This window comes from Nostoc sp. DedSLP03, from assembly GCF_034530815.1.
GTDB lineage: Bacteria > Cyanobacteriota > Cyanobacteriia > Cyanobacteriales > Nostocaceae > Nostoc.
Genome location: NZ_JAVRCK010000039.1, coordinates 1 through 57,671 on the forward strand (window position 1 = coordinate 1; position 57,671 = coordinate 57,671).

Annotated in this window: 57 protein-coding genes and 1 pseudogene (1 of these 58 running past the window's edge); 26 read left to right on the forward strand and 32 right to left on the reverse strand. The window is 41.9% G+C overall.

Features of this window, described 5'->3' with window-relative positions; genetic code table 11:
• Nucleotides 1–49 precede the first annotated feature (49 nt).
• The 3 genes and pseudogenes from RM368_RS19240 to RM368_RS19250 all read left to right on the forward strand — a co-directional run.
• A pseudogene (locus RM368_RS19240) lies at nucleotides 50–301 on the forward strand (hypothetical protein); the annotation flags it as partial.
• Nucleotides 302–415: 114 nt separating this feature from the next.
• Nucleotides 416–2,218, forward strand: coding sequence for a P-loop NTPase fold protein (locus tag RM368_RS19245; RefSeq protein ID WP_322695545.1), 1,803 nt, complete (start codon nucleotides 416–418; stop codon nucleotides 2,216–2,218).
• Between the two features lie 123 nt (nucleotides 2,219–2,341).
• Nucleotides 2,342–3,814, forward strand: a complete 1,473-nt coding sequence (locus tag RM368_RS19250; protein ID WP_322695546.1) for a DUF1802 family protein — start codon at nucleotides 2,342–2,344, stop codon at nucleotides 3,812–3,814.
• Between the two features lie 107 nt (nucleotides 3,815–3,921).
• Here RM368_RS19250 and RM368_RS19255 read toward each other — a convergent pair whose 3' ends face one another.
• Nucleotides 3,922–4,284 carry an aspartyl protease gene (locus RM368_RS19255; protein ID WP_322695547.1) on the reverse strand — a complete coding sequence of 121 codons (363 nt, stop codon included), beginning with the start codon at nucleotides 4,282–4,284 and terminating at the stop codon, nucleotides 3,922–3,924.
• Entirely contained in the window at nucleotides 4,281–4,598 is a 318-nt protein-coding gene (locus tag RM368_RS19260; RefSeq protein ID WP_322674981.1) for a hypothetical protein, read from the reverse strand. Before RM368_RS19260 ends, RM368_RS19255 begins: the two co-directional genes overlap by 4 nt.
• Before the next feature lie 666 nt (nucleotides 4,599–5,264).
• Between RM368_RS19260 and RM368_RS19265 the strand changes: the two genes are divergently transcribed.
• Nucleotides 5,265–5,924 (forward strand): Nif11-like leader peptide family natural product precursor, encoded by a 660-nt coding sequence (locus tag RM368_RS19265; protein ID WP_322695548.1) that lies wholly within the window; start codon nucleotides 5,265–5,267, stop codon nucleotides 5,922–5,924.
• A 218-nt stretch (nucleotides 5,925–6,142) separates the two neighbouring features.
• On the opposite strand, the gene RM368_RS19270 is transcribed toward RM368_RS19265, so the two are convergent.
• From RM368_RS19270 to RM368_RS19280, 3 genes are all read right to left on the reverse strand, one after another.
• On the reverse strand, nucleotides 6,143–7,729 hold the full coding sequence (locus tag RM368_RS19270) for a glucose-6-phosphate isomerase (protein ID WP_322695549.1): 1,587 nt from the start codon (nucleotides 7,727–7,729) through the stop codon (nucleotides 6,143–6,145).
• A gap of 272 nt (nucleotides 7,730–8,001) precedes the next feature.
• Complete coding sequence (locus tag RM368_RS19275; protein WP_099102182.1) at nucleotides 8,002–8,259, reverse strand: cytotoxic translational repressor of toxin-antitoxin stability system; 258 nt, start codon at nucleotides 8,257–8,259, stop codon at nucleotides 8,002–8,004.
• 61 nt (nucleotides 8,260–8,320) lie between these two features.
• Nucleotides 8,321–8,518 (reverse strand): hypothetical protein, encoded by a 198-nt coding sequence (locus tag RM368_RS19280; RefSeq protein ID WP_322640603.1) that lies wholly within the window; start codon nucleotides 8,516–8,518, stop codon nucleotides 8,321–8,323.
• 193 nt (nucleotides 8,519–8,711) lie between these two features.
• On the opposite strand from RM368_RS19280, the gene RM368_RS19285 reads away from it, so the two are divergent.
• The 4 genes from RM368_RS19285 to RM368_RS19300 all read left to right on the forward strand — a co-directional run bounded on the left by RM368_RS19285 (nucleotide 8,712) and on the right by RM368_RS19300 (nucleotide 11,952).
• Nucleotides 8,712–9,845 carry a branched-chain amino acid ABC transporter permease gene (locus RM368_RS19285; RefSeq protein ID WP_322695550.1) on the forward strand — a complete coding sequence of 378 codons (1,134 nt, stop codon included), beginning with the start codon at nucleotides 8,712–8,714 and terminating at the stop codon, nucleotides 9,843–9,845.
• On the forward strand, nucleotides 9,835–10,617 hold the full coding sequence (locus RM368_RS19290) for an ABC transporter ATP-binding protein (RefSeq protein WP_322695551.1): 783 nt from the start codon (nucleotides 9,835–9,837) through the stop codon (nucleotides 10,615–10,617). Before RM368_RS19285 ends, RM368_RS19290 begins: the two co-directional genes overlap by 11 nt.
• A gap of 132 nt (nucleotides 10,618–10,749) precedes the next feature.
• On the forward strand, nucleotides 10,750–11,313 hold the full coding sequence (locus RM368_RS19295; protein WP_322695552.1) for a YfbM family protein: 564 nt from the start codon (nucleotides 10,750–10,752) through the stop codon (nucleotides 11,311–11,313).
• Between the two features lie 63 nt (nucleotides 11,314–11,376).
• Complete coding sequence (locus tag RM368_RS19300) at nucleotides 11,377–11,952, forward strand: Uma2 family endonuclease (protein WP_322695553.1); 576 nt, start codon at nucleotides 11,377–11,379, stop codon at nucleotides 11,950–11,952.
• A gap of 88 nt (nucleotides 11,953–12,040) precedes the next feature.
• On the opposite strand, the gene RM368_RS19305 is transcribed toward RM368_RS19300, so the two are convergent.
• From RM368_RS19305 to glpX, 4 genes are all read right to left on the reverse strand, one after another.
• Nucleotides 12,041–12,631: a Uma2 family endonuclease gene (locus tag RM368_RS19305; RefSeq protein WP_322695554.1), complete on the reverse strand. Its 591-nt coding sequence runs from the start codon at nucleotides 12,629–12,631 to the stop codon at nucleotides 12,041–12,043.
• A gap of 43 nt (nucleotides 12,632–12,674) precedes the next feature.
• Nucleotides 12,675–13,235, reverse strand: coding sequence for a metalloregulator ArsR/SmtB family transcription factor (locus RM368_RS19310; protein WP_322674986.1), 561 nt, complete (start codon nucleotides 13,233–13,235; stop codon nucleotides 12,675–12,677).
• A 99-nt stretch (nucleotides 13,236–13,334) separates the two neighbouring features.
• Nucleotides 13,335–14,621, reverse strand: a complete 1,287-nt coding sequence (locus tag RM368_RS19315; RefSeq protein ID WP_322695555.1) for a glutamyl-tRNA reductase — start codon at nucleotides 14,619–14,621, stop codon at nucleotides 13,335–13,337.
• Nucleotides 14,622–14,861: 240 nt separating this feature from the next.
• Entirely contained in the window at nucleotides 14,862–15,899 is a 1,038-nt protein-coding gene (gene glpX, locus RM368_RS19320; protein ID WP_322681124.1) for a class II fructose-bisphosphatase, read from the reverse strand.
• 355 nt (nucleotides 15,900–16,254) lie between these two features.
• On the opposite strand from glpX, the gene RM368_RS19325 reads away from it, so the two are divergent.
• The 7 genes from RM368_RS19325 (at nucleotide 16,255) to grxD (ending at nucleotide 21,063) form a co-directional block, all read left to right on the forward strand.
• Nucleotides 16,255–16,827, forward strand: coding sequence for a DUF981 domain-containing protein (locus tag RM368_RS19325; RefSeq protein WP_322695556.1), 573 nt, complete (start codon nucleotides 16,255–16,257; stop codon nucleotides 16,825–16,827).
• Nucleotides 16,828–16,988: 161 nt separating this feature from the next.
• Complete coding sequence (gene grxC, locus RM368_RS19330; RefSeq protein WP_069070140.1) at nucleotides 16,989–17,303, forward strand: glutaredoxin 3; 315 nt, start codon at nucleotides 16,989–16,991, stop codon at nucleotides 17,301–17,303.
• Nucleotides 17,304–17,476: 173 nt separating this feature from the next.
• Entirely contained in the window at nucleotides 17,477–17,962 is a 486-nt protein-coding gene (gene tadA / locus RM368_RS19335) for a tRNA adenosine(34) deaminase TadA (protein ID WP_322695557.1), read from the forward strand.
• 112 nt (nucleotides 17,963–18,074) lie between these two features.
• Nucleotides 18,075–18,830, forward strand: coding sequence for a 1-acyl-sn-glycerol-3-phosphate acyltransferase (locus tag RM368_RS19340; RefSeq protein WP_322695558.1), 756 nt, complete (start codon nucleotides 18,075–18,077; stop codon nucleotides 18,828–18,830).
• 702 nt (nucleotides 18,831–19,532) lie between these two features.
• Nucleotides 19,533–20,141: a hypothetical protein gene (locus tag RM368_RS19345; protein WP_322695559.1), complete on the forward strand. Its 609-nt coding sequence runs from the start codon at nucleotides 19,533–19,535 to the stop codon at nucleotides 20,139–20,141.
• Nucleotides 20,142–20,369: 228 nt separating this feature from the next.
• Nucleotides 20,370–20,627, forward strand: coding sequence for a BolA family transcriptional regulator (locus RM368_RS19350; RefSeq protein ID WP_322695560.1), 258 nt, complete (start codon nucleotides 20,370–20,372; stop codon nucleotides 20,625–20,627).
• Nucleotides 20,628–20,739: 112 nt separating this feature from the next.
• Nucleotides 20,740–21,063, forward strand: coding sequence for a Grx4 family monothiol glutaredoxin (grxD, locus tag RM368_RS19355; RefSeq protein ID WP_322681120.1), 324 nt, complete (start codon nucleotides 20,740–20,742; stop codon nucleotides 21,061–21,063).
• Between the two features lie 347 nt (nucleotides 21,064–21,410).
• Here grxD and RM368_RS19360 read toward each other — a convergent pair whose 3' ends face one another.
• A complete protein-coding gene (locus RM368_RS19360) occupies nucleotides 21,411–21,659 on the reverse strand; it encodes a DUF6761 family protein (RefSeq protein WP_099102685.1) in 249 nt (82 codons plus the stop codon).
• Nucleotides 21,660–22,242: 583 nt separating this feature from the next.
• On the opposite strand from RM368_RS19360, the gene RM368_RS19365 reads away from it, so the two are divergent.
• On the forward strand, nucleotides 22,243–23,016 hold the full coding sequence (locus RM368_RS19365; protein WP_322695561.1) for a response regulator transcription factor: 774 nt from the start codon (nucleotides 22,243–22,245) through the stop codon (nucleotides 23,014–23,016).
• 134 nt (nucleotides 23,017–23,150) lie between these two features.
• Here RM368_RS19365 and RM368_RS19370 read toward each other — a convergent pair whose 3' ends face one another.
• The 4 genes from RM368_RS19370 to RM368_RS19385 form a co-directional block, all read right to left on the reverse strand.
• Complete coding sequence (locus RM368_RS19370) at nucleotides 23,151–23,924, reverse strand: ABC transporter ATP-binding protein (RefSeq protein ID WP_322695562.1); 774 nt, start codon at nucleotides 23,922–23,924, stop codon at nucleotides 23,151–23,153.
• 27 nt (nucleotides 23,925–23,951) lie between these two features.
• Nucleotides 23,952–24,518 (reverse strand): hypothetical protein, encoded by a 567-nt coding sequence (locus tag RM368_RS19375; protein ID WP_322695563.1) that lies wholly within the window; start codon nucleotides 24,516–24,518, stop codon nucleotides 23,952–23,954.
• A gap of 68 nt (nucleotides 24,519–24,586) precedes the next feature.
• A complete protein-coding gene (locus RM368_RS19380; protein ID WP_322695564.1) occupies nucleotides 24,587–25,048 on the reverse strand; it encodes a DUF4079 domain-containing protein in 462 nt (153 codons plus the stop codon).
• 142 nt (nucleotides 25,049–25,190) lie between these two features.
• Nucleotides 25,191–25,586 carry a DUF1830 domain-containing protein gene (locus RM368_RS19385; protein WP_322695565.1) on the reverse strand — a complete coding sequence of 132 codons (396 nt, stop codon included), beginning with the start codon at nucleotides 25,584–25,586 and terminating at the stop codon, nucleotides 25,191–25,193.
• A gap of 589 nt (nucleotides 25,587–26,175) precedes the next feature.
• On the opposite strand from RM368_RS19385, the gene RM368_RS19390 reads away from it, so the two are divergent.
• The 3 genes from RM368_RS19390 (at nucleotide 26,176) to RM368_RS19400 (ending at nucleotide 29,876) form a co-directional block, all read left to right on the forward strand.
• Nucleotides 26,176–27,768, forward strand: a complete 1,593-nt coding sequence (locus RM368_RS19390; protein ID WP_322695566.1) for a photosystem II high light acclimation radical SAM protein — start codon at nucleotides 26,176–26,178, stop codon at nucleotides 27,766–27,768.
• Nucleotides 27,769–27,855: 87 nt separating this feature from the next.
• Nucleotides 27,856–29,241, forward strand: a complete 1,386-nt coding sequence (locus RM368_RS19395; RefSeq protein ID WP_322695567.1) for a DICT sensory domain-containing protein — start codon at nucleotides 27,856–27,858, stop codon at nucleotides 29,239–29,241.
• Nucleotides 29,238–29,876 (forward strand): pentapeptide repeat-containing protein, encoded by a 639-nt coding sequence (locus RM368_RS19400; RefSeq protein WP_322695568.1) that lies wholly within the window; start codon nucleotides 29,238–29,240, stop codon nucleotides 29,874–29,876. The genes RM368_RS19395 and RM368_RS19400 overlap by 4 nt, the downstream gene beginning before the upstream one ends.
• Before the next feature lie 19 nt (nucleotides 29,877–29,895).
• On the opposite strand, the gene RM368_RS19405 is transcribed toward RM368_RS19400, so the two are convergent.
• The 6 genes from RM368_RS19405 to clpS form a co-directional block, all read right to left on the reverse strand.
• Entirely contained in the window at nucleotides 29,896–30,123 is a 228-nt protein-coding gene (locus RM368_RS19405) for a DUF2281 domain-containing protein (protein ID WP_322695569.1), read from the reverse strand.
• Between the two features lie 197 nt (nucleotides 30,124–30,320).
• Nucleotides 30,321–30,533, reverse strand: a complete 213-nt coding sequence (locus RM368_RS19410; RefSeq protein ID WP_322695570.1) for a hypothetical protein — start codon at nucleotides 30,531–30,533, stop codon at nucleotides 30,321–30,323.
• A complete protein-coding gene (locus tag RM368_RS19415; RefSeq protein WP_322695571.1) occupies nucleotides 30,520–31,113 on the reverse strand; it encodes a hypothetical protein in 594 nt (197 codons plus the stop codon). Before RM368_RS19415 ends, RM368_RS19410 begins: the two co-directional genes overlap by 14 nt.
• Nucleotides 31,064–32,104 carry a pentapeptide repeat-containing protein gene (locus tag RM368_RS19420; protein WP_322695572.1) on the reverse strand — a complete coding sequence of 347 codons (1,041 nt, stop codon included), beginning with the start codon at nucleotides 32,102–32,104 and terminating at the stop codon, nucleotides 31,064–31,066. Before RM368_RS19420 ends, RM368_RS19415 begins: the two co-directional genes overlap by 50 nt.
• Entirely contained in the window at nucleotides 32,101–32,934 is an 834-nt protein-coding gene (locus tag RM368_RS19425) for a CPBP family intramembrane glutamic endopeptidase (RefSeq protein ID WP_322695573.1), read from the reverse strand. The genes RM368_RS19420 and RM368_RS19425 overlap by 4 nt, the downstream gene beginning before the upstream one ends.
• Before the next feature lie 71 nt (nucleotides 32,935–33,005).
• Complete coding sequence (gene clpS / locus RM368_RS19430) at nucleotides 33,006–33,287, reverse strand: ATP-dependent Clp protease adapter ClpS (protein ID WP_012410249.1); 282 nt, start codon at nucleotides 33,285–33,287, stop codon at nucleotides 33,006–33,008.
• A 294-nt stretch (nucleotides 33,288–33,581) separates the two neighbouring features.
• On the opposite strand from clpS, the gene RM368_RS19435 reads away from it, so the two are divergent.
• On the forward strand, nucleotides 33,582–33,947 hold the full coding sequence (locus RM368_RS19435; protein WP_322695598.1) for a hypothetical protein: 366 nt from the start codon (nucleotides 33,582–33,584) through the stop codon (nucleotides 33,945–33,947).
• Nucleotides 33,948–34,084: 137 nt separating this feature from the next.
• Here RM368_RS19435 and RM368_RS19440 read toward each other — a convergent pair whose 3' ends face one another.
• Together RM368_RS19440 and RM368_RS19445 are read right to left on the reverse strand one after the other, a co-directional pair.
• Complete coding sequence (locus RM368_RS19440; protein ID WP_322695574.1) at nucleotides 34,085–34,345, reverse strand: hypothetical protein; 261 nt, start codon at nucleotides 34,343–34,345, stop codon at nucleotides 34,085–34,087.
• 220 nt (nucleotides 34,346–34,565) lie between these two features.
• Complete coding sequence (locus RM368_RS19445) at nucleotides 34,566–34,766, reverse strand: hypothetical protein (protein WP_094349495.1); 201 nt, start codon at nucleotides 34,764–34,766, stop codon at nucleotides 34,566–34,568.
• A gap of 471 nt (nucleotides 34,767–35,237) precedes the next feature.
• Between RM368_RS19445 and RM368_RS19450 the strand changes: the two genes are divergently transcribed.
• The 4 genes from RM368_RS19450 (at nucleotide 35,238) to RM368_RS19465 (ending at nucleotide 42,146) form a co-directional block, all read left to right on the forward strand.
• Complete coding sequence (locus RM368_RS19450; RefSeq protein ID WP_322695575.1) at nucleotides 35,238–35,567, forward strand: STAS domain-containing protein; 330 nt, start codon at nucleotides 35,238–35,240, stop codon at nucleotides 35,565–35,567.
• Nucleotides 35,568–35,717: 150 nt separating this feature from the next.
• The gene (locus RM368_RS19455) at nucleotides 35,718–38,399 is read left to right on the forward strand and encodes a TIGR03960 family B12-binding radical SAM protein (protein ID WP_322695576.1); all 2,682 of its coding nucleotides are present in this window, start codon (nucleotides 35,718–35,720) and stop codon (nucleotides 38,397–38,399) included.
• Between the two features lie 937 nt (nucleotides 38,400–39,336).
• Nucleotides 39,337–41,481: an Rne/Rng family ribonuclease gene (locus tag RM368_RS19460; RefSeq protein WP_322695577.1), complete on the forward strand. Its 2,145-nt coding sequence runs from the start codon at nucleotides 39,337–39,339 to the stop codon at nucleotides 41,479–41,481.
• 8 nt (nucleotides 41,482–41,489) lie between these two features.
• The gene (locus RM368_RS19465; RefSeq protein WP_322695578.1) at nucleotides 41,490–42,146 is read left to right on the forward strand and encodes a ribonuclease HII; all 657 of its coding nucleotides are present in this window, start codon (nucleotides 41,490–41,492) and stop codon (nucleotides 42,144–42,146) included.
• A 167-nt stretch (nucleotides 42,147–42,313) separates the two neighbouring features.
• On the opposite strand, the gene RM368_RS19470 is transcribed toward RM368_RS19465, so the two are convergent.
• A complete protein-coding gene (locus RM368_RS19470; protein ID WP_322695579.1) occupies nucleotides 42,314–42,901 on the reverse strand; it encodes a DUF1997 domain-containing protein in 588 nt (195 codons plus the stop codon).
• Between the two features lie 463 nt (nucleotides 42,902–43,364).
• Here RM368_RS19470 and pheA point away from each other — a divergent pair, with 463 nt between their 5' ends.
• Nucleotides 43,365–44,240 (forward strand): prephenate dehydratase, encoded by an 876-nt coding sequence (gene pheA / locus RM368_RS19475; RefSeq protein ID WP_322695580.1) that lies wholly within the window; start codon nucleotides 43,365–43,367, stop codon nucleotides 44,238–44,240.
• A gap of 148 nt (nucleotides 44,241–44,388) precedes the next feature.
• Here the strand turns inward: pheA and RM368_RS19480 are convergent, their stop codons facing one another.
• From RM368_RS19480 to RM368_RS19520, 9 genes are all read right to left on the reverse strand, one after another.
• A complete protein-coding gene (locus RM368_RS19480; protein ID WP_322695581.1) occupies nucleotides 44,389–45,036 on the reverse strand; it encodes an LON peptidase substrate-binding domain-containing protein in 648 nt (215 codons plus the stop codon).
• A 258-nt stretch (nucleotides 45,037–45,294) separates the two neighbouring features.
• Nucleotides 45,295–45,612, reverse strand: coding sequence for a 30S ribosomal protein S10 (gene rpsJ / locus RM368_RS19485; RefSeq protein ID WP_008232935.1), 318 nt, complete (start codon nucleotides 45,610–45,612; stop codon nucleotides 45,295–45,297).
• A 187-nt stretch (nucleotides 45,613–45,799) separates the two neighbouring features.
• Nucleotides 45,800–47,029: an elongation factor Tu gene (gene tuf / locus RM368_RS19490; protein WP_069070114.1), complete on the reverse strand. Its 1,230-nt coding sequence runs from the start codon at nucleotides 47,027–47,029 to the stop codon at nucleotides 45,800–45,802.
• A gap of 23 nt (nucleotides 47,030–47,052) precedes the next feature.
• Nucleotides 47,053–49,131: an elongation factor G gene (fusA, locus tag RM368_RS19495; protein WP_322695582.1), complete on the reverse strand. Its 2,079-nt coding sequence runs from the start codon at nucleotides 49,129–49,131 to the stop codon at nucleotides 47,053–47,055.
• Nucleotides 49,132–49,268: 137 nt separating this feature from the next.
• Nucleotides 49,269–49,739, reverse strand: coding sequence for a 30S ribosomal protein S7 (rpsG, locus tag RM368_RS19500; RefSeq protein WP_322695583.1), 471 nt, complete (start codon nucleotides 49,737–49,739; stop codon nucleotides 49,269–49,271).
• Between the two features lie 605 nt (nucleotides 49,740–50,344).
• Complete coding sequence (gene rpsL / locus RM368_RS19505; RefSeq protein ID WP_012410236.1) at nucleotides 50,345–50,728, reverse strand: 30S ribosomal protein S12; 384 nt, start codon at nucleotides 50,726–50,728, stop codon at nucleotides 50,345–50,347.
• A 123-nt stretch (nucleotides 50,729–50,851) separates the two neighbouring features.
• Nucleotides 50,852–51,175 (reverse strand): iron-sulfur cluster assembly accessory protein, encoded by a 324-nt coding sequence (locus RM368_RS19510; RefSeq protein WP_322695599.1) that lies wholly within the window; start codon nucleotides 51,173–51,175, stop codon nucleotides 50,852–50,854.
• A gap of 254 nt (nucleotides 51,176–51,429) precedes the next feature.
• Nucleotides 51,430–51,849, reverse strand: coding sequence for a cupin domain-containing protein (locus RM368_RS19515; RefSeq protein ID WP_322695584.1), 420 nt, complete (start codon nucleotides 51,847–51,849; stop codon nucleotides 51,430–51,432).
• A 273-nt stretch (nucleotides 51,850–52,122) separates the two neighbouring features.
• Nucleotides 52,123–54,180, reverse strand: coding sequence for a phosphodiester glycosidase family protein (locus RM368_RS19520; RefSeq protein ID WP_322695585.1), 2,058 nt, complete (start codon nucleotides 54,178–54,180; stop codon nucleotides 52,123–52,125).
• Between the two features lie 997 nt (nucleotides 54,181–55,177).
• Between RM368_RS19520 and RM368_RS19525 the strand changes: the two genes are divergently transcribed.
• Nucleotides 55,178–57,671 carry the 5' portion of a glutamate synthase-related protein gene (locus RM368_RS19525; protein ID WP_322695586.1) on the forward strand. It continues 2,216 nt past the right edge of the window, so the window shows 2,494 of its 4,710 coding nt (coding positions 1–2,494); its start codon is at nucleotides 55,178–55,180; the stop codon falls past the right edge of the window.

A 57,671-nucleotide genomic window follows, 5' to 3' on the forward strand; every position in this document is an offset into this window, starting at 1 on the left:
ATTCTTTTTCAGCAGTTCTGATTCCAGTTTACCTAATTGATGACACGCCCTAGAAGTCTACGACAAGTTGAACCAAAACTACAACTTAGACGATCTTGTGCCAATTTATCGGCTCAGGAGAGAAATAGGGGATCGAGTAAGTCGTGAAAATTTCAACGGGTGGCTACTGGAAATGCAAGAGAAAGACATTTTGCAACTCCAAGGTGGTAGCTTATCAGACAGCGATCCAGACAAATTGGAAGACTCCATAACTACCCCAGTAAGCGGATTACGCTGCTATGCAAAGCGTTTAAACTCATAAACCTATTCTTAGGTTACTCCTTGCACATAGTTAAACCCCAATTAGATGTCGTGCAGCTTACAAATACTGAGCAATCTAACATCTACCATCCAAAATTAACCTCACCCTAGATCCATGTCTAACGACAACGGCCTAATTAATGCCATCAAAAGTCACAACCCATTCGACAGACCTTTAGTAGTTAGAAGTCAAGATATTTGGGTAACAGGTTTTCCTGACGTTCCCTCCTTAAATGCCCATGCCTCAGGTGCTGTTTTTGATGCCATTGAGAGAGTTCGCACCAAACAACAATCTGTCATAGGCATTACTATCAAGGCTGAAAAAGGACTAGGCAAAAGCCATCTTATCAGTCGAATTCGCCGCCGACTTCAGACTGATGGTAGTGCTTTATTTGTCTATACGAGCGAGATTAACGATTTAAATCGAATTAAAGCTGAATTTTTACGGAATTTAGCAAATAGCCTCAAACACATCGGTAGCCAGGGGATGAGCCAGTGGAGGGAATTAGCAACTGCTATTTTCAATGAAGCTTACAACAAAGCTTTTACACCTGATGAGATGGTTCGTCATTTTTCCGAAGTCTTAAAAGTAAATTCTAAGGTAGTTGAGCATTGGACAGATAGAGTACTGGGAATTAAGCATGACATTGAAAACCCTGATATTATCGCTGCAATTTTATGGACACTCTCTTCTAATCCATCTGAAGAGCGTTACGCTATAAACTGGCTTGCTGGTCAAGAATTACCACAGTCAAGAGCTGATGCATTAGGTCTAGCAAACACCAGCCCCCAGGATAGAGAAGCCCAAGCCTTCAGCACAGTTCGCCAAATTCTGGACTTAATTAGTGATTACAAACCAATAGTAATTTGTTTTGACGAATTAGAAAGTATCCTAATGTGTAATGATGCAGGATACACGGCATCACAAGTTACTGCTATTTTAGCCAAAGACTTATACGACAAGATTAAACGGGGTGTTTTTATAACGGCTATGTTTCCTCAGACTTGGACCGATCAAATAAGAGCCTTAAAAGAGGCTGAATCAGTTACAGATCGGATTGCTCAAAAGAGTATTGAGTTAACTTATCTCAAATCGGAAGATGTTATCACCTTAGTTTCCCAGTGGTTGAGAGACTTTTATAACCAACAGGGAGTAACATCTCCTAATTCAGTTTATCCTTTTGACGAAGATAAGCTGAAAGAACTGGGAAAAGAAAGACCAATGGTAAGAAAAGTGTTGCAATGGTGTAAGGAAAACTGGAGTGAACCTACTGAATTCACACCACCATCACACCCCGTAGAATCTGCTTACAAGAAAGAACTGGCAGCCATTGAAAGTAAGATACAAGATGGCATTGAGGATAAAACTAAAGTTGCTAATGCTCTGCGATTCAGCTTTTCTACCTTAGTTGGACAAGTTTTAGAAAAAGTCAAAATTACAGAAATCGCAGATATTAAAGCTCGTAGTGTAGATCAAGGATATATCAATTTTAAAATTGTTGGTCAGGAAAACGGAAATATTGTAAAAATTGGAGTAGCTATTCTTCAAGGGGTTAGTGGTAGGTTCCTACAGGCTGGATTGAAACGCTTAATCGAATATAAAGAGTTTGATTTAACTCGTGGCTGCTTAATTCGTTCTAAAAAGATTAGTAGTGGCACTAAAGCAAAACAGTATTTAGATATACTTTTATCATCTCATTTAGGTGGAGAATGGGTATTATTAAAAGCTGAAGAAATTAAGCCAATTTTAGCAATTAGTTCTGTGATAAAAGCACAAAATGATTATGAATTAACTGAAGCAGAAATCATTGATTTTATCATACAAAATAGGATAGTACTCGACAATAATCTCATCCATGAAATTCTTAGCGATCCATCTGGTGAAATTCCTAAAGATGCTATTGATGAAGATAATTAAAATGGGTGTATACATATTGTTGTAACAAATTTTCATCAAGCTAGAAGCTTCGGGCTAAACAAACAAAGCCCGCACATATTGAATTGGTTTGTTTAGCCATAATATTTGGATTTTTCAGCAATAATGAATAATTTTGTTGTAATTAATACTGCTATTTGCTTGCCTGCACCAGATATTGAGGCATTAATCCAAGGACGATCAATTGTGGCGATGTCCAAAAATTATATCGTTCCAGAGCGTCAATTTGCCCTTTGTCCAACGGATGCTTCAATTAATGTGCTGCCAATTGAGCAATACTATCACTCAAATTTTTTGGCTACCGCCGAAATTGCTCTTGCACAAGTAAGTGCTGAAACTATATCATTGAATGCCTGGGTAACTTGTGAAAAGTGTGAACCTCTTCATAGTACTGAATCATTGTCTGCTTTATCACCCCTAACAATTTGGACTACAGAAGCGTTACAAGAAATACTAAGGCAACGACATAATATTTTTTTGTTATACTTGCGCGTTTATCAGTTGCCCAAACTAATCACACTCTCTATCAAGGCAAATAGTCAGTTTATTTACTTAAAGGAGCCTTCAACTATTTATGAAGCAAAGCCAGTATTAAACGATCGCACCTTCGCCCAACGCAAGCATCAACTAGAAAATCGACAACCACCACTACACCCTGAATTAGAAGAATTGCAGAGTGCGATCGCATCCCTAACCATTAGCCAACCAGCCGCGAAACAATTAGACGATGATATCAAAGTATTTTTAGGTTGGAATAGTGACAAGCTAATTAAGCAAGCCGATCCGAATTTAGCTTGGATAAATGATATTGCAAAATTGGGCGATCGCAGCATAGAAAAAGATGAGGGTAAAAGCAACTATCAAGCTGGTACAGATTTTGAAATCATTGCACACCGTAGCCTTGATTTTTTAGGATTCAAAGTTGAAGAAAACTACAAAGGCGGTGCAGGTGGCTTAGACTTATTTTGCTCACAACCTTATCCTCTTGTTTGCGAATGTAAAGCAGGTAAAAGCATTCCTGATCGTGCAGTAGAAGAATTAGATAGGATTGGTAAAAGGCATCTTAAAGAAAATTATCTTCAAGCTTTGCGGTTGATTATTGGCCCAGGGCAACCAACTAAAAATCTGAAAGAATCTGCTCAGATATCTAAAATCAGTATTATAAATGTAATGACTCTACAAAAGCTAGTTGAATTAAAGGCAAAACATCCAGGCGCTATTAACTTAGTCGAATTACAGCAATATCTAGAACCTGGGCAAATTGACTATAAAATTGATGAATATATTGATAAAGCTGAGAAAGAGATTAAATTGCGATCGCAAATGATTACAGCAGTCAAAGAACTCTCTGAACAAGACAACGAAACTTCAAAAGCTACACACCAGAGTTTTACAGTTATAGAAATTCGTGTTCATTATAATGCCAATTCTACTCATAACCCCAAGCTAAATGATGAAGTAGTTCACGATTTACTGATAGAACTTTCCTCACCTTTAACAGGCTATTTAGGACGAATTAAAGGTAGTGATTGGAAGAGCGATCGCTTTGACTTTCTCCGCAATTTACCTATTAACTAAATATAGTAAAATATATTTATTTTCTTACCTTCGCGCGCTTGGCGTACTTTGCGGTTCGTTTAAAAATAGTTGAAGTGCATAAGCGCAGTCATTCGTAGGCATCGCAGTTATCCTAAAGTTAATATACCAGCCTGATAATTTACCACCAACGGCAGAATTTTTAGCCATTCTGAGCCTAACAATACTTCCGTCATTTCATTGCCCACATAAACGTTAATTTCATACTCTTGTTCGTTTAATATCACCTTGCCTAAATAAATATCAAATCTTGATTCTCCTTTAGCAGTTTGTAGAGATTCCTCACCAATATAAAACCAGTCTAGACCCTCTAAATCTTGTTTATTAATAGCGAGAAACCCTGTAAAACCAGTATCCAACATAGCATCTACAGACAAATCTAATCCATCAGATGTAATCAAATCAATTTCAAAAAATAGTTGCCCATTATCTCCAAAGTCCCCCTGAATCATATTGTGCCAGTTGTTCCCGTTTCATTTAAACAGAATACACAATGTCTACTATTTGAGTATTTTTCAAGAGATTTTTTATGAGCTTGCATTTTATCCACATCAATTAAGTAATCACCACTATTTGGCTCTACTGCAATATACCAGCCATAATGTTCCTTAATCAAATCGGGACGCACACGCTCAAAAATTTCCCGACAGCGATGATAAAATGCCTCATCTTCAGCTTTGCGTCTAGCAAGTTCTTCTGGTGGTAAAATTCGTTCTGGAAAGATTCTGCCTCGACGTGCAGGTTGTTTTGCAGTTGATTCAGCCATAGTAATTAGCCCTATTTGTTAATGCTGTCTTAACTTTATTTTACGGAAATATAAAGGCGAGTACAATCTATCTCTTTTCTTCTCTCTGCGTATTGGCGGTTCGTTTAAAAATAACTTAAGTGCGATCGCATTTATCTTAAAGTTGAGATACAAGCTTAATAATTCACTAATCCCATTTTTTAATATTGCTTTAATTTTAGTTAACAGGAAGATACAGGCGATCGCTGGAACTTTCTATGTAATTTTACTATTTAGATGGATATAAAAAAATTTCAGTTCACCTCTCGCCTTCTCTACAATACGCTATACTTAGCTTTCTTCTCCGTATAAATACGCAGTTTGTTTCAAAATAACTAAACTACAGATTGCTTTACAATTAATTACTTCATGAATAATTAATACTATCTATTGACTTAATTTTATTTTATGAGAAGCAATAAAAATCTTAGTTGCAATCCACCACAAGGCATCGCAATCTTTCATCTTTTCCTCAGTAAATGTTATTTATAGTGACAAACTTTACATAAAATTCATACTTAGCCACTGTGTAACTACATTTACATAAGATAAGAATTTAGTACTGTCGAAGAAACACATTATACTTACTACACTGGTGTTTATTAATCATAAACCTCTACCAAGTTTACAACTTAGGCAAGATGACCCATGTATTATCAAATTTGGAATTTCTTTCTTAAAGAAGATAAATACATCTATTGGAAAGAAAAAATAAAAGTTAACAAAGACTTTGACAAAGTGACATGGCAAAAGATTATTGATTTCTTGTCACTAGTAGAGCAAACTTTCCAGTTGAAAAGTCAACTAGCAGAAACCGATAGCCTTGAGCCGTTTCTCAAGTTAGCAAGAGAAAACGGTTATAATTTGACCGCAGAAGAACTTGCCTGGTTTCTAGTTACGAGAAGACAGATTTGGGATCTTTTTGATATTGCCCAAAAAACGCCATCTCTCAAAGAAGAATTACTAATAGCTAAAGATCCGCAGCAATTCGTCGATATTGCTGCCGAAAATGGCTATTACTTTTCTGCTGATGAGTTAGCTTGGCTATTAATTGACATCAAATCATCATCAGATTTAGTATCTATTAACAACAGCGTTGGAGAAATTCTCACAGTATCAAGTTACGGCAGAATTGAAACAGGATACTGGATTTGGCTAGCAGAACATTGGGGAATTGTGCCACCATTTTGTCATCGGGATAAACCCAGCACTTTCTTATGTCAAAATCTCAACAATCCTTTTTTACCCGATCGCTGTTTTTTACCCAAGAGTTACTTTAATCAACGCCTGATGGCAATTCATAATTAAAATAATTCGTAATTAGGCAAAGGAATAGAAGAAAGCAACACTTAGATGAAACGCTATTGAGCGATCAAACTTAATTACGAATTACGAATTACGAATTACGAATTATACGGTGAAGCATCCTAGACAGAAGATATATCTTCTATTTAGGATGCTTCACAATAAAAAATTGTTGTTGAGACAACAATTCTAGACAAAATCTAAGATTTAGATTAGAGCTATCAGCTAGCAGAAACGGTCAAACTACCGGGTTTCTGAAGATTGCCTTGTAAAACTACACCCCGCTGATTGGCATGGATGTGACGCAAAATCTTGTAAATTGCCTCAACTTGGTCTGATGCGCCTGCTTTCTCGGCTAGTTCGTCAAGAGTAAGGGGAGTTTTTTCTTTTTGTAGCACTGCTATCACTCGTGTTTGTAAATCAAGAATGGAAGCAGCAGCTTTTTTGCCAGCTTCTACGCCTGGTTGATGATAGGCGTTGACGTTGACCAAACTACCATATAAACCAACAGCACGCTCATACAAAGCAATTAATGCCCCTACAATTCGAGGATTAACTTGAGGAATTGTGACTGTAATCGAATCGCGATGATTTTCATAAAGCGCTTGTCGGGTTCCTTGGAGAAAACCGGAAAGATAATCGCCTGATGTAACTCCTGGATCTATTTCAGTGGATGGGCCTTGACGATCTTCCAACACTTCGATGAAGGTAGCAAAGAAATTCGCTACACCCTCGCGTAACTGCTGGACATAAGCGTGTTGATCTGTTGAGCCTTTGTTGCCGTAAACGGCAATACCTTGATGGACAACGTTGCCATCTAAGTCTTTTTCTTTACCCAAGGATTCCATCACCAGCTGTTGCAAATAGCGACTGAATAAAAATAAGCTGTCCTTGTAAGGTAGAACAACCATATCTTTTTCGCCTTTTCCGTTACCTGCAAAGTACCAAGACAAAGCAAGCAAGGCTGCTGGGTTATTTTTTACATCTGGGACGCGGGTAGCGTCATCCATCTCTTTGGCGCCATCTAGCATAGCGCGAACATCAATGCCTTGTAATGCCGCTGGTACTAGCCCCACAGCAGACATTTCTGAGGTGCGTCCTCCTACCCAGTCATACATCGGAAATCTGGCCAGCCAGCCTTCTTCTTTGGCCAGTTTATCGAGGTTGCTATCAACGCTGGTAATTGCTACCGCATATTGGGCAAACTCCAAATTGTGACCGGCGTAAGCTTTTTTAACTTCAATCATGCCGTTGCGAGGTTCTGGTGTTCCCCCAGATTTGGAGATCACCAATACCAAAGTGCTGGCGAGGCTATTCCGTAGATGATTGAGAACGCGATCGATACCTGCGGGATCGTTGTTATCGATAAAGTGAATTTTCAGGGGCGGGAAATCAGGAGCGAGAGCTTCCGCGACGAATTGGGGGCCAAGAGCGGAACCACCAATGCCAATGGAGATAATATCCGTGAATCGGCTTGCTCTGGGAGGATGGATAGCACCTGTTTGGACTTTTTCTGCAAAAGCTTCGATTTGTTCTAGAGTTTGAACTATTTCTTGTGTAAGTTCTGGAGCTGGTGCTAAATCAGGATTTCGCAGCCAGTAGTGTCCAACCATGCGGTTCTCGTCGGGATTTGCGATCGCACCCTTCTCTAGTTGAGCCATATCCGCAAACGCCTTGTCAAACTTCGGCCGCAACGAATCCACGAAGGCATCATCGAACCGTATCCGACTTATGTCTAAGTACAGTCCCAATCCCTCGTGGAAATACAACCAGTTTTGGTATCGTTGCCAAAGTGCCCTAGCATCCATAGGGAAATCTCAAATAAAGTGTTTTTCAAAAACCAGTTTAATGTAAGGTTATAGCGATCCCTGCCTAGCCTTATACAGTTTACAGTTTTAAGTGTTCCCTTGACCGTGCCAATTTTAGATTTTAAATTTTAGATTTTAGATTAAAAATTATTTCGGTTGATGCCCCGCACTTCTTTAGCAGACGCTACCGCGAATGTGCCAAGAAAGCGAATGTGGGTGGAACAAATCCAAAATCCGCAATTCCAAAATCCAAAATTGATTGACTCTTTACTTTAAACATCTGGCATAGGAATGACACGCAGAAATTTTACAATTTCACCTCTAATTTCTATACCAATCAGATAATTGTCTAGGGTGAAGCGGTGAAAAATGCCTTCACTATCAAGCTGTCGCAGTTCTTTTAAATCAGTCAGTTGCCACTTTTGGGCTAACTCAATAAAAACAAAATCATGCACCCGCTCGTAGGCAGCAGGTTCTAAATTCTTCAGGTCTAGCAAAAAAGACCTGGCATAGCGCATTTCCAGACTCACTGGGCGTTACCTTCACCAAAACTTGAGGGGCCACTGGCACTAGCTCAAAAGCGCTGCTGAATTAGAAAAACATCAACAGTCTTATCGCTTCTTCATGGGTTAAGATATCCCACGGTTGCTGCGATCGCTTGACTTTTTGTATCGCTTTGAGCATATAAAAGTCATAATGTAAAGCTTCAAGAACATTCCAAATGTCTTGTAAATCGTCATCGCCTAATTGCTCGATTAAGTGATGCATTCTAAGTCGCAGCAAATTCATACGTCAATTATTCCCTACCACCAAACACTAACAATAAATAGTATTCCCATAAAATTAGCTACGCTCAAGCTACGCTAAAATTTATTCGCCCGACGAGGGGGCAGGGGAGCAGGGGAGTAGGGGAGGATAATTAATGAAAAATGAAAAATGAAAAATGACCAATGACCAATGACAAATGACCAAATAATTTAATATGGTTGACTATCTAATTTTCTTAGCAATTTCTACGGCGCTTTTTGCTCTATTCGCACTAGGACTGAATTTACAGTGGGGCTTTACAGGATTAATTAACTTTGGTCATATTGCTTTCATGACTCTGGGAGCATATACAACGGTATTGTTAAGCTTAAAGGGCGTACCCTTACTTGTATCAGCACTGGCTGGGGCAATTGTCGCTGCTTTGTTGGGTTTGATAATTGGTTTTGTAACTCTCCGCTTACGAGAAGATTATCTAGGAATTGTCACCATTGGTACGGGCGAATTAATTCGTTTGGTGGTGAATAATCAGGATTTACCTGTGGGTGACACCTGGATTTCTGGGGCGTTTGGCGTGCAAAGTTATCCTATACCCCTATCTACAGAGCCAAGTTTGTTTGTCAGATTAATAATGATTGGGCTTTTGACGCTGCTGGCTGCTGTAACTTTCTTTACTTTGTGGCAATGGATTCGCACCACTCAAATATCTCGGACTACTGATTTGGGCAAAAGGACGACTAGCAAGCAAGAATTTGCATCACGCTTGGGTGTGGGAATTGTGTTAGCACTTTTGGCGGCAGCGATTTATATTTCTGGGGTAATCGGATTGTATAACTACAACCCAAAAGCAGGTTTAATGCTGGTGTTGCTTTTGGTTTTAGCGTTTGTATACTGGCGGTTAGAAATTTTGGTGCGATCGCCTTGGGGTAGAATTCTCAAAGCTATCCGCGAAGATGAAGAAATTCCCAAAGCGCTGGGAAAAAATGTTTTTTGGTATAAATTACAATCTCTCATGTTAGGCGGTGCGATCGCAGGTATCGCTGGTGCTTTCTTCGCTTGGCAACTGGGCGCCATTTACCCTGATAATTTTCAACCGCAGATCACCTTTGACACTTGGATTATGGTAATTTTAGGCGGTTCTGGGAATAATGTCGGCACAATCTTAGGTGCAGTAATTTTCTTTGCTTACGATGCGCTGACGCGGGAAGTCTTACCCAGAATCGTTTCCCTTGATGAAGCACGTTTGGGCGCATTTCGGATCATGGTAATCGGACTAATTTTGATGGTACTGATGATTTGGCGTCCTCAAGGTATCTTAGGGAAAAAAGAGGAACTCACCCTTGGTAAATAACTATTCATCCCCACTTCCCCTTTTGGCAGCCACTGGACTTTCTAAAAACTTTGGTGGTGTCAAAGCAGTTAATGAGGCCAGAATCGAAGTTGCTAAAGGCAGCATTACGGGCTTGATTGGCCCCAATGGTGCTGGTAAAACTACTTTATTTAACTTACTCTCAAACTTCATCCGCCCAGATAAGGGACGAGTGATTTTTGACGGCGAACCGATTCACAATTTGCAACCATATCAAATCGCCCAGCAGGGGGTAATCCGCACTTTTCAGGTTGCACGCACTCTTTCGCGGTTGTCGGTGTTAGAAAATATGCTGCTGGCGGCGCAAAAACAAACGGGTGAAAATTTTTGGCAGGTGCAGTTGCAACCGCACATTGTCGCTAAGGAAGAAAAGCAACTGCAAGAGCGGGCAATGTTTTTATTAGAATCAGTAGGCTTGGCCAAAAAAGCACACGATTACGCTGGTGGCTTGTCTGGTGGACAACGCAAGCTGTTGGAAATGGGACGGGCGCTGATGACTAATCCCAAGTTGATTTTGTTGGATGAACCGGCGGCTGGGGTGAATCCAAAACTGATTGATGATATTTGCGATCGCATAATCACTTGGAACCGTCAAGACGGCATGACCTTTTTGATTATCGAACACAATATGGATGTGGTTATGTCCTTGTGCGATCGTGTTTGGGTACTTGCCGAAGGGCAAAATTTGGCTGATGGTACACCCGCAGAAATTCAAACTAATCCCAAAGTTCTAGAAGCGTATTTGGGAAAATAAAGTGTGATTGACTTTCTGTTTATGCAATGTATTTAGCGATCGGACTTTGGACAAATAAAAGTACATGAATACTGTTACTTGTTCAAAGTCAAAGGGAACACTATTAATGGTGTTTAGATTGAAGTAAATATTATGGGTATTACAGCTAGCTATAAACGCATTACGCCACACGAATTTGCAGAAATTCAAAATGATCCTGAAGCGGCAGCATCTTTCTTTAAGCTTGATTTAGATGATTTAGTTTTTGATTTTAATAATCCACAGGCAATGATTGCCCAACTACAAGATCGGCGACGCAATGAACATTACTTCAGGCTTGAAGATTGGCACGCACTACATTTTCTTCTCACTGGAGAGTCAAGTTTGGAAGGTGATACCCAAACATTGCCACCTCTTTCTAATGTAGTCATGGGAGGTACGCCAACGCAGTTTGAAGCGACTTACGGATTTGTACGGTATCTCACACTTGAAGAGGTTCGAGATGTTGCCGATGCTTTAAGTCAAATTTCTGTTGAAGAATTGAAGAGTCGATTTAATTCTACCGTGTTTAATGCAGCAGAAATATACCCAAATCCTAGCCCTGGAGGATGGGATGAAGAAGAGATAGAACCGTTGTTTGAGCTATATCCACAATTGGTAGAATTTTTTCAGAATGCTGCTAAAGAAGGTGATATTGTTTTGCTGTCATCTGATTAATTGTTTTCGGAAATTTGGCTCTTGTTAAAATCGAGTTGTATATCTCAGTGAAAAAAGCTTTTTATGTCAATAATGACAATCAGAGATTTAGAGCAAGTTCAAACCGCTTTTACCGAAGCAGGTTTAGATTACCAGCTGGAACTCGAAAATGGAAAAATTTCAATAATGGGGCCGTCAGATATTGTATCCAGCGAAATCAGTAGTCGTCTCATTGCCTTTCTCTTTGCCTGGATAAATCCTCGTCGCTGGGGAAGAGTATTTGATTCTGCTGGCGGTTTCATCATGCCAGATACAAACCTCAAAGCACCCGATGTTTCCTTTGTTCGCGCTTCCCGACTTCTCCAAAGTCCTCGTTACTTTGGAGAACTTGTCCCTGACTTGGTGGTAGAAATTAAATCTCAGAGCGATAAAATTAAACTTATAGTAGCCAAGATTTTAAAATTTATAGAACTAGGAGCGATCGTCGGGATTCTGATCGATCCTGATGAAGAGACAGTTACAATTTATCGCTCTACAGGCGAACCGACAGTTTTAGAAAATGGCGATACTTTAACGATACCAGAACTTTTCCCCGGTTGGGAATTGCCCGTTACTGAATTGTGGCCTCCTATCTTTACCGAGGAAGAAACACAAATTTAGTGAAGGATTTTGGTAGCTACTCCCTAAACAATTCCAAGTTAATTTTGTTGGATGAATCAGCATCCGAGGTGAATCAAAGCTTTATTTTTTAATCTTCGTTATTTTCTCCAAAATTGATTTGCTCATAAAGGTCGCGCAATTCAATTTGAAAATCAACCGTTTGCAGTGATAAAATTGCAGATTCATGTTCAAGTTCAGTGAATGACCATTGGCTTTCCGCAGTTTTTACATACTGCATCACGTGATACTGATATTGGTCAATTAAAATATATTCCTTGAATTCTGGAATGGAGCGATAATAAAGAAACTTATCGCCTTGGTCATAATTTTTAGTCGATTTAGATAAAACTTCAGCAATTAACATCGGGTTCATAACCGTTGTTGTGCTGGTTCCCGTATAAATAGGTTGTCCCTCAATCACCATTACATCAGGATATGTATGCTGGCGATAACGGGGTATCCATAAACGCACATCACCAATATAAACATCATAATTATTGCCTTTCAAACCAAACTTCAAATAAGCATAAAAGTTGCCTGCAATTTTATTATGATTTGTAGTGCCACCCGTCATCGGTACAATTTCTCCATCACGGTATTCGCTTTTATATTCTGCTTTTTCTTCAATTTCTAAATACTCTTCAGGTGTATAAGAAAATTTTTGTGTTTCTAACTGCATAAAAATACAACCTATGATTGTGCGGTTTGCTCATCTCTCATATCTATGTTGTACGCCAGTAAATTCCATTCTCTCGCTGCATTAACTTGCAAGCAATGAACTCCCGTCGCAGGGTGGCGCAGTCGGGATGGTAGCGTTTAAGAATGTCATTTACCATGCGTTCAGGGTAGTTGACTCCTATATCAAACTGGTTTGCTAACCACTTGAGAATTACTAGACGCTTTTTGCGACTAGCGGGGATTTCCTTAAGGTATCCACCGTCGAAATAGTTTTTCAACACTTTGCTTTCCCAAGCCTCAGTATCCACATCCTCAATCAAGGATGCTATCTTCTCAGGTGTGAAAATTTCCTTACTAATGCTTTGCAAAGCCTCACTATCCAACTGGTACAGGCGGCTATTACCTTCAGGACGCATTGTCACCAAATTTAGCTCTTTAAGTTTCGCTAAATGATGGGATACCGTCGGTTCCTTCAGTTGCAGTAGCGCCGCCAATTCTTCAACGCTGCACTCCTGATTCGCCAGGATACCTACAATCTTCAATCGGCTATCATCCGCTAATGCCTTGAAAAAGCGGAGTAAGATGTTAAATTGCTCTGGTTGCATAACTAATTTCTAATTAGACATCTATCTAATTAGAAGTATATCTAATTGAAAGCTCATATCCCCAACTTTTCACAGAAGCCGGGGATTTTGTTGTTAAATTTAACTAAATTGTTCTTCTGCATCGAGGTTGAACAGCATTTGCAGAGTTTGCATACAGCGCCGTCTAGCTTCAACATCTTGCTGCGATCGCAATTGCACCATCGGGTCATGTAAAATTTTATTGACAATTCCCCGTGTTAATGCCTCTATTATTTCTTGATGTTTGTCAGCGAATTCCGAACCCAATCTCGACAAAGCTTTTTCTAACTCTTGTTCGCGGATGGTTTCGACTTTATTTCGCAGACAGCTAATAGTAGTCACAGTTTCCAGACTGCGCCACCAAATATCAAAGGCTGCCACTTCTTCTTCTAAAAGTTTCTCAGCTTCCTGTGCAATCTTCCGACGGCTTTCGTAGTTTTGCGCTACTACTGCCTTCAAATCATCCACATTAAACGCTTGCACATTTTCCAATTCATTTACATCCGCATGAACATTACGCGGCACAGAAATATCAAATAACATTAAAGAGCGCTGAACTTCTAAAACCATTTCTAATTTGGCACGATCGAGTATTGGCTCTGTTGCTGAAGTACTTGTAAACACCAAATCACTTTCGGCAATTACGCTCATCATTTCCGATAGTGGATGAATTTTGATCGGTTGTTGAGGGAACAGCTTTGCTAATTCTTGGGCGCGATCGCGAGAGCGATTTACAATACTAATTTCCACAGCACCTTTAGAAATTAGGTGTTGCACCAGCAGCCGTGACATTTTACCAGCACCCAGAATTACCACTCGGCAAGCTGCCAAATTTGCCACTTTTATCTGTGCTAACTCTACAGCTGCCGAACTGATAGAGACAGCCCCAGTACCAATACTCGTTTCAGTGCGAACCCGCTTACCGGCTGTCAGCGCTTGTTTAAATAATCGATTCAAAATGGTTTTTATACCGCTATATTGCTGTCCCAGTTTGTGAGTAGTCTTCACCTGAGCCAGAATTTGACCTTCTCCGAGTACCAGACTATCTAAACCACCTGCTACCCGCATCACGTGCATTACTGCATCATCATGTAGCAGCATAAACAAGTGTTGTCGCAGAGAAAGCACGGGCAATTTACTGTATTCCGCAAGAAACTGCGTTACTTCCCGAATACCTTGGTCTGCTTCACTGGCAACAATGTAAATTTCCAGACGGTTACAAGTACTAAGAATTGCAACTTCGTCAATATGGGGATAGCTGGCCAGTTGAGCGATCGCACCTTCAATTTGTGGTTCTGGAATGCTCAGTTTTTCCCGGACTTCTACTGGGGCTGTTTTATGGCTTAACCCCACCACTGCTATATTCATTTGCTAAATCGTAGTTACTAGTTGGTAGTTGAAAATAGGGCATTGAGTGAGAATAGGGAATGGGGAATTTTTGTTTATTGGTTGATAATTTTTCCAACTAATAAACAATAACTAATCACTAAATACTAACTACTAACTAGTGTAACGATGAAGCATTTGGTTGACTATTTTTCCATTTTATAGAAAGATTTCTTTCCTAATGCTTCACCTCTACTTTTACCATTCCCCATTCCCTAAAAATTAGTTCAGTTGGAGAGTCTTGCCTTCACCAAACATGTGAATTGTATCAACAAATCGAGCAGTTTTCGACTGGTTAGAAATTACCAAGCTTTGAGTTCTAGCTCCGCCGTTGAAGAAACGTACACCTTGCATGAGATTACCACTGGTAATGCCGCTAGCAGCGAACAGAACAGTTTGACCAGATGCCAATTCATGAGCATCATAGACCTTATCGGGGTCATTGATATTCATAGACTTTAAGCGCTCGATATTGGCTTCTCTGCTTTCTCCAATCAAACCTGTTTTTACGATTGCAGGATCGTAAATCAGTTGACCTTGGAAGTGTCCACCCAAAGCACGCATTGCAGCTGCCGAGATTACACCTTCAGGAGCCGCACCGATACCCATCAGCGCGTGGATATTAGTTCCAGCAAAACCACAGCTGATAGCTGCACCTACGTCACCGTCTGAAATTAGGGCGACTCTCGCTCCAGCCTCACGGATTTCTTTAATTAAATCGTTGTGGCGTTCGCGCTTCATCACCACGATCACGAGTTCTTCAATCGAGCGATCTAGACACTCAGCGAGAATCTTGAGGTTTTCTGTTGCTGACTTGTTGATGTCTACTTTGCCTTTAGCGGCGGGAGGTGCTGCTAACTTTTTCATGTAAAAGTCAGGAGCAGCAAATAAGCCACCCTTTTCAGAAATTGCCAAGACAGCCATCGAACCAGGTTGTCCATAAGCTACCAAGTTCGTACCTTCACAGGGGTCAACGGCGATGTCAATTTCGATTAATTCATCAGGGTTACAGAGAGCTTCGGCATTTGGTTGGGTACAGATACCAACTTCTTCCCCAATGTATAACATCGGCGCGTCATCGCGTTCGCCTTCTCCAATCACAATGCGACCGCGCATATAGATTTTATTCATCCGCTCCCGCATAGCTTCCACAGCTACTTGGTCAGCAGTATTTTTTTCGCCTTTACCCATCCACTTTGCGGATGCGATCGCCGCTTGCTCTACTACTTCAATAATCTCTAACCCAAGTGTATTTTCCACAGAGTCTGCCCTCTCAACTGCTTGAATTTCCGCTGCTTTATCTGGCCATTTCAGTTTTCAAGTCTACCAAAGGGCGGATACACGTGGAAGAAAGTTAAGTTTTACTGCTAACTCGTTAGAAAAGTGCCAGTTAACACATCCTCATTTTTCACCCCTAACTACTCCAGTATAAAGCGTGTTCAAAAGCAACTAAGTTAAGAACTAGCACAAATAGGTAGCAGTGTATATCTAAAACATTGCTTTTATTGAGTGTTTATCTTTAGGTATAAAATAATAAAGAAAAAAGCTGGTGAATTCACTAAAAACTAAAAAACGAGACGCAAAGTAAAAAGCTTGTCAAATTCAGAGGTTAATCGTGTTTATCGACTACATCACACTCATGTTAATCAATATGGTAGCTGGGCTATTTCTACTGGCTGACTATGTGTATCGTGGTATAGATAGTTCTAATCAAAAACCGTGGATTCCCGGTTTCGGAATTACGGGTGCGATCGCACTCACAACTGGTTTACACATGAGCTTCACCTGGCCAGTAATGGGTAGCTTCAATATTGCTTTCGGTGAGACGAGTATCCTATTTGGAATCTTGTTTATTGCAGCTGCAATTTCTCTTGCTCAAAATTGGGATTTATTGACAATCGCAATTTACGGCTTCTTTGCTGGTGCAGTTGCGATCGTAGTGGGTATCCGTATCATCAACTTGAATTTGACAAAGCAACCGCTTTTATCGGGAATCGGCTTTATTTTAACTGGATTAGGTGGTATTTTTGCAGCACCAACTCTCTACTGGAAAACCAACCGAACTTGGCGGCTAATTGGCACAGCAGTGCTGATAGTAGCCGCTCTAATTTGGGCATTGACTGGATATTTAGCTTACTGGAATCATTTAGAGGGTTTCCAAAAATGGGTTCCAGCGCCGATGCGGTAAGCAATAGACTTGTTGTAGGAGTAGGGTAAAGGGTAAAGGGTAAAGGGTAAAGGTATGGAATTTTCCCTTTTTCCTTTCCCCAACCGGAAAGCAAAAGTTACTTTTGCAAGATGTCTAACGATCTAGGCTAGAGACATAGTTAAAACCTTGCTTAAAAAAATATGCTGGACTTTCTTAATCCCCTTTTAAATCGCCATCCAGAGCGAGTCAAAGCCAACGTCGAACTTTACACCTGGCAAACTTGTCCTTACTGCATTCGAGCCAAAATGCTGCTGTGGTGGAAAGGTGTAAATTTCACTGAATACAAAATCGACGGCGACGAAGCAGCCAGAGCGAAAATGGCAGAACGCGCCAACGGTCGCCGTACTGTACCACAAATTTTTATCAATAACCAGCACATTGGCGGCTGCGATGACCTCTATCAGTTAGATACACAAAGTCAACTCGATCCCCTTTTAGCCCAAGCCGCTATTTAGAAATCAAATTAGCCCCCAATGGCTGGCTTGGTAAGGCTAAATTTAAGAATTTTGATTTGTTTAGCCCCAGACTTCTAGTCTGTGGGCTATATGCTTTTTATTTCTTGTCGGACAGGCGAGTTACTCATCCTAGAAAATGTGTGGAATTTTGAAGTTTTTATATTGATAAGAATATGTTAACTAAATACACAGAATATCTTATACATCAACGATGGATGAGTTATGCCTTAGAATTAGCAAAAACAGCAGGTGATGCGGGTGAAGTCCCTGTAGGTGCTGTTATCATTGATTCAACAGGCAAATTGCTAGCACAAGGAGAAAACAGAAAAGAGCGTGACAAAGACCCTACCGCTCATGCGGAAATTCTCGCTATCAAGACAGCGGCAACAACTTTACAAAATTGGCATCTTAATGAATGCACACTCTATGTAACTCTCGAACCTTGCCCGATGTGTGCAGGTGCGATCGTCCAATCACGACTAGGAATACTGGTATATGGAGTAGACGATACAAAAACTGGCGCCATTCGTACAGTTATTAACATCCCCGATAGCGCTGCTTCTAATCACCGTCTCCAAGTAATCGGAGGCATTCTAGAGTCGGCTTGTCGTCAGCAATTACAGACTTGGTTTGCTGCTAGGCGGCGTCAGGTAAACTAACGGACAGAGCTAAAACTGTCCATCTGGTACCAGACAAGTCACGCAAGAGAATCTACGGTGTAACTAATCAGACTTTTCGTTAAATTTTACCCGTCAATCAGCTGCATCCGTCATGATGGAATTTTACTCTTCATCCGATACCTGCCAGCACACACCAGCAAATCATCAAGTAGCTGGTACTACCTCAAGGGTTTCTCCTTGGTTAAGTCCTCTGGCATATTTATTAGGGCGTCACTGCCTATTACCATTATTCTTTGGACAAATTAGAATAACCGGACAAAAAAATATCCCCACAACTGGGCCTGTGATTCTCGCGCCTACCCATCGGGCGCGTTGGGATGCATTGCTTGTACCCTACGCTACCGCTTGTCTGAGAAAGCAAGACTTGCGATTTATGGTAACAGTTGACGAATGCCAAGGTTTGCAAGGCTGGTTTGTCCAACGTTTGGGGGGGTTTCCTGTAAATTCTAAGCATCCATCAATCCGCACGCTACGTCATGGAGTAGAGCTACTTCAGCAGCAAAAAACCCTGGTAATCTTTCCAGAAGGCAACATTTTTCGTGATGGCCAAGTTCACCAGTTAAAACCGGGAATTGCTCGTCTTGCTTTGAGTGCTGAATCTAGTCATTCCGGGCTGGGAGTGAAAATTATACCCATTGGAATTAACTACAGCCAACCTTATCCCAATTGGGGTACAGATGTGAGTATTGACATTGGCTCCCCAATTAAAGTCGCGGATTACATGAATGGCTGTATAAAACAAGATGCAAAAAACCTCACAACTGATTTAGCAAAGGCACTGCAACAATTGAGCCATCAAGAAACAAAAGTTACTAATCACGCATTTGCAGAAATTACTAATTCTTGATGTAGTCAAACCTCATAATCATTGACAGTGCATAATTAAGAAACTGCAAAATCCGATATTTGACACTAATTACTAACTGCTATATTCATCCTGAGTAAGTCACAAAACATTAGTAGTATTTTGTAACCTTTGAGGATGTATATATATAGATTACGCTCTATTGATAATATATTCAGCCAAATTGGCATTTTTTTGAGCCAATAGCTAATTAATTGTCTGCAAACTACTGAATTGCTGGATGATAAATATTTTTACTATTTGGTCAGAGAGTTAAATAAAAGTTGGGAAGCGCCAACTGAAGACATTGCTATTCTAAAATAGTTTGGTGCGATGCCTACGGCGGTCACTGAGCGCAGCCGTTCGCGGAGCGTCTCGTAGAGAAGCGCGTGCTACGCCTACACAAAAACTTCAAGCAGTGCTTTGGGAAAATTCTCCTGCCAAATATTCCAATTAAGCAGAGATAATTATTGGCGAGGAAAGTCGGTAATCAGACAGATGGTGACGCACTCTCCCGTAGGTATCACTCATCACAGCGATATAAGTTAGTTGATATACAAGGGTAATGGGAACTCTATTAAACTGATTTTTAGTCTAAATCAGAGATACTTAGGATGTAACTTTGCTTTGTCCAGGACCAAAACAGAGTTAAGATACCCGAAGTTTCCATAACTCTTTTGTATAGTTGTCGCACTAATTGATCCCATGAACACTGCTGTCGCTGTTACCTTGATGCACCGTACTGTTTTATCAGTTATAGCAGTCCTCAGCCTGCTATCACCTGTGAATGCTCAGGTATCACAGTCACCAGGCACTACCAGCCAACCACAACTCATTGACCCCAACGATCCTAATAACCTCCGCCCCATAACCGAAAATAACAGCCTTTTGAGCATTGCAGGTGGCGATCGCTTAGTAAAAGATGCAGAACAAGCTGTTTCTGCTCAAAACTACCCCTTAGCTGCCAAGAAACTGCAAGAAGCACGTCAAGTTTATAATCAGCTATCTAATTTTTATCAAGAGTTAAATTCTAGCTTTTCGGGAATTGACAACAGAGTTTCTGATTCTCAGCGTCAAAAAGCTCTATTAACAGCCCAAAAGCGAGATGAAGCTACCTTTCAGCTAGCATTGGTACATCGGGCACAAAATCAGCCAGAATTAGCTGTACCATTGTTGATTCAAATAATTAAGAGTCAAAATCCGACGCGGGATTTAGGCAAGAAAGCCTATAAACAGTTGTTTGAGTTGGGTTTTGTTGATTCTCCCTATCCCAGAGAAGGTGGTAGTTCATCTTCCTCATCCCCAAAAAAATAAATTAAATTTTTGTTGCCTCTTTTTGCATACCCATATTTCCTTAACCAGTCGCTTGGGAACGCCCCAGTGCTAGGATAGAGCTATCCGCCGCAGCCAAAACCTGAGCGTTCTCAAGCAATACACCCCATTAGGCGCGTGTATCTACAGCCTTGCCAAAGCCTAAAGTTGGCACAGGCGTTTGCTCTATATCTGTTAATAATAGAAAAGTAAGTTTTTTCAGGAATTGCGATGATTAGTCCGCAACAGGTTGAGGAAATGATCAAGGCGGGACTGCCAGACGCACAGGTTCAGGTGCAGGACTTGACTGGTGGCGGCGACCACTATCAAGTGACAGTAGTTTCATCGCACTTTGCAGGTAAAGGACTAGTGCAACAGCACCAGTTAGTTTATGGTGCGTTGGGTCAAGCTATGTCAACTGAAGCGATTCATGCCTTGGCGGTGAAAACATACACTCCCGAAACTTGGCAAGCAACAGCAAGTTCCTAAAGTTAGGAGTTAGAAGTTAGAAGTTAAGAGTTATGAATTATGAATTTTTAACTCCTCACTCTTCACTCCTCACTCCTCACTCTATTAATGCAACATAGGAAACATAAATACCATGACACCAGAACTCAAAGACAAAATTGATAGCTTGCTACAAGAAAACAAGATTTTAGTTTTCATGAAGGGAAACAAGTTAATGCCCCAATGTGGTTTCTCTAACAACGTTGTGCAGATTCTCAATACCTTGGGAGTTCCCTTTGAGACGGTTGACGTTCTATCAGACCCTGAAATCCGTCAAGGTATTAAAGAATACTCTAGCTGGCCGACAATTCCCCAAGTATATATTAATGGCGAATTCCTTGGCGGTTCTGATATCTTGATTGAAATGTACCAAAAAGGTGAATTGCAAGAAAAGGTAGAAGTAGCATTAGCTTCGTAATCTCTCTTTACCATAACTAAACGGTATGCTGCTGAATTTGCACTTCGCAATCAAGGCAATATACCGTTTTTTACATCTTTGAAAAAAGAGATACTATTTCTTTCCCCTTTCAAGGATTTTTTAATCGGTTTCTGGCAAAAATAATCTTTGTTGGACTTGATTTTATTGCTAGACAACAATCCCCTCAGTCTAATTGGCAAAACCAATATAGGGCTGAGGGGATGCGTTTAATCAATACAATATCTCCAAAATTTCACACCACGACAACCGATTGACCAATACAGATAATATGCTATAATCATCTGCGGTTAATTAACGGTTACTATCAATGACCAGGTAAATGGTACTTAGTAGTAATCGGGTTGTGGCTGTGGTTGCGGCACTGCAAAGTTCGATCCATCGTACAAGAAGCGGCTGGCCTCCTCTTCTAGGCGATGAATCAGAAAAGGTTCAATAACGTTGCTATGTCGCAGTGCGGCTAGATATCCATCCAAATACATCCGCATATCATCCGTGCGATAACCGCGATTCCATAGCTCGATGAAGGCATCGGTAAGTCTTTGGTAATAGCGGATGGTTTGTGTGTCTTGGAGCATAACTGCTGTATTAATCTCTTTGGAATGAGAATTGTAAATGATTCACGCTAAAAAGTGAAGTGTAATTTCACTTTGGCATAAACTCAAAGTCAACACATCTACTTTGGGTATTACCCTTATAGCAGCTACAAGCTACTTTAATCCTATTCCAGAAAATATCGATTTTAGTTAGCTGCTTAAGTTATTTTTTTGATTTTCACAATCAACAACCCAATTGTATTGATGTTATATTCCTGGATGAAGCACTAAATTTTTGCGAAAAAATTGACTTTCATCATCACGCTGAAAAGCTGTTGTAGCAGAGTTAGCTGGTTGGGTTCTAGATATTTGTCATATAACACCCATCTAAAAGCAAAATGTTAAGCTAAAAGAACTTTTTATAAGTCTAACAACACTTTCGATAAATTTAATAAAAATTTAATAATATTTCTAATCGCCTATCAGCAAGGCATAGATTAAAGATATTGCCACTCATTTTATTAGGAAATGTAAAGTTAATTGCGATTGAAGTAACAAAGGCTACAAAACCTTAGAGATGAGCTTGTTACTTTGAAAGTCATCGACGCTAAAGGGTCTTGCCGCCGTGGGTTCGGTTTGTATAGAAATCATTGAGGGGAATCCCCATTTAAGGTCGTTGTTGGGTTGGCACTTGCAACAACTGGAATACCGCGTGCATCAAGCTGCCAGTATTTATCAAGCAAGGGAAGTATTTTTAAGCCATCAACCAACACTGGTAGTTTTAGATGCAGACCTGCCTGATGGTGATGGCATTGAGTTTTGTCGTTGGTTGCATCGTCAGCAGCAACCTCTAATTTTAATGCTATCTGCCCGTAATAGTGAAGCTGATATAGTTGCAGGTTTAAAGGCGGGTGCAGATGACTACTTGAGCAAACCTTTTGGAATGCAAGAGTTTTTGGCACGGGTAGAGGCACTGATTCGGCGGAAGCGCACACCTGCTGCACCAGCTTATTTGGATTATGGCACTTTGCAAATCGATTTAGTTCAGCGTCGTGTCCGCTTTCAAGGGGAGTTTATTGACTTAACGCCCCAAGAATTCAGTTTACTGTACGTTTTAGCACAGGCTGGAGGAGTACCTCTAAGTAGATCGGAATTACTGCGTCGTGCTTGGCCTGACGCTATTGATAACCCTCGTACTATTGATACTCACGTTTTATCACTGCGAAAAAAGGTTGAACTCGATCCCCGGCAACCAAATTTGATTCAAACTATCCGTAATGTTGGATATCGTTTTAACATGGAAATTTTGAATACCAATATTTCACAGTCACAGACAACAAAGTTAGCTAGAGAGAGATTTAATAATCAACGTTCAACACTTACTAGTAGTCAAGTGTGAATGGGGCATCCCTTCTCTGCGAGACGCTACGCGAACGGCTTCTCTACGAGACGCTACGCGAACGCTCAGGGCAAGTGGGCATTGGGGTGAGGGGGAGTAAGAAAACGATTCCTGATTCCTGTCTCATTCAAAATTTAAAATCCAAAATCGTCTTGAGCTGCTGCTTGAATCAGGCTTTTTCGTAATTCAATCCAGTCTATCTCTGAGGCTGTTTGATTGGCGAATAAATGACCTTGTTGTAGGTGTAATAACCGAGTGCCAAACATCTGGGCTAGTTCCAGTTGGTGATTTACCATCAAAATCGTGGTTTGATGAGTTTGACTCAACTGGATTAAGATTTGCATTAGATGAGAAGCCGTACCAGGATCGAGGGCAGAGGTTGGCTCATCTAATAGTAATATTTTAGGCTGGATGACTAAGGCACGAGCGATCGCTACTAGTTGTCGTTGTCCCGCAGAAAGTTGCACCTCTGTTCGCCCTAACCATTCATTGGGAATGTGTAGTTGCTCTGTCCAATGATTGACTCGTTCCTGAATTGTCTGTTTGGGTAAACCACGCAAAACTAAAGGATAAGCCAAGGCTTGCCCAACTGTCATCCCCAACAACTTTGACTCTTGTAATACAAGTACAACCATCTGCCGTAGCTCGATGACGGGAATTTGGCGATATTCTTGATTTTCAAGATAGAGTTTACCACTCGTGGGTTCAATTAGGCGGTTGATGAGGCGTAATAACGAAGTTTTCCCAGCGCCTACTGGGCCTACAATGGCAATGCGTTCGTCTTCGGATGCCTCAAAGGAAATATCCTGCAATATGCGGTATCCCTGCTGATTGCCGGGAAGTTGGGTTTTCAGCTTCGTAAACAGATTAACTTGCTCTAGCCTGAGTATGGCTTTTGCTGTATTCAACGGGACTGAGGATTGCAGAGAAATAACCTAAGTTAATTGTGCAGTGGTTAAGGCTGTAGCGATCGCCCAGCCATCGACTAATAGTAGCAGCAAAGTGAATACTAGTAAAATCAGGTACATCCAGGGCTGCGCTAAAGGGCGAACATCTGTGGTGTCAATGCTCGTCTTTGCTTGGACAATTTGCACCAAACGGGCAAATCCAGCTACACGCATCGGTAGTAAATAAGCTTTACCATCCTGGCTGAGAAAGTAATAAACTAGTCCTCCTTGTCCAGTGCTGCGGGGTTTTAACTCTTTCACATCTGACCAAGGTAAAGACCAGCCTTTACGAAAAAAGCTCGGCACCCAGGCGGGGTAAGTAACCTGAATTCCCTTGTCATCTACCATTACTTGTTCAGTTAATACTGCGTACAAGGCAACAAAACCGATGCCAATCCCTATCCACAATAATTTTGGAGGTACGGGTGCAGCTGTTACCTGCGATAAAAAGGGTAATGGGACTGTGAGTGCTATGTATAGACTCAGCAACGTTATCCGAATCAAAGGAGACAGACGAAAAATAGAAGCTGAGATATTGGCTGAGTTTGCTGTCACGGCTCAATTACAATGCTTTTCTTCATTGTAAGGTAGGTCTATGTTCCTGGTAGTTGATGTATGGCAGTTCACGGTAAATACTTCTGCACTACAATCCAACCAGTCAGGGATACCCAGGCAAATCCTATAAATAGAATAATATTTACGCCGATGTGTAAGGGTCTAGCCCAAGGTCGTCTGACACTAATTTGGGTGGCACTGAAAGCAGACAGTAAAACTAGTGCTACCACTATCAATCCAGCAATCAAGTGTGACGAGTGACCTAAAGAACCAAAGTGCCCTAAAGTGCCAACAATACCGATCGCTAGCAGTAGTAGCACTAAACTTACCATGCTGATGCCCATTGTGTAGTGGAGCGATCGCACTCCTTGATTACCACCCATAAATGGTGCGATCAAAGTAAATTGCTGCGAAGTTCTGACCCGAAACATCCAAACGCCAGTGACTGCTAACATCAGATATGCTAACAGGGACAACCCCATAGACCAGGCGGCTATTTTCCACAACCAAAGAAATGAAGGCAGATTCATAAGATTGATTGTAAATGAGAGTGGGGGCAGGAAAGCAGAGGAGGATAATTAATGACAAATGACAAAAGACAAATGACCAATAAATAATAAACAAAAAGGGCTGCTGAATTAGCAACCCTTAAATTTAGATAAAATTGTTTTTTTAATCAACCGATGCTAAACCAAGGATTTGCAAGGGTTTTGTAGTATCTCCGATTTTTGTATTAATTTGCTGCACCATTAGTTTGGTATTAAAAGGGTCTTTTTCATCTGATGAGTCTGTATCAAACTCATTAGTACTGGGTTCTTCGAGCATCAGGCGATCGCACGGAATCTTATCGGATAAAATTGCACTTGCCATCATCCCTGTATGAATCTCCACTTGAGCTTTTCGTGGAGCTTCAAAAACTAAACGTTGTCCGGGGAAAACAACCCTTTCAAAATACCAGTTGGGAATATTGGAGATGCGAGCTACCTGTATTTTGCTCGTGGCATTAATGTAGCAGCAGAGAATTTTTCCTGATTGCTCAGGTGGTAGAGGATCTAATATTTGAGCCATAACTGCTGAGGAGCTTTACGCCACAATTTTACATTACACTAGCCAAGCCTAGCACCCACCGATCCCCAGTTGTTGTAACTGCGAATACCAACTGAGTTTTTGTAGATTATTTCTGTCTAAAGATATATTTTTAGTTGTGAAAATTTTGTAATTTTTCACACCTTTTTCGCAATTATACACTATAAAGAAAAGTTTTTGATATTTATTGCTGGTATAAAAGTTTCAATTCTCTGAAAGCATATTGTTAGGAAATAGACATAATAACGATCCCCTAGCTTTTAGCATAGCGAGGAAGTAAGTTTTGCTCTTTGATCTATCCCAGGATTAATCGCCAGGGATCATCGCTTAATGAATAAACTCAATGTTATGGTAAAGCTATATGAAAAAATGTCTTCATAAAGCTCTCTATAGATTCCATGTATGTTTTATGCACAGCAATTTTAGCGTTTTCCGCAATTGTTAACCGCAGGTTAGCGGTTATCAATAATCGGCTGAAATGTCAAGCATGATTGTGATAAATAAAACCAAATTAAACAAGCACACACTTTAAAGCTGAATGTTTTTCTCGCTTTCTCCACAGATTGGCAAGATGGAAGTTAAAACACAGATGATGGAAAATCGAATTCTTTACGTTCGCCTTCCTTGTAACCCCATCTTTCCTATTGGGGTTGTCTACCTAAGCGATCATGTGCACAAGCAGTTTCCTAATATTGAACAGCGCATCTTTGATTTGGGAACAGTGCCACCTTTAGATTACAGTTCGGCTCTGGATCGCTGTATTGACGAATTTAAACCGACACTACTAGTATTTTCTTGGCGGGATATTCAAATTTATGCCCCAGTTGGCGGGCGTGGTGGCAACCCGCTACAAAACGCTTTTGAATTTTACTACGCCAAAAATCCTCTATTGAAACTACGCGGCGGATTGGGCGGTTTGCGAATCTTCATCGCCTACTATTTAGAGTTGTGGCGAAACCAGGGCTTAATCAAACGCGGTTTAAACCGTGCCCAAAAATATAATTCTGATGCTCGTGTAGTTGTCGGTGGTGGTGCAGTCAGCGTATTTTACGAGCAATTAGGTAAAAGCTTACCCCAAGGGACAATTATTTCTGTAGGTGAAGGCGAAACCCTGCTGGAAAAACTTTTAAGTGGCAAAGATTTTCGAGATGAACGTTGTTACGTTGCTGGAGAAACTCAACCACGTCAACGGCTAATTCACGAACAACCCACCCCAATAGAAAAAACAGCTTGTAACTACGACTATATCGAAAGCATCTGGCCAGAATTTAACTTTTACCTGCAAGAGCAAGACTTTTATATAGGTGTACAAACCAAGCGTGGTTGTCCTCACAACTGTTGTTATTGCGTCTACACCGTCGTCGAAGGCAAACAAGTACGCATCAACCCAGCAGATGAAGTAGTTGCTGAGATGCGCCAATTATACGATCGCGGCATTCGCAACTTCTGGTTTACCGATGCCCAATTCATCCCCGCGAAAAAATTTATCGCCGATGCTGTAGAATTATTGCAAAAAATCGTCGATTCTGACATGACAGATATCCACTGGGCGGCATATATCAGAGCCGACAATTTGACACCCGAATTGTGTGAATTGATGGCAAAAACTGGGATGAACTATTTTGAAATCGGGATTACCAGTGGTTCTCAAGAACTTGTGCGGAAAATGCGGATGGGGTATAACTTGCGAACTGTCTTGCAAAACTGCCGTGACTTAAAAGCCGCTGGTTTCAACGACTTAGTTTCTGTCAACTACTCCTTTAACGTGATTGACGAACGTCCCGAAACCATCCGCCAAACCATCGCTTACCACCGCGAACTAGAACGGATTTTTGGTGCTGATAAAGTTGAACCTGCTATTTTCTTTATTGGACTACAACCCCATACCCATTTAGAAGAATACGCTTTCAAAGAAGGCATCCTCAAACCAGGGTACAATCCAATGAGTTTGATGCCGTGGACAGCCAAAAAACTTCTCTGGAATCCCGAACCCCTTGGTTCATTCTTCGGCGAAGTTTGCTTGCAAGCTTGGCAACAAAACCCCAACGACTTCGGGCGCGAAGTCATGAAAATCTTAGAAGAAAAGCTGGGTTGTGCTGACTTAGAAGCAGCACTAACAGCACCATTAGAGACGAAAGAAAAACAGTTAGCGGGTGTATCCTAGAAAACACTAAAATATGAAGAAATTCAAAATTTTGAATTTCTCCCTCTATCTTCCTCAGTGCCTCTGCGGTCATTTTTACCAAATCCCATGTTAGAAGGTTCAATCTTACAAAAGCTAGAAACAGCCCATCGCCATACCACCAGGCCAATTCGATTCGGTGTTTACTACAAAAATACCTTAGTTGCCCTGTGCCACGCTCTAGAAGACCATATCTTAACCGATGACGGTACACCCTTAGTCATCACAGCCTTTCAACAGGGAAAATGGTATCTACAAGAAGCGGAACGATATGCAGACATCGCCCAGCGCAGCTGCCAAATTGCGATTATGGCTGCTGCTGAATCTGGCTTTGCTGAACATCCTACCAGCCAGCTACCCAATGTAGATTTAGTGGGATTAGATGCAGGCGATCCAGTGGCGCAGGAGTGGCACTTGATTATTTTATCGCCTAAATACACAGCAATGGTAATTTGTCAAGAATTATCTGAGGCTGATTATGGTAGTGCTGGAGTGCCGACATCAGATTTAGAGCGTAAATTTTATGGCTTGTGGACATTTGAACCAGAGTTAGTGCGAGAAACAGCAGAAATAGCGATCGCTCACATCAAAAAATACAACCCAGAACTGGCCCAAAAACTCACAGACGACAAACAGCAAATTGTCCCGTCAATGGACAGATCCCAAAATTTAGGTGCAGTTGTCTCTCGTGTAGTAGATTACCTCCAGACTGGGCAAGATAATTTATCCAGCCCAACAGCGTCTCACCAACAAACCCTAGATCGCAACTTGGTTTCTAACGAAATCCAAGCCTTTTTGCGAATGGCGCAACTGATGGATATGGCAGATGTCAACAATCCAATGGCAGCTGCGGAAATAGTAGTTCTTGCGGAAGCGATCGCCCAGCTTTTGGATCTTCCCGCATGGCAAATTAAAAGATTGCGCTTGGCGGCTTTGTTGCATCGCATAGATCCATTACAAAAAGCAGAAAGCGTTCTCACTGAAGGTATATCCACCCGCTACCAAGAAGATGCCCCCAGTTGTCCCTTAGTACCGGGGGCGCAAGTATTGCGAACCATGCCACGGCTGCGAGCCGTTGCCCAAATTATTACTCACCAAAGCGAGTGGTGGAATGGCACAGGGGAGCCAGCAGGTTTAGCTGGAGATGAAATTCCCTTAGAGTCGAGGATTTTGGCATTATTGGCAGATTTTCAGTGGCGAGTCAATGAGCGAAAATCGTCAAATCAAAGCCGGGAACAGATATTTACTCAAGCTTTAGATGAGTGCAGACAGCAACAATCTACCCGCTTTGACCCTAAACTTGTAGATACCCTAGCTTTATTAGTTATGGGTTTACAACAGGGACTCGACTTACCCTTGATGACACCCAAATTCAGCGCCGGCATCTGGATACTTGATTCCCAATGGGATAGCCACAGCAAGATCAGTGAAGAGATTGGTAGTTACTTTACATGAATATTGAAGCCATTAAATTAGGAAAACTCAAACAACTTCCAGGGGCAAATTTAGAAGACGAAGAACTCTCCCGACTGGATTTAAGCCGGATTAATCTTGCTGGTGCTAGCCTTGTCGGCACTAATTTTGCTGGTTCTAAGCTCGAAGGTGGACATTTGGAGGGGGCAAATTTGATGGGAGCCAACCTCCAACAAACTGACTTGCGGGCAAACTTGATGGGAGCGAACCTGATGCAAGCAGATTTAACCGGTGCTGACTTGCGGGGTAGCAATTTGCGTGGCGCTAACTTGATGGGAGCAAGACTCAGTGATGTGTCATTGGTAGGTGCTTTCTTGAGTGGTGCCAATTTGATGAATGTGAACTTGCAAGGCGTTGACTTGCGCGGTGCTGACTTGCGCGGTGCAAACCTCACTGGGGCAAATCTCAAAGGTGCAGACTTGAGTCGCGCCGATTTGCAAGGGACATTATTGAGTGAAGCAAACCTGGAAGAAGCTGACTTGCGGGGGGCGAATTTGGCGGGGGCTAATTTGACAGGAGCGAATTTACTTTGTGCAGAGTTAGAAAGTGCAAATTTGAGCGGCGTTAATTTGAAAAAAGCGTGCGTGGTGGGTACTGTGGTTGAGACGCTTGCGTAAAGATTACACCAAAAAGCCTTCATTCCATATATTCTTTCATATCTTGAAGCGGCTCATCAAAGTCATTAGGCAATGGCAGAACAAACATTCCTTTCATCGTTCCAGCAACGTGACGCTTGTTTGTCTGCTTTTCTTCAGCAGAGTTTTTAGCGTGCTTCTCTATCAAAAACTCAATGTAATGAAGCACTTCTATCTGAAGAGACTCAGAGAGTTCTTCTAATTTTTCTAAAATGACTAGCTGTATCATTGTTTTTTCTCCTTGGCAATTTTTATGAAAAACATCACAGCTATAACAGATAAACTCTCTACCTTTCCCCGCTAATCCTTATGGGGACTCTGTGCTGATTTAGGAAACGCACCTTCCACAGAGGAAATTGATGTAGCTCGTAGTGAAGAATGGGCTAGCTTTCCACGGGAGGATATTTAATGCTGCGTGCTGTATTATCAATATTTATCAATATATTCTTGTGAGAAAATCTGTCTTCCTAATACCAACGCTTCTTGCCTTTCCTCATCTGTCATATAATCATCTCCCTTGAGTCCCCTTGGGGTACGTCGAGGATTTCCTCCTGCATCTAAATATCGCTGACGTGCAATCGCAAATAGTTCTAATATTCTTTGCGATCGCTGCTGTTTAATGGTATTAGATTGCGTCATCGTTTTTATTCTTAAATAATTCAGTTTCTAAATATACTTTTTTGGCTTCAGGAGGGCAATCTACTAAACCATTTGTATAGTATGGTCGATGATTTAAGGGTGCATATCCTGACCCAGTACTTTTACATACGATACTTACCACTTTTATTTCTTTATCATCAATAATAGGAACGACAAAAACACCACCAACATAAGAACTCAAATCTATGCCCCAATTACCATCACATGCTTCCTGTCTTGCATAAATATAAATACCGTTTATAGCTGATGTGCCATTAATTTCAGGAATAGTTTTAGTGTAGTAACCATAACATTTTTCATTTTTGAAAAAAGATGAATTTGATTTTAATGGTTTATCAAGTGGTTTCAGGAAAGTTTTATGGATTGAAAAGTAGTTTTTTTGATTCTGAATCATAGATATAATATTATCTTCTGCTATTTTTTCATATTGTGGTTCATCACCTGGTGAATATATCTCAGCACATCCAACGACAAGCAAGTTGATTAAAATAATATTAAAAAATAACAAATTATTCAAAAGGAGAAAAAGGAGAAAGCCTTTTAAATTCCATTTGCTCATTTAGAGAATTAAATCCATTAGGGAACTGTGTAAACTCGTTATAATAGGCTCCACGCCAAATAGTATGAGAATCGTAGATAACCTTCTGTAAATTAAGACTTGTTAGAGAAGCACTGCTGAGGTTAGCTCCACTTAGATTAGTATCTATAAGATAATCGCTTAGTTTAGCTCCTTGCAAATTAGCATTTATCAACTGTGTTTTGTGCAGATTTGCACCTAAAAGTGAACTGCGATCTAAATTAGCACTTGTAAGGTTAGCTTCTTTTAGATTTGCACGATCCAAGCTACTCAAACTTAAGTTTGCATCCTGTATATTTGCCTTTTTTAGATTAGCGTAATCTAGTTGTGCTGACTCTAAGGAAGCATTATTTAAATTAGCTTTTTCTAAATTTGCATGATACAAGCTACTACTATCTAAATTCGCACTCTGCAAATTTGCCTTTTTTAGATTAGCGTAATCTAGTTCTGCGGACTCTAAGGAAGCATTATTTAAATTAGCTTTTTCTAAATTTACTTTATTTAGTTTTGCCCAGTTTAGTTTTGCATTAGTCAAATCAGCGTCACTCAAATTGGCTTCGCTTAAATCCAAACTTGATAAGTCAGTTTGAATAAGTTTTGCTCCCCTCAAGTTAGCTCCTTTGAATGAAGCTTCATAGGTAACATTACAATAATCATCACCAATTTCTGATATACCCATTTTTCCTTTGTCGCCAACATCATCTCGCCATCTTAGTTCCGCTTTAGTTAAATCAGCCCCTTGTAGATTAGTTCCGTCTAATTTAGCATTAGTCAGTTCAGCTTCTCTCAAATCCGCTCCAGCTAAATCAGCATTTGTTAAATCTGCACCACCTAAATCACACTTGGGACATTTTTTAGTTGTTAGCAACTGTTTCACATGAGCCGGATTTGAAGTTTTTTTAGCCTGACAATCTTTACAACCAGAAACAAAAGTGAGTAATAAAGCTGATACAATGAATATTTTGATTTTCATATATGACGCGATCGCTCAGTTCGCCCTCGTATCCCCAAAGCTAGTACACTCATTAACAACACCCCCATCACTCCTTGCAGGGGATTATTATTCACACCAGTTACCCAATCAGGAACTTGGCCAGAATATTTCACTAATTTACCCACATTAATAATGTAGTAACCCCAAACTAAACCACCATGCAAACCAATTGGAAAACCCAAGCGTCCTCTCCGCCAACGCTTTCCCCATACTTGCGTTAATCCCAGCAGTACTAAAGCTGGAAATTGCGGCAGTGTATGAATAATTGCCTCCAAGGGTTTAATAAAGTGCAATGTAGCAAACGCAGTTGCATCTGTCCACAGTGCCACACGCAGACTGTAATCTCGTTGTAATTCATCTAGCAACCAGCCTCGGAATAACAATTCCTCAGCAAATCCAACACCTAAGCCAACAAGTAAACCCTCTAAAATTATTTTTAGCAAAAAAACTTTCGGTTGTTGCCACACCAACCAACCCAACAAACTTTCTAACCCAAAAAGTATCAAAATATTAATTATCCCCAGAGCCAAGCCACGCAGTAAATCCACACCGTTTTGTCGCGTGAATTCCAAACCATAATGCCGCAGAATTTGCGGCTGTTGGTAGACATATTTGCCCCATAGTCTCAGGAGGAAAATAAATACTGCATATAACAATAACAATGTCAATATACTTTCTAAGTTTGAATTATCTACTAGTAAGTATATTGGTGTAGCCAATGGCAACCATAGCAACAATAAAGTCAAAATAAAAGCACCCAACCTAATAGGGGCAGGGCGTTCAGCTAAACGGACAAGGTTTTTTTTCATACCAAGTAAGTCACCAATCACCAGTCAATACTCTATATTTCGACAAATGACCAATGACAAATGACCAATGACTATTCATCAGGTTCAATTGTGCTACTTAAACCGTGACTTATCAATGTTTCGCAATAGAACTCAGCGTGTTCCAGAGCGCAAGTAATGACTAAAGCTAGCCCGTTAGTATGGGCTTCCATCATGATGCTCACAGCTTGGGGTTGGGTAAGGCTTGGTACAGTGGCGATTAGCGACTGTACAACGTGCTCCATAGAGTTGTAGTCGTCGTTATGGAGCAAAACGCGATACCGAGGCGCGAGCTTGCGGGTTGTGGAAGGCTTTTGAATAGTTTCAACTGACACGGCTCTTTGCTCTTTTCTCGTTAATTCACTACAACAAAGTCTCTGTTTTGCGATCGCTCAACAGTTGTTTACCTATTCTATAGTATTTCTGCTCAGATACTATGCTAGGAAAACCCTTTGCTGGCAGGGATTGGTTGATTAATTTTGCGTAGTCACTTGATAAGGCACACGTCTAAGACATGGCTGCCGTAAGAGTGCTACCCTAATCTTACAGAAGCTTTTCTTAAACGTAGCGCATTTTCACTTTTAAAATTAAAGAAGTTGCAAGCAAAACAATCCTTGCCCTTGCCCAAGATGGACATGAGCCTAGATTTTCTTCAAACGGGACAAATTGTGTCTCTAGAGTATGGTGAGAGGAACCTGTATGCAGAAGTCATTCAATTTATAGTTTCCCGCCAGTTGTGCTGGGTGCGTCCTTTATTAATGGTTACTTTTATAGAAGAATCACCCCTAATTACTGATTTGCGAGATGCATCTGACTTACTTTGGCCTGCCAATTTATTTCGCCCAGCATTAGACACAGAAGTAATTACCTTCTTGAGCCAACTTTTAGCCAAAGAACCAAAAACTGAACCTGATTCAGCCGCAAAGCAGCAACTTAATCAGTTTATTCACCAACTTTGGCAAGCATATCAAGAGGGATTGGTGATTGGGGATTAGGATGGGGCATTGGGAATAGGCAACATAGAGACTTCTTGAATAATTCTTCCTTGTCTTCCTTGTCCCCCTTGTCTTCCCAGTCCCCTATCCTTAATTCCCAACATTTTTCATACGTTGAAGACTATGAAATTCGATTGCTAAATTCTTCGCACTAGAAATTTTTTCGTTGCTTCGTAAGGTGGATAATTGTGGTTAGCAGCGTCGTTAATCGCCTCATGCATCACCTGAAAGATATGACTAGAAGTCAGTTTATCTGGCTCGCCAGTAGTCATATTGATGATATCAATTCCCTTAGCAACGAGTTCATTCCGCTTGTGGACAAATTCAGCAAACAGATTGGGAGGAATTTTTATTAGGCGTTTAGCGAACTGTATGGCGATTTTCGATAGAATGCACAATGTAAAGATTTTTTAGCACAGTTTACGCCATTTTAAGTATTTAAATAATCGACCTCATAGAAAAATACTAGCTAATCATACCGCCCTTTTATCCCCCTACTAGATTTAATTACGAATTACCTCAGGGAGTCCTCGTATCCTTACAGAGAAGCAAGCTACACAAAATCTTCTGTCTGCGACACGCTGTTCGCGTTCTTAGAAAGCGTCATTATGAATTATTTTAAAATCCCAGACTAGGAACCAACTGGATTCGTCCAGCATCCATCTCTGCCATTAATAATTCTAAGGCTTCGTAATCAACATCAGAAATATAACCTAGTTCCGTCAATTCTGAGTTGATTTCATTCTCTATCTCAGGAGTTAGTTTTTTAATGTCAAGAGCTTTTTCTACCAACTTACGAATAGCGTACTGAGTTCTCATAAGTAATAACCCAACTGTAATATGACACTAATAATCCCAGATCAACCCCAGTAGAAAGAGCGATCCAAATACTAACTTAGTAGTGATATATATCACAATTTAATTAGTTAGAGAGATAATTCACTATGACTTTGCCGTATACCATCAGCAACGCTAAAGTTGCAGATTTAACCTAACGTTAAAACTTGGTTAAATTAGCTTTAGTGATAGACTAAGCAAGGTTTCTTAGCATAGTTACTGATAATTTGTCTGCTTTATGGCCGTCTATAGTTGATTCTTTTTGAAGTGACATAAAAAAAAAGTATATATAAACACATTTTAACCTGGAATTATAACAATCTTTAAACAGACATACTAAAGCAATAAAGATTCAGCAAAGAGAGCTAAGACGTATGGTCGATGCAACAAAATAGAGTTTATGTTCAAATAATCCTTAGCTTGACGCTTCAAAATTCTTAATAGGATGTAACTATGCAGGCAGTGCTTAACTATCCCAAAATTGCAGTCATTCGCCCCCAAGGGTGCTTAAATGCTGCAAACGCCTTGGAATTTGAACGAGATATGGCTACAGCGTTGGCGCAAAATGGTATTTCCACCTTGGTAGTAGACCTCGCAGCAGTAGAATCGTTAGACAGCGCGGGGTTGATGGCATTGTTATCTACACACAAGCTGGCTCTTACTTTAGGAAGAAGTTACCAACTTAGCGCTGTTGGCCCACAAATTAGAATGATTTTTGAACTGACGCAACTCGATAGGGTATTTGAAATATTAGATGCTGAAGCCAAATTGACCCAAATATAACTTTATGTAAAAGACAAAGGTTCGGGCAATAATAAGTGAACTTTATGTAAAGGAGTTGTAAGTTGCAACGATAAAATCTGTTAGAAGACCTAATTCAATGCTAATGTTGGGTTTAGGTAGCTGTAATTAAGGTAGCTAGAAGATAGCACAGTGGTTGTTGCAGTTGAAAAATTAATAACTTCGGATATTTTAAAACCAGCACGTTACTTAGGTAACGAGCTGTTAGCGGTACACAAAGATTGGGATACGACAGCAATACGTTGGGTTTTAACCTACCCAGAAGTATATGAAGTCGGTGCATCTAATTTAGGGCACATCATCCTTTATAACATCTTGAATGCCCAACCGCGTCAATTATGCGATCGCGCCTACCTCCCAGGAAAAGACCTGGCAGCCAAACTACGCGAAACTAATACGCCATTGTTTGCGGTAGAGTCAAAGCGATCGCTAAGAGAATTCGACATTTTAGGCTTTAGCCTCAGTTACGAGCTGGGTGCAACTAATATCCTCGAAATGTTGAATTTGGCTGGAATTCCCTTGACGTGGCGAGAAAGGCAAGGGAGCAGAAAAGCAGAGGGGCAGGGGAATAGGGAATCTACCGATACCCAGTCTTACTTTCCGTTGATTTTTGCTGGTGGGCAAACAGCAACATCAAATCCTGAGCCTTATGCTGACTTCTTCGACTTTATCGCCCTTGGAGATGGAGAAGAACTGCTGCCAGAAATTGGTTTGGTCTTAGAAGAAGGCAAACAAGCAGGATTAAGTCGGGAACAGCTGTTACTGGATTTGGCACAGATACCAGGTGTATATGTGCCTAAGTTTTACGATATGGCAGAGGATGGCTCAGTTCACCCTCTTCGTCCAGATGTGCCGAAGCGAATTCTGCGACGGGTTGCAACTCCCATACCAGCATATTCTATCGGGTTAGTTCCCTATGTAGAAACAGTGCATGACCGCTTGACCATTGAGATTCGGCGTGGTTGCACTCGTGGCTGTCGCTTCTGTCAACCAGGAATGCTAACTCGACCAGCACGGGATGTAGAACCTGATAAGGTTGTAGAAGCAATTGAACAGGGTATGCGGGCAACTGGTTACAATGAGTTTTCCCTCCTATCTCTGAGTTGTTCTGATTATTTGTCCCTACCAGCAGTGGGGATGGAAATCAAAAATCGCTTAAAAAATGAAAATATTTCTCTGACTCTACCAAGCCAACGGGTAGACAGATTTGATGAGAATATTGCCAATATTCTGGGAGGTACGCGCCAAGGTGGACTGACTTTTGCTCCAGAAGCTGGTACTCAGCGGATGCGGGACATTGTGAATAAGGGGTTGACGAATGAAGAATTGTTGCGGGGAGTAAAAACCGCTTGGGAGCAAGGCTGGGATAAAATCAAGTTGTATTTTATGATTGGCTTGCCGGGTGAAACCGATGCTGACGTTGTAGGCATTGCCGAAACGGTAAGCTGGCTACAGCGAGAATGTCGAGGTAAGAGCAGAAAACCCCTAAACTTTAACCTGACAATTTCTAACTTTACGCCCAAGCCCCATACACCATTCCAATGGCACTCAGTTTCTACCACTGAATTTAAGCGAAAACAAAACCTGTTGCGGCAAGAATTCCGCCGAATTAAGGCAGTGAAAGTAAATTTTACTGATGTCCGCATTTCGGCAATGGAAGATTTTGTGGGACGAGGCGATCGCAATTTGAGCAAAGTAATCCGCCTGGCGTGGGAATTGGGTGCAGGTATGGATTCCTGGTATGAAAATTTAGATCGAGCTTTTAGCGCTTGGGGATCTGCGATCGCCCAAGCTGATTTAGATTGGAAATACCGCCAAGTAGAAAATGGCGAATGGAATTTGTTTCATATAGAGGCGCAAAAGGGCGAAGAAGCAGAGGAGAACATCTCACTCAGCACTCCCCACTCCCTCGATATTCCCCTACCTTGGGATCATATTGATACCGGGATTGACAAAAAGTGGCTCCAAGAAGACTTGCAACGCGCTCTAGAAGCTGCAATTGTACCAGACTGCTCTTTTGAAGGTTGTTCTCATTGTGGCGTCTGTGGCACCGATTTTGGGCATAACGTGGTGATTGAATCACCTGTTATCCCAAAATTTGCTGGCGAATTTGTCCCCAACACAACTAAGGCGCAAAGACTGCGAGTTTGGTTTGGGAAACAAGGTAATATGGCTTTAATGAGCCATCTTGATTTAATTCGTCTGTTTGACCGAATTGTGCGGCGATCCGGCTTACCAATTGCTTTTACTGGTGGGTTTCACCCAATGCCACGGATTTCTCTAGCAACTGCTTTGGCTCTAGGGGCTACTAGCAGCGGTGAAATTGCAGATTTTGAGTTAACTGTGCCAGTGGAAGTTGATACTTTCTTCAGAAAGTTGGCTCGTGAAATGCCCACAGACATCCCTATATATAATGTGGAGCAAATAGATTTAAAAGCTAGTGCCGCTACCCAACTGCTAGAGTCCGCAGAGTATTTAATTACTGTAGCAGCACCAGCAGAAACAACACCCATACAATGGCAAACCTGGATTGATACAATCAAAGCAAAAGAGGAACTTTGGTACGAGCAAACAACTAAATCAGGCAAGAGCCAGTTAATAAATCTGCGCGATCGCTTATTTGAACTGGAATTAGTAGAAACCCACAATAGTATTGCAGAATCTATGTCATCTGTAATCCGTTATTTAGGTAGCTATCGCCAAGACGGTTTGCTGTTGCGTCCCGAACAAATCCTGTTTATGCTAGAGACAGTGGCTGGTGTAGAATTTCAACTCCTACACATCCACCGCAATCGGCTAATTTTAGGGGTATAATCCCTGTAGGGCAACTTGCTAGTAGTTGTCCTAAGATGGCAGCTCGCAGGAATTGATTTTTAGCAAGGTTGCGTTAGAATAGGGTGAAGAGAAATTTTCTGGCGCTGCATTGAATTAGCTGGTTCACTACCCTGGTATTCAGGGGGCGAAAGCAAAGATATTAGAGTGCAACTTCTAGGATTTTATCCTAGACAAACAAAAAGCAGATTAAAGAATGCACACTCTCTATATAGCTACCTTGTGAATCAGTAACTAACAGCAGGCCCGGTCAGCTTCTCTAAATTCATGCTTTTTAAACAACTGCTGAATGTCTAATCCACGTAGTGCCCAAGAGCTAGTGCATTACTTTTTTAGAGTTAAAGCAACTGCTGTCGGTTCTGCCTACTTGTAGACGTTCGCGAGACACGCAAAGCGGTGCTTGTCTTAGTTTAGAGCGGCTCAAGGTAGGGTAGCAACTGTGGCTGCTGAGTATAACCCTAAGATAAATCCAGGGAATGGAAAATAGAAATAGTTTCTTTTTCTTAACGAATTCAGTAGGTTACTCTCAAAGAAAACATCCTGAGTTACAATGCTCACTCAGGATTTAGAACTTCAACTCAGAACTCTCAAGATTTGAGAGTATTGCATCACAAATCAACCACGAACGGTTGATTTAATAGCTTAAACGATATGCAGCAGTTCTGGAATAATCAGCCGTAAAAACGCTCTTAAGAGCGCCAATAGCTATTTAACTTAGAAGCTCAGATTTGCGATTTTTATTATCAGTAGCGCCTTTTGAGGGTTGCGAGGGCAGCGAAAGTATAATATCAAACCGATAAAACACTGGTAATTAAAACTGATGCCAAGATGCAATTAGTTTTGAATTATTAAGCAATTAACCGGACTTGATACAACAAACCTCAAACCTGTAAGTGCTGCCAATTTTTGAGGAAATTGAATGCCGAAACAAATTATCATCGCGGAGCAGCACCAAATTGCTGCGGTTTTTTCTGAAGATCAAATACAGGAACTCGTTGTTGCTACGGGTCATCATCAAATAGGTGATATCTACTTAGGAGTGGTAGAAAATGTATTGCCTGGGATAGATGCGGCTTTTGTCAATATTGGCGACCCAGAGCGCAACGGTTTTATTCATGTTACCGATTTGGGGCCATTGAAGCTCAAGCGTACCGCAGCGGCAATTACAGAACTACTTGCACCACAACAGAAAGTTTTGGTGCAAGTAATGAAAGAGCCAACGGGGACAAAAGGTCCCAGGCTCACGGGTAACATTACCTTACCTGGACGCTACGTAGTACTGATGCCATACGGCAGGGGCGTAAATTTATCCCGACGGATTAAAAGTGAAAGTGAGCGCAACCGCTTACGAGCGCTGGCGATTTTGGTTAAGCCGGCGGGAATGGGTTTGCTTGTGCGTACAGAAGCAGAAGGTAAACCCGAAGAAGCGATTATGGAAGATTTGGAGTTGCTGCAAAAGCAATGGGAGGCCATTCAGCAGGAAGCTCATTCTACCCGTGCTCCAGCGCTGCTCAACAGAGACGATGACTTTATCCAGCGCGTATTGCGGGATATGTACGGCGCGGATGTCAATCGGATTGTGGTAGATTCCAGCACTGGTTTGAAGCGCGTCAAACAGTACTTGCAGAATTGGAGTGGCGGTCAAACACCGCAGGGATTATTGATTGACCATCACCGCGATCGCTCCCCAATTTTAGAGTACTTCCGCATCACTGCTGCGATTAGAGAAGCCCTGAAACCAAGGGTAGACCTACCTTCTGGCGGTTACATTATCATCGAACCGACGGAAGCATTAACCGTAATCGATGTTAACTCAGGTTCGTTTACGCGATCGGCAACAGCTAGAGAAACAGTTTTGTGGACAAACTGCGAAGCAGCAACAGAAATCGCTCGCCAGTTGCGTCTGCGAAATATCGCTGGGGTGATCGTCGTTGATTTTATCGATATGGAATCGCGACGCGACCAACTACAAGTTCTCGAACACTTTAATAAAGCACTCAAAGCAGACAAAGCTCGTCCCCAGATTGCCCAACTTACCGAACTAGGTTTAGTAGAATTGACCCGCAAACGTCAGGGTCAAAATATTTATGAATTGTTTGGTGAAACTTGTCCCACCTGTGGGGGTTTAGGACATACCGTGCGTCTACCTGGAGAACTGGAAAACCGATTACCGATACCGACAGAGACACCAGAGCGCGAGCGTTTTGTATCCTTGCCTCACCGAGAACCACGTCAGCCATCTGCCCGCATCCCGGAACCACGAGAAACATACGATGGATTTGGGGAAGGATTTGACGGCGACTCGGAATTGAGCAACCTAAATCTGATCAATCATCCTAGTTATCAAGAACTTAATGATAAGCGCCGTACCCGGACTCGCCGCAGTCGAATTGGTGTCAATGGGTTAAACGGGAAAGATGAAGCTCGGATTGTTCCCAGTCCCCTGACTTTTGTTAACGAGCCAGATTTAGACCTGGATATAGAACCAGAACTAGGAGTTGCGCCAGAAATTTCCTCACCCACCCTTGGTAAACCAGGCTGGAGTGAAAGAGTAGAGCGCACTAAAATTATCAAGGCAGAACCAGTTAAACCAGTGGTCGAACCACCGGAGATTAGAACTGTAGAAATGAGCCTCCAAGAACAGGATATATTTGCCTTGATGGGAATATCTCCCTTAGTGAAGTTAGAGCAAGAGGTTAAAAATACCAAGTCTGTGATTATTAATGTGATTCAGCCCGGTCAAAAACCAACGACCCCAATTGAATCAACCTCAGAATCAACTATTGTCCAAAAATCAACACCTGAAATAATCACTATTGCCCAAAAGGCAACACCTGAAATAACTGCAAGCAAAATACCGACACCAAAAGTTATTGAGCCAGAACAAAAATCTTTGCTCGAAGAGACAACTGAACCACCATCGGAGTTAACTGTGAATCCTTCGGGACGCTTGTCTGCAAAAGCTGCTGCGGCCAAAGAGATCGCAGATGAAAGTGAAGCTAATAGTAGCGCCACAGCCAGCCGTCGCCGCCGCCGTCGTTCTTCAGCGATCGAGGATAATTAATTTAATTTATGGTAGAAATATCGCCAACGCCTTTGGAACAATCCACTTGGCTAGAGTTTTCTACCTTGTCAGATATTCCAGGGTTGGTTGCAGGTGTGGATGAAGTAGGGCGAGGCGCTCTGTTTGGTCCTGTGGTGGCGGCAGCAGTGCTTCTACCAGATGGCGCTTTGCCAATACTGATGGCAGCTAAAATCAAAGACAGTAAAAAGTTGTCTAGTTCTCGGAGAACTCAGCTAGCGCAGCAAATTTGTGCGCTGGCTATAGATTGGAAAATTGGGTTTGCTTCTACTGCCGAAATTGACAAGATAAATATTTTGCAAGCGACATTGTTAGCAATGAAGCGGGCTGTGCTGAAGTTAAAGGTACAGCCTGCACTCTGCTTAATTGACGGCAATCAGTCAATCAAAGATTTGCTATTGCCGCAACAAACAATAGTTAAAGGAGACGAGCGATCGCTCGCTATTGCCTCTGCTAGTATTGTCGCTAAGGTTTGGCGTGACGATTTGATAATGCGTCTAGCTTTAAAATACCCTATGTACAACCTGGAGTGTAACAAGGGTTATGGTAGCCAGCGGCATTTGCTGGCTTTGCAACAATACGGACCCTCTCCCCTGCATCGTCAGTCTTTTCGTCCTTGCCAAATCAAAGGTCTGAGTGTTGAGTGATTGAAGAAGAATACAGAATACAGAATACAGAATCAATTAGTTTAGTAGGGGATAAGCTGTGGGAAGCAAGGTACAGACCTTCTACTAATTACAGAGTTCAATTCTGTAGCTTGCTACCCTGAAAGGATATTCTGGCTCCTGACTCTTGAATTCTGTTTGTTAACAAATTACTCAGCATTCAGGATTGGTAATTCAGTACTATCACTGTCAAGTCCTCTATCTTTGGTTTGTGATATCACCCAGTAACGATAATCCGTCAAAAGTTGATTCAATAACCGTTGCTTGACCGATAACAGTACACTTTTGAGCAAACCATTACCAGTAGCTTCTAAAATCGGCTTAGGAGTAAAGGAAAATGGCGGTGGAAAATCCACCACTACTTCTAAATCAGCTTTTCCTTGCAGGCGAGTGCCAGTGCTAAACTCTTTGGGAGACAAATAGCCTTTTAAATTGAGAGCAAAGCGCTGGTTAATATACTCGAAACCTAAAATTTCACAGTTTAGCGATCGCAAATAAATTGTTCCATTTGATTCTGCCCAGACTCTCATATCCACAGTAGGTTGAATACTTAGTGACATAAAAGTCAGCGGACGCATTTTCAAACGAAATACTTCCTCAGAAAGTTGCTGAATCCGGCTATTGTCAACCAAAGCCTTAACCAGACGCTGAGGCTGACGCAAGTAGTGCTGAATGGGAATTGGCTGCTCTGGAACAGCGATTTCAACCGATTGCGAGGCAGTAAACCGGGTAGCCATGAGCGAATAAAAATATCTGTTTCTTAATTTTAATATTTTTTAACAACTTAGTTCTGATTATTAGAAAAGTACAAAATTTATGATTATAAAAACGATTGTTGCTTATCAGCTATACCTCATTAGCACAAAGTTGTTACGCTCATTCTATCTTGCTTCAAGAAATATAGATTAGGATTTAACTCTTGACACAAAAACAATAATGTAATTTTGCTTTTAGGTAGAAACCAATATCATTGCTCTTAAATCTTCAAAGGGATTTAGTAAAAAAAATACTAGGAAATTTATCTACCAGAAGACTGATTTCCATAACTTGTTTTCTTGGATACATATTTCCTTCTATCCCTTTAGTGCGTAAATTTTAGAGATAACAGTGTTTAGTAAGAGTAGATGTTGGATATATTTGCCAAACCAAAATATCATAATCTTTGTTTAGGCATTAAACTCGCAACTCAAGGCTAAAAGTATGACTTTATCAATCGCACATTTAGGGCCTCCCGGCACTTACACAGAACAAGCAGCTGTTTTTTATGTCAACTGGTTAAGCAAAAGTACAGGAACTGAAGCTAGATTATGCCCCTATCCCAGCATTTCCCAATCACTGCACGCCGTTGTTAATGGTCAAGCCCACTTGGCTGTTGTGCCAGCAGAAAATTCTATTGAAGGGAGTGTGACTACAACAATGGATACACTATGGCAGTTAGACAGTTTGCGAATTCAGTTGGCTTTGGTATTACCCATTGCCCATACCTTAATTTCCTGTGCGTCTAATTTAGATAGTATTAAAACTGTTTATTCTCACCCGCAAGCTTTGGCACAATGTCAGGGATGGTTAGAGCAGTTTCTCCCAACTGTACAGATTATTCCCAGCAATTCTACAACTGAAGCACTACAGCGATTGCAGCAAGATACAACAACGGCAGCGATCGCTTCTAGTAGAGCAGCTCAACTCTACAACCTGCCGATACTTGCTAGTGCTATCAACGACAATCCAGAAAACTTTACTCGTTTTTGGGTAGTAAGTCAGGACGAAGTGGACGCTACATACCAGGTAACAAAAGCGCCTGCTAGTCACACATCACTGGCTTTTACTATGCCTGCTAACACACCCGGAGCATTGGTCAAACCTTTGCAAATATTTGCTCAACTAGGGATTAACCTCAGCCGGATTGAATCTCGTCCGACGAAGCGATCGCTAGGCGAATACTTGTTTTTTATAGATTTAGAAGCAGATGCCAAGGAAGCACAAATGCAATCTGCTTTAGCAGAATTAACTACCCACACAGAGATTTTAAAAATTCTTGGCGCTTACAATGTTTTACCGATCGCCGCCATTACTTAAAAAGTTAGAAGTTCTTTACTTAAGAGTTATCATTTAGGATTTACCAGTTATTAGCTAGGAAATATAAATTATAAGTTGTCGAGCTTTTATTTTTGTTTTTCTTCCTAACTCCTCACTGTACAGACGCGATTAATCGCGTCTCTATTCCTCACTTTTGACTAAATGTATCTTTGAGAACAGCGCGAGCTGCCAAGTGATTCCGAGTAGAAGTTAAAATTTCTGCTTCACGCTCTAGACGAGTTACAGTATCTTGCATTTCTAACAATAATTGCTGCTCTGCGGCGACACCATAAAGATTACTGGCTACCCAATAAGATAATTCTGTTGGTAAATCGGGCAAATCTTCCGGCAATTCAATATTTTGTTCGGTTAATTTGGCTGACAGACGCACCACATCTCGCAGTAGTTGTTCTACTTCAGTTGATAAAGGCCGCAAATCTTTAGTAGGTGGTTGGTCTTCAATCCATTCAACTAAGCCAACGCGATATGGCTTTTCACGAACATACTCTAAGACACGAAATCTTTGCTGCCCTAAAGTCATCATCTTGATCCGATCGTCTGGCAACCGTTGGTGATGAATGATTTCAGCACAGCAACCAGTGTTTGCAATTGTACCTTTGACTGGATCGAACATCAAAACACCGAACCTGCGATCGCTCTCCAAAATCGTGTTCATCATGATTCGGTAGCGAAATTCAAAGATGTGCAGGGGTAATGGTCTGCTAGGAAACAGAACTACTTCGGGTAACGGGAACAGAGGTAGTTCGCGAACTGCAATTTTAGAAGATGATGTCATTGTTACTTCGGTATAAACTTAATCTTTAAAATTTCTTTTTCTCTGCTTTTCCCGTACTTTATCTACATTCTATCATTTGTTTCCTAGCTAAATAAAAGCCCTGAGATATATTTCTTCAGGGCTGTGTAAATATTCATACTAATGTAATTTGTCTTTTGTCCTTTGTCCTTTGTCATTAGTAAAGGACAAATGACCAATACTTCAACTATGCGGTAGTTGAGCGCAGCCGAAACTCAGTACAAGTGACTAATGACTAAATTAAAGTTTGACTTCAATATCTACACCCGATGGTAGATCCAATTTCATCAAGGCATCAATAGTCTTAGAAGAGGGCTGGTAAATGTCAATAATCCGGCGATGAGTACGGGTTTCAAAGTGTTCCCGTGAATCTTTATCTACGTGAGGCGATCGCAGCACACAATAGATCCGGCGTTTTGTTGGTAAAGGAATTGGGCCTATAGCTGTAGCGTTGGTGCGGTTAGCTGTGTCTACAATCTTCTCGCAAGATGTATCTAATAAGCGCCTGTCAAAGGCTTGTAAGCGAATTCTAATCTTCTGCTGCTGTAGAGTTGCCATCTTTAATTTTCCAGGTTCTGCGTAATTAGGGGAGTATTTACAGGTTAACGGTTACAAGTTATCGGTTACAGAAAACTATTACCTGTCCCCTGTAACCTATTACCTTATTTATAGAGGGAAGAGAAAGGAGCAGAGAGGCAAAATAAATACCATCTCTGCTCCTTTGTGATGAGCAAAAAGGTGCTTGCTACTTGATAATTTTGGAAACGACACCAGCACCGATGGTGCGACCACCTTCGCGAATAGCGAAGCGCATTCCTTGTTCAATAGCGATCGCGTTGATCAATTCTACTGTCATCTTGATGCGATCGCCTGGCATCACCATTTCTACTTCTTTGCCTTCATCAGAGGTATAGGCTTTGATAGTACCAGTTACATCGGTTGTCCGCACATAAAACTGGGGACGGTAGCCAGCGAAAAATGGAGTCTTACGACCACCTTCTTTTTCTGTGAGGACGTACACTTCACCTTCAAATTCATTATGAGGCTTAATTGAACCTGGTTTGGCAATTACCATACCCCGTTCAATATCAGCCTTTTGGATACCCCGGAGTAGTACGCCAGCGTTATCTCCAGCCATACCTTGCTCAAGACTCTTCTTGAACATTTCAATCCCAGTTACGGTAGTAGCGCGAGTATCTCTGATACCTACTAGTTCAACGTTATCGCCAACTTTGACTACACCGCGTTCAATCCGACCAGTGGCTACAGTACCACGACCTGTGATTGAGAACACGTCTTCTACAGCCATCAGGAAGGGTTTATCAACATCCCGCTCAGGTGTGGGGATGTAAGAATCTACAGCATCCATCAGTTCATAGATTTTGTCTACCCAAGGATTTTCACCGCGTTGGGTCTTGGGGTTCTTGGTCATTGCTTCTAGAGCTTGCAGACCAGAGCCTTTGATAATAGGGATATCATCGCCGGGGAAATCATAGCTGCTTAACAGTTCTCTCAGTTCTAGTTCCACTAGTTCCAAGAGTTCTGGATCATCCATCAAGTCTTCTTTGTTCAAGAAGACTACCAGACTGGGAACGCCAACCTGTTTTGCCAACAGAATGTGTTCGCGGGTTTGAGGCATAGGCCCATCGGTAGCAGCAACTACGAGGATACCTCCGTCCATCTGTGCAGCACCAGTGATCATGTTCTTCACATAGTCAGCGTGTCCTGGACAGTCTACGTGAGCATAGTGTCGATTTGCAGTTTCATACTCTACGTGAGCGGTATTGATGGTAATACCCCGTGCCTTTTCTTCTGGGGCATTATCAATTTGGTCGTAGCCTTTAGCTACAGCCTGACCCATAGCTGCCAAGGTCATGGTGATGGCTGCTGTCAAGGTAGTTTTACCGTGGTCAACGTGGCCAACTGTACCGATATTGATGTGGGGTTTATTCCTTTCAAACTTTGCGCGTGCCATGAATACTCATTTCCTTTTTTTAACTAAGCGTTCCCTTTGCTTTTTGCAATGATAGTTTCAGCTACGCTGCGAGGCACTTCTTCGTAGTGGCTGAACTCCATCGTGAAGATACCCCGACCTTGCGTTTTTGACCGGATATCAGTGGCGTAGCCAAACATGGTCGCTAGCGGAACTTTGGATGCGACCTTAGCAAGTCCCTGTTCGGTGCTTTGGCTTTCTATCTGCCCTCGGCGAGCAATGAGGTCGCCAATGACGTTCCCGATATAGTCTTCAGGAACTTCAACCTCAACTTTCATCATAGGCTCTAAGAGGACGGGTGAAGCTTTCAGCACAGCCTCTTTCATCGCCATTGAACCAGCGATTTTAAAAGCCATTTCCGAAGAGTCTACATCGTGGTATGACCCATCAATTAGCGTTGCTTTAACGTCAATCAATGGATATCCAGCTAGAACACCTGATTCACAGCTTTCTTTCATTCCTTGTTCTGCGGGGCCAACGTACTCTTTCGGTACTGAACCGCCGACAATTTTGGAGACGAATTCAAAGCCAGTACCAGGGTCTCCAGGCTCCAAATTGATCACAACGTGACCGTATTGACCTTTACCACCACTTTGGCGGATAAATTTACCTTCAATTTTGCTCACAGCTTTCCGAATTGTTTCTCGGTAAGCTACTTGCGGTGCACCTACATTCGCTTCCACCTTGAATTCTCGTAACATCCGGTCTACTAGAATTTCTAGGTGTAGCTCTCCCATCCCCGCAATTACGGTTTGGTTTGTTTCCGGATCGACACGGACACGGAAGGTGGGGTCTTCTTCTGAGAGAGATTGCAGAGCTTTGGACAGCTTGTCCATGTCGTTTTTGGTTTTGGGTTCAACCGCTACCGAGATTACAGGCTCAGGAATGAATAGAGATTCCAGAATTACCGGCGCTCCCTCATCACAGAGCGTGTCACCTGTCAAGGTGTCTTTCAATCCCAAAGCTGCTCCCAAATCACCCGCTCGCAGTTCATCGACATCTTGCCGTTCATCTGCCTTCATTAAAACTAAGCGGGAAATCCGTTCTTTTTTATTCTTACTAGCGTTGAGAACGTAGCTGCCCTTTTTCAGGACACCAGAATAAACACGAACAAATGTCAGGCGACCGTAAGGGTCAGCCATAATCTTGAATGCCAGAGCTGCTAGGGGTTCGTTGTCATCAGCCCGCCGTTCAACAGTATCGCCATTCGGCAGTAAGCCTTGAATTGGTGGTACTTCACTTGGTGCTGGCAGGTAATCGACAACGGCATCCAGCATCAACTGTACGCCTTTATTTTTGAATGCCGAGCCGCATAGTACTGGTACAATTGTCCCCGCGATTGTGCCTGTACGCAGAGCAGTCCGAAGTTCCTGTTCTGTCAGTTCTTCGCCCTCGAAGTACTTAGTCATCAGAGCATCATCAGTTTCTGCCGCAGCTTCTATTAGCTTGGTGCGGAATTCGTCTACCTGCGCTTGCAATCCCTCTGGGATATCAGTTTCCTGGATATCAGTTCCTTGGTCATTTGCGTAAATATACGCACGCATTCGTACGAGGTCAACGATACCTTGGAAGTCATTTTCACTACCGATAGGTAGTTGAATGGCGATCGCATTTGCCCGCAGGCGATCGCGGATTTGGTCGTGAACTTTATAAAAGTTCGCTCCAGTGCGATCCATCTTGTTGATAAAGACTATCCGAGGAACTTTGTAGCGTTCTGCTTGCCGCCACACTGTCTCAGACTGCGGTTGCACGCCACCCACAGAACAAAATACTGCGATTACACCATCCAACACGCGCATGGAACGCTCAACTTCAATTGTGAAGTCTACGTGACCCGGAGTATCGATAATGTTAATTTGATGATCTTTCCAACTGGTACTGATCGCAGCGGCAGTAATGGTGATTCCCCGTTCCCGCTCCTGCTCCATCCAGTCTGTGACGGCAGTTCCTTCATGAACTTCGCCAATTTTATGAATTATCCCAGAGTAAAATAATATTCTCTCTGTTGTTGTTGTTTTGCCCGCATCTATATGCGCCGCAATACCAATGTTGCGTACTTTCTCTAGCGGGATCGTGCGTGCCACAGCTACCTCCTATAGTTTTTGCCTCATGATATCTTGTATATTACTCTTTGTTAAGATTCTATACTTTTACGGAAAACCGTCTTTTTGTGTAAATCTACGATTTACCGCTTCGGCAAGGCGATATATCGCTTTTTTACTTAATAACGATAGTGTGCGAATGCTTTGTTAGCTTCCGCCATCCGGTGCGTTTCTTCGCGTTTGCGAATGGCATTGCCAGTTTCATTGGCAGCATCCATTAACTCATTTGCCAATTTGCTGGCCATTGTCCGGCCTGGTCTTGACCGGGAATATTGCACTAACCAACGCAGTGCTAAAGTAGTGCCACGTTCTGTACGCACTTCCATTGGTACTTGGTAGGTTGCTCCACCAACTCGCCGAGCTTTTACTTCTACTAAAGGCGTGGCATTTCGCACTGCTCTTTCAAAGGTTTCCAACGCACCAGTACCAGTGCGTTCTTCAATAGTTTTTAATGCATCATAAACAATGCGTGCGGCAAGTGATTTTTTGCCATGACGCATGATCCGTCTGATAATCATGCTCACAAGGCGACTGTTATATACGGAGTCAGACGGAACTGGGCGCCTTTGAATAACACCACGACGAGACATACTTCACCTTTAATTCGGAATTGGCAACGAAATTATATGCTATCAGACACCGGAAACTAAAAGCGGTAGAACCCAACCCTCAGACTTCCTCTATTTTTTTCGACCGTTGCAGCAAGGCTGACTTGTTAACTGGCAATTTTGGATTTTGGTCGCACCTTTTGTTGCTCTTCCAGCACAACGCTGAATTTTGGATTAAAAGTTTTCGGTATATGTTCTGACTACAAGGATCTGAACAAATTCAAAAATCTATAAGCCTCATTCCCTTGTGGGTTCGATCAATCCAAAAGATGCTTGATAAATCGCTAAAGCTAGGCGATCGCAAACCTAAAATCTAAAATTCATTGACTTGCTACCTGCAACTAAATACTCAAGGCACAAGATTATAAACTTTAATGTTCGGATGAGAAACTTGCTGTATATTACAGTATTCTCTTCAGAACTTCTACACTTGCTCGCTTAGTGTAGATGTAGCTTGCTTGATTTTTGAAACAGACTTTAGCAGCCTTTTTCACTACTGTTAGAACACAGACGGCGCTCCTTGTTTTCCCCTTGGGCGTTTTTAAGATAGACGATTAATCGTGTTGGATGCGATTAACCGCCTAATCCTATTTTTTCGCTTCTTTAGGACGCTTGGTTCCATACTTGGAACGGCCTTGCTTGCGGTCTTTGACTCCGGCTGTATCTAGGGTGCCACGGATAATGTGGTATCTCACGCCTGGTAGATCCTTAACCCGACCGCCACGAATCATTACAACTGAGTGTTCTTGTAAGTTGTGACCAATGCCTGGAATGTAAGCTGTGACTTCAAATCCAGAGGTAAGTCTGACTCTTGCTACTTTGCGTAGGGCTGAGTTAGGCTTTTTTGGTGTGGTCGTGTATACTCTGGTACAAACTCCCCGACGTTGGGGACATTGTTTCAGAGCCGGGGACTTGGTTTTCTGACGCGCTTGTTCGCGCTCATTTCGTATTAGCTGCTGTATTGTTGGCATGAGTTACAGCGCGTAAAGCTGCTTATGGTCTAAGTTTTAACAAATCCTGATTATATCTTTTTTTACGGTTTTATGTCAATTGTTATTTGTCATTAATCATTTGTCCTTTGTGATAACCAATGATTAATGACTTAAGGAGAAGGAATTGCCACAACCACAGGTAGCGATCGCCTGGGGATTGTGGAAGCGAAAACCACCACCCATTAAGTCTTCTGAATAATCAATTTTCAAACCGTTGAGGTAATTTAAGCTTGCGGCATCGATGACCACTTGAATCTCATCCAAGTCGAAAACCCGATCACCAACTTTTATTGCTTCATCGAAGGACATATCATAAAAGAACCCGGAACAACCACCTGGTTTTACTGCCAATCGAAACAAGACATTTGGCTGTTTGGACTTTATTCGCCCAATCTCACTTATGGCTGCTTGACTCAGATGAATCATGGAACTCGTTTTTTGCAATTGAATACCCCATCTTCCATTTTACAGATAGGTTGACCCTTGCTTGTGCAAAATTCCAAATCACCAAAGGCATGAGCGCGATCGCTCTCACTACATTTATAACACTAACATGCTTCAGTCCCCACCTTGAATAGGTAGGGACTTCTGGGGTGTAGTAGTTCGTTTACAAAGACGGTTTACACAAACAAAAATGTATTCAGCTTTGGGGTTAGAGCTTTAATAGCGTTCTTTTGGTTTTAATCTTTGGTACGGGCATAGTCATCTTGGTAGCGGATAATATCATCTTCTCCCAAGTATTCGCCATTTTGGACTTCAATCAATATCAAGGGGATCACGCCAGGATTCTCTAAACGATGAGATGTACATTGGGGTACGTATGTTGACTCATTATTGCTCAGTAGTACTTCTTTCTCACCACAAACTACTCTAGCTGTACCAGAGACGACAATCCAATGTTCGCTGCGGTGATGGTGCATTTGTAGACTAAGGCGGTGTCCGGGCTTAACTTCGATGCGCTTAATTTTGTATCCGCGCCCTTCTTCTAAAACTGTAAAAGCACCCCAAGGACGTAATTCTGTTGCAGCAACGCCCCTGGAAGTTATGTTTGGAGGGAGGTGTAGAGTTTCAGTCTGTGTAGTTTCTTGATATCGAGCCATAGTTACCTCATTTGAAGACATAACAAACCGTTGGTACTCTTAATTATTGATAAAAAAATCTGGCGCTATCTTGCAACCTTGGAAATCAGCAATTTTGTCGCACTTTGATAAACATAGCAAAATCAAACCTGATGGTGTAAACCATTACTACTAAAATTCTGATGTCTACACCAAGTCTTCATCAAGCAAAATTACAGCTTGTTCTAAACTTTAAAAAGTGGCTAGGGATCAGGGATTGGGGATTGGTAATTGAGTTTTTTCTCTATTCTCTGATTATCTTGGTTGCAGGAAAATACCAATTCCGTTGTGAACACGAGCTGCGGTACTAGGCGATCGATCGAGTAGTTGTCCTCCTAAATAAAGGCTGGTAGAACTGCCACCGTCCAAATTTAGGGCATCTACACAGCCCATCTGTTGCATCAATTGGGCATGTTCTGCCAAATTAGGCCCATAACCGCCGACACGATTATGTGTGGCAGTAATCATCAGTGCGCCTGTTGCCGTTGTGCAAATACCACTACGAATAGCCTTTTCGGCAATGAAGGCATTGCTGAATTTTTCACCTTTGGCATCAAGGACAATTTGACGATTTTGGACTAATAGCGGTCCAGCACCGATAATGTGGGGATAACGACTAAAATCAGCTGGAATAGTGGCGCTGGAAATACTTACTGCGCTTCCAATAGGTAGCTGGGAGGCAGCACTAGCAGCGTTGGCGCGTAAAGTTAGTAGGTAGCCATCCTGGGGAATGGGAACTGCTGTCGCACCAACTTTGCCGCCTGGTAGCTGATTAGTAATTTGGTCTTTCTGTACCACTAGGATAATTTCGTTATCCGTCAGGGGCGTGTAAGTCGATCCCCAAGCTGAGGTGTAACGAGCAATTCCGCTCTGGACGTAACCACTATTGAGAAACAGAATTGGTAGGCGCTGGTCATTTGCCGTAATTAAAGTTTCTTCTAAGGTGAGACGACCGAAGTAAAATTGACCTGAATCATTCCAAGCGATCGCACCTCGGTTAAGAATGGGGCCTGATAACCATTGACTATCCCGACGAATCGCACCCAATGGCAATTTATTATTGCGGTTAAAATAACCACCATTAATTCCAGCTACCGCTAAGTAACGTTGTGCTGTTTGAATTAAGGGAGCAGTACCCGTAAGCCCATCAGGACTAGCCCAAATAGGTTTCAACGTTAGCCCAAATTTACGAGGATTAACTTCTAACCAGACCACAGGAAAGCGTTCTGTGCCTAAGTTGACATAATGCTGCCGCCAGCGCAATCCTGGGACCCAAGTAATATCCCGTTCTTCTAGGGGATCGGGTCGAATATCGATAATCAGGCGATTGGGGTTAGCTACAGTAGTAACTTGAGGCGATAGACCAAAGGGAACGCTCAGACTAATAATCGTTTGGTTTTTCACTACCTCCACTTTTTGAATCAGTGGTTCAGGGACTGGTGGCGCTGGTATTGGTTGTGTTGGTATCGCTGGTGATAATTGTTTGAGCAAGTTTGGCAGCAATGTTGGTGGTGCTGCTGGCTGGGGGGTATAGCGTTCTATCAAAACGGGATTGGCTATTCCATCCAGGGTAATTGTCCACTGTCTATTTGGCGGTGCAGTGGATTTGGGAGTTGGCGTATCTGGATCGGAGGAAGGTGTTTGCGGTTTGGCGATCGCTGACCCTTGTACAACTTGCCAGGGAGTGGGACGATCTAAATTGACAAGAATCCGAGTCTGTTGCAAAGGGGTACTCGCTTCTGGTGGTTCCTGGCTTTGAACAATATTTGTGATTTGTGTTTTTGGGGTAGCAATCACCAAAATGTTGCCATTGGTTCGGATTTCCCATCCAGATGTTTGAGCAAAATTGCTAATATCCAGATAGCGATATGCTCCTAGTAGTCTGGTGGATAAAACCAGTGGCGTTGTCACCGACGAAAACCACTGTATTGGTTGCTTCGCTGAATTACTACTGTTTAAGAAATTTACTCCAATTAATTGCCTGAATGCCCCATCACTGAGATGAGTTATCACCTGACCTGCTTTTCCAGGTCGCTGTAACCAAGTTCCTGGTAAAGTACGACCATTGAGGGAAATTTGATTACCAGAGGATGCCACACCTGTTAAAGGAGGTGCAGGTGATTGTGAGATTAACCTGGGTATAAATTTGGTGGTCTTCGGGGACTCCTGGGCGTTGGTAACACAAGTAGTCGTTAAGCACAGTACTGTTAAAAGTATTGGTGACACAGTAGCCCGAAATAATCTGCGATCGCCCTTGGCGTTTGTAGAGCCGTCGCTAATCTCTGATTGGCAACAATTCGGTATTTTTACCATAATTTATTAGGTACTTTGGAAAACTATTACCCAAGGTCTAAACTAACCAATTATTTGGAAATATAAAGAAAACATGACTTTATTTTTGAATAAATATGGTAATCTATATATTGGCTAGTTATCTCTTTTAGACACAAATTTATTTAGACGCTAAAGCCACTGCAATCAAGTTTTTTAACTCCCACTAATTCTAACCACACTATATACGGTAGTTTTGGTTATCAAAACTGGATTAAGATATTTAATCCTGCTGATCGTTGCTACTGTTATTACTTCAGTAATGTCTAGTTAATAGTAATACATGCGGCAACTGGTAAGCGGCAAAATTCTAGACAACAACAATATTTGGGAATTGTCAAATGGGTATATATTGTAATACGCTGATTTTATTGCTGGATCGGGATAACCAAATAATTACTAATTCGTAATTCGTAATTCAAAGGGTACACCAGCTCAAACTCAATTTTTAATTCAATGGTTAACAAGACAATGGAGGGTAGAACCCCTCACTGATTGCAACCACGAATTGAGGTAGCGTAGCGTAAAGCTTTTAGCATAGCTTCTCTAAGAAACGCAACGCGACTGGTTAGAGTGAGTTCTTGATTGTCACGAGCAATTACGAATTATCTGGGCTTTGGCTTTAAAAAATAGTGCAGCGTTCAGTTGTAGTTTTGTTTCAGGTGAGCCGAAATAGGCTCCATGAGTAGCTAGTGTGCATCTGGAAAAAAGGAATTGAGAAAATACTTAACTTCAAAATATAAAAAAGAAACTGTCAGGGCAAAAATAATGTCTTGGCGGAGGTAAATTGTCTAACACCGCATAAACACATAAAAAACACGCAATCATTTTAACACGGAAGAACTGATAAAGGAAAACCGAAGTTAAAATTTTTTTTCCCTAAATTTCGGTGCCTATATATTTTTCCATCGCTGAATTTAGAAATTTTTTCCCACAATGTAGTGGCAAAATTGGTAACTCAATACTTCAGGAACAGGGTATGAATAATAAACCGATGAATCAAGGCCAGAAAATCACAGCGAATATCAACTCAAGAGATACCTATCAGGGGCAAAAGTGGTTAGTAGAGGAACGAGATGCCTGTGGTGTAGGTTTTATTGCTCATCGCCAAAATCATACCAGCCACGAAATTGTCGAAAAAGCCTTAGCTGCTTTAGCCTGTTTAGAACACCGGGGAGGTTGTAGCGCCGATCGCGACTCTGGTGATGGTGCTGGAGTCTTGACAGCTATCCCTTGGGAGTTGTTCCAACAAGACTTTGCCCAAAGAGGGAAGGAATTTCCATCTAGCGATCGCATAGCTGTGGGGATGATATTTTTACCACAAGACCAGCAAGCTGCACAACAAGCGAGGGCGACTGTCGAGCAAGTAGCTGCTGAAGAGAAATTAATTGTCTTGGGTTGGCGAGTAGTACCAGTGCAATCTGATTTACTTGGGGTACAAGCAAGAGAAAATCAGCCCCAGATTGAACAAGTTTTGTTAGCCTCTGTTGACAAAAGCGGTGATGAATTAGAACGGCAGTTGTACATTACCCGCCGCCGAATTAGTAAAGCTGCAACTAACATCTCAGAAGAATTTTATATCTGTTCGTTGTCAAGTCGCACAATTGTCTACAAAGGCATGGTGCGTTCTGCTGTCTTGGGCAGCTTTTATGACGATTTAAAAAATCCAGCTTATAAAAGCGCTTTTGCTGTTTATCACCGCCGCTTTAGTACCAATACCATGCCCAAGTGGCCCCTAGCGCAACCGATGCGGCTTTTGGGTCACAACGGCGAAATCAATACCTTATTGGGTAACATCAACTGGATGATGGCACGAGAAGCGAGCCTGAATCATCCTGTATGGGGCGATCGCATCCAGGAACTCAAGCCATTAGTTCACATTGATAACAGCGACTCAGCTACCCTAGACAACGTAGTGGAATTACTGGTTTGCTCTGGACGCAGCCCCTTGGAAGCTTTAATGATTATGGTTCCAGAGGCTTACCAAAATCAGCCTTCTTTACGCGAATTTCCCGAAATTGTTGATTTCTACGAATATTACAGTGGTTTGCAAGAAGCTTGGGACGGGCCAGCACTTTTAGTATTTAGCGATGGCAAAAAAGTTGGTGCAACTTTAGATCGTAATGGTTTAAGACCAGCTCGCTACGCGATCACCAAAGATGATTACATTGTTGTGGCTTCCGAAGCTGGTGTAGTGGATTTCCCAGAAGCCGATATTATCGAGAAAGGTAGACTCGGGCCAGGGCAAACGATCGCCGTGGATTTAGAAAATCATGAAGTGCTGAAGAATTGGGATATCAAGGGGCGCATCGCCAAGCAGCATCCTTATGGAAAATGGCTGCAACAGTACCGTCAAGAATTAAAGTCATTAGTCGTTAATCATCCGTCATTAGCAAATGGCAATGGCAAAGGACAAATGACAAATGACCAAGAACAATTGACTATTGACAAGCAAAACTTACTTCAGCGTCAAACTGCCTTTGGCTATACCACAGAAGATGTGGAAATGGTGATTCACCCAATGGCGATCGCCGGTTCAGAACCAACTTTCTGCATGGGTGATGATATTCCCTTGGCGGTGCTGTCACAAAAACCCCACCTGCTTTATGACTATTTCAAACAGCGCTTTGCTCAGGTGACGAACCCAGCGATCGATCCCCTGCGGGAAAAGCTAGTGATGTCTCTAAAAGTTGAACTAGGCGAACGGGGTAACTTATTAGAACCTAAACCAGAATATGCCCGGAGATTGAAACTCGAATCGCCAGTGTTAACTGATGGTGAATTAGAGGCGATTAAGCTGTCAGGATTTGCCACCTCTGAGTTGTCAACTCTATTTGCGATCGCCACTGGCCCAGAAGGATTGAAAGCCGCAGTGCAATCTTTACAAGCACAAGCTGCTGAATCAGTCCGGGCAGGTGCAAAGATTTTAATATTAAGCGATCGCGATCAGGTCAATGACAGTCTCAACACAGAATATACCTACATTCCTCCCCTATTAGCAGTGGGTGCGGTGCATCACCATCTGATTCGTGAGGGGTTGCGAATGAAAACATCCCTGATTGTGAATACTGCTCAATGTTGGAGTACCCATCACTTTGCTTGTCTGATTGGCTATGGTGCTGGCGCAGTTTGCCCATACATGGCTTTAGATACGGTGCGTGATTGGTGGTCCGATCCCAAAACTCAAAAGTTAATGGGTGTGCAAAAAATTCCCACCCTCACCCTAGAACAAGCTTTAGGAAACTATCGCAAAGCAATAGAGTCAGGTTTGCTGAAAATTCTCTCCAAAATGGGAATTTCTCTGCTCTCCAGCTATCAAGCAGCCCAAATCTTTGAAGCGATTGGCATCGGTGGAGATTTAATCGACCTGGGATTTCGTGGGACGACTTCCCGCATCGGTGGTTTGAGTGTTACCGAACTTGCTGATGAAGTGCTTTCCTTCCACGTCAAAGCTTTCCCAGAACTAACAACCA

Bases quoted from the DNA above. Each gene is read 5' to 3' on its own strand.
- RM368_RS19270 (WP_322695549.1), bottom strand. From the start codon at position 7,729: ATGGATGCTAGGGCACTTTGGCAACGATACCAAAACTGGTTGTATTTC.
- RM368_RS19360 (WP_099102685.1), bottom strand. From the start codon at position 21,659: ATGCTCCAAGACACACAAACCATCCGCTATTACCAAAGACTTACCGAT.
- RM368_RS19385 (WP_322695565.1), bottom strand. From the start codon at position 25,586: ATGGCTCAAATATTAGATCCTCTACCACCTGAGCAATCAGGAAAAATT.
- RM368_RS19300 (WP_322695553.1), top strand. From the start codon at position 11,377: ATGTCAATAATGACAATCAGAGATTTAGAGCAAGTTCAAACCGCTTTT.
- RM368_RS19380 (WP_322695564.1), bottom strand. From the start codon at position 25,048: ATGAATCTGCCTTCATTTCTTTGGTTGTGGAAAATAGCCGCCTGGTCT.
- RM368_RS19450 (WP_322695575.1), top strand. From the start codon at position 35,238: ATGCAGGCAGTGCTTAACTATCCCAAAATTGCAGTCATTCGCCCCCAA.
- RM368_RS19250 (WP_322695546.1), top strand. From the start codon at position 2,342: ATGAATAATTTTGTTGTAATTAATACTGCTATTTGCTTGCCTGCACCA.
- RM368_RS19340 (WP_322695558.1), top strand. From the start codon at position 18,075: ATGATGGAATTTTACTCTTCATCCGATACCTGCCAGCACACACCAGCA.
- rpsG (WP_322695583.1), bottom strand. From the start codon at position 49,739: ATGTCTCGTCGTGGTGTTATTCAAAGGCGCCCAGTTCCGTCTGACTCC.
- RM368_RS19295 (WP_322695552.1), top strand. From the start codon at position 10,750: ATGGGTATTACAGCTAGCTATAAACGCATTACGCCACACGAATTTGCA.
- RM368_RS19460 (WP_322695577.1), top strand. From the start codon at position 39,337: ATGCCGAAACAAATTATCATCGCGGAGCAGCACCAAATTGCTGCGGTT.
- RM368_RS19310 (WP_322674986.1), bottom strand. From the start codon at position 13,235: ATGCAACCAGAGCAATTTAACATCTTACTCCGCTTTTTCAAGGCATTA.
- RM368_RS19400 (WP_322695568.1), top strand. From the start codon at position 29,238: ATGAATATTGAAGCCATTAAATTAGGAAAACTCAAACAACTTCCAGGG.
- RM368_RS19470 (WP_322695579.1), bottom strand. From the start codon at position 42,901: ATGGCTACCCGGTTTACTGCCTCGCAATCGGTTGAAATCGCTGTTCCA.
- RM368_RS19245 (WP_322695545.1), top strand. From the start codon at position 416: ATGTCTAACGACAACGGCCTAATTAATGCCATCAAAAGTCACAACCCA.
- RM368_RS19410 (WP_322695570.1), bottom strand. From the start codon at position 30,533: ATGACGCAATCTAATACCATTAAACAGCAGCGATCGCAAAGAATATTA.
- RM368_RS19415 (WP_322695571.1), bottom strand. From the start codon at position 31,113: ATGAGCAAATGGAATTTAAAAGGCTTTCTCCTTTTTCTCCTTTTGAAT.
- RM368_RS19350 (WP_322695560.1), top strand. From the start codon at position 20,370: ATGATTAGTCCGCAACAGGTTGAGGAAATGATCAAGGCGGGACTGCCA.
- RM368_RS19480 (WP_322695581.1), bottom strand. From the start codon at position 45,036: ATGACATCATCTTCTAAAATTGCAGTTCGCGAACTACCTCTGTTCCCG.
- tadA (WP_322695557.1), top strand. From the start codon at position 17,477: ATGTTAACTAAATACACAGAATATCTTATACATCAACGATGGATGAGT.
- RM368_RS19515 (WP_322695584.1), bottom strand. From the start codon at position 51,849: ATGGCTCGATATCAAGAAACTACACAGACTGAAACTCTACACCTCCCT.
- RM368_RS19425 (WP_322695573.1), bottom strand. From the start codon at position 32,934: ATGAAAAAAAACCTTGTCCGTTTAGCTGAACGCCCTGCCCCTATTAGG.
- RM368_RS19435 (WP_322695598.1), top strand. From the start codon at position 33,582: ATGGACATGAGCCTAGATTTTCTTCAAACGGGACAAATTGTGTCTCTA.
- RM368_RS19405 (WP_322695569.1), bottom strand. From the start codon at position 30,123: ATGATACAGCTAGTCATTTTAGAAAAATTAGAAGAACTCTCTGAGTCT.
- RM368_RS19265 (WP_322695548.1), top strand. From the start codon at position 5,265: ATGTATTATCAAATTTGGAATTTCTTTCTTAAAGAAGATAAATACATC.
- RM368_RS19260 (WP_322674981.1), bottom strand. From the start codon at position 4,598: ATGGCTGAATCAACTGCAAAACAACCTGCACGTCGAGGCAGAATCTTT.
- RM368_RS19465 (WP_322695578.1), top strand. From the start codon at position 41,490: ATGGTAGAAATATCGCCAACGCCTTTGGAACAATCCACTTGGCTAGAG.
- RM368_RS19255 (WP_322695547.1), bottom strand. From the start codon at position 4,284: ATGATTCAGGGGGACTTTGGAGATAATGGGCAACTATTTTTTGAAATT.
- RM368_RS19315 (WP_322695555.1), bottom strand. From the start codon at position 14,621: ATGAATATAGCAGTGGTGGGGTTAAGCCATAAAACAGCCCCAGTAGAA.
- RM368_RS19390 (WP_322695566.1), top strand. From the start codon at position 26,176: ATGGAAGTTAAAACACAGATGATGGAAAATCGAATTCTTTACGTTCGC.
- pheA (WP_322695580.1), top strand. From the start codon at position 43,365: ATGACTTTATCAATCGCACATTTAGGGCCTCCCGGCACTTACACAGAA.
- rpsL (WP_012410236.1), bottom strand. From the start codon at position 50,728: ATGCCAACAATACAGCAGCTAATACGAAATGAGCGCGAACAAGCGCGT.
- grxC (WP_069070140.1), top strand. From the start codon at position 16,989: ATGCTGGACTTTCTTAATCCCCTTTTAAATCGCCATCCAGAGCGAGTC.
- RM368_RS19445 (WP_094349495.1), bottom strand. From the start codon at position 34,766: ATGAGAACTCAGTACGCTATTCGTAAGTTGGTAGAAAAAGCTCTTGAC.
- RM368_RS19280 (WP_322640603.1), bottom strand. From the start codon at position 8,518: ATGAATTTGCTGCGACTTAGAATGCATCACTTAATCGAGCAATTAGGC.
- tuf (WP_069070114.1), bottom strand. From the start codon at position 47,029: ATGGCACGCGCAAAGTTTGAAAGGAATAAACCCCACATCAATATCGGT.
- RM368_RS19420 (WP_322695572.1), bottom strand. From the start codon at position 32,104: ATGAAAATCAAAATATTCATTGTATCAGCTTTATTACTCACTTTTGTT.
- grxD (WP_322681120.1), top strand. From the start codon at position 20,740: ATGACACCAGAACTCAAAGACAAAATTGATAGCTTGCTACAAGAAAAC.
- RM368_RS19520 (WP_322695585.1), bottom strand. From the start codon at position 54,180: ATGGTAAAAATACCGAATTGTTGCCAATCAGAGATTAGCGACGGCTCT.
- RM368_RS19510 (WP_322695599.1), bottom strand. From the start codon at position 51,175: ATGATTCATCTGAGTCAAGCAGCCATAAGTGAGATTGGGCGAATAAAG.
- RM368_RS19285 (WP_322695550.1), top strand. From the start codon at position 8,712: ATGGTTGACTATCTAATTTTCTTAGCAATTTCTACGGCGCTTTTTGCT.
- rpsJ (WP_008232935.1), bottom strand. From the start codon at position 45,612: ATGGCAACTCTACAGCAGCAGAAGATTAGAATTCGCTTACAAGCCTTT.
- RM368_RS19395 (WP_322695567.1), top strand. From the start codon at position 27,856: ATGTTAGAAGGTTCAATCTTACAAAAGCTAGAAACAGCCCATCGCCAT.
- RM368_RS19305 (WP_322695554.1), bottom strand. From the start codon at position 12,631: ATGCAGTTAGAAACACAAAAATTTTCTTATACACCTGAAGAGTATTTA.
- RM368_RS19345 (WP_322695559.1), top strand. From the start codon at position 19,533: ATGAACACTGCTGTCGCTGTTACCTTGATGCACCGTACTGTTTTATCA.